Origin of the sequence: Micromonospora sp. NPDC047548, assembly GCF_040642975.1 — a bacterium.
Classification (GTDB): Bacteria; Actinomycetota; Actinomycetes; order Mycobacteriales; family Micromonosporaceae; genus Micromonospora.
Map to the genome: position 1 here is coordinate 1 of NZ_JBEYTI010000003.1, position 45,171 is coordinate 45,171.

The 45,171-nt window shown below is 72.4% G+C and carries 40 protein-coding genes; 15 read left to right on the forward strand and 25 right to left on the reverse strand.

Going from position 1 to position 45,171, the window contains the following annotated elements:
• Positions 1-331 precede the first annotated feature (331 nt).
• The 4 genes from ABZ807_RS03470 to ABZ807_RS03485 are packed head-to-tail and all read right to left on the reverse strand — an operon-like array spanning position 332 to position 5,973.
• Positions 332-757 carry a hypothetical protein gene (locus tag ABZ807_RS03470; protein WP_357152264.1) on the reverse strand — a complete coding sequence of 142 codons (426 nt, stop codon included), beginning with the start codon at positions 755-757 and terminating at the stop codon, positions 332-334.
• Position 758: 1 nt separating this feature from the next.
• The gene (locus ABZ807_RS03475) at positions 759-5,192 is read right to left on the reverse strand and encodes a toxin glutamine deamidase domain-containing protein (RefSeq protein ID WP_357152267.1); all 4,434 of its coding nucleotides are present in this window, start codon (positions 5,190-5,192) and stop codon (positions 759-761) included.
• Between the two features lie 18 nt (positions 5,193-5,210).
• Complete coding sequence (locus tag ABZ807_RS03480; RefSeq protein ID WP_357152269.1) at positions 5,211-5,555, reverse strand: hypothetical protein; 345 nt, start codon at positions 5,553-5,555, stop codon at positions 5,211-5,213.
• Positions 5,548-5,973, reverse strand: a complete 426-nt coding sequence (locus tag ABZ807_RS03485; RefSeq protein WP_357152271.1) for a YbaB/EbfC family nucleoid-associated protein — start codon at positions 5,971-5,973, stop codon at positions 5,548-5,550. The genes ABZ807_RS03480 and ABZ807_RS03485 overlap by 8 nt, the downstream gene beginning before the upstream one ends.
• A gap of 81 nt (positions 5,974-6,054) precedes the next feature.
• On the opposite strand from ABZ807_RS03485, the gene ABZ807_RS03490 reads away from it, so the two are divergent.
• The gene (locus tag ABZ807_RS03490) at positions 6,055-7,287 is read left to right on the forward strand and encodes an SUKH-3 domain-containing protein (RefSeq protein ID WP_357152274.1); all 1,233 of its coding nucleotides are present in this window, start codon (positions 6,055-6,057) and stop codon (positions 7,285-7,287) included.
• A 45-nt stretch (positions 7,288-7,332) separates the two neighbouring features.
• Here the strand turns inward: ABZ807_RS03490 and ABZ807_RS03495 are convergent, their stop codons facing one another.
• On the reverse strand, positions 7,333-8,772 hold the full coding sequence (locus tag ABZ807_RS03495) for an aldehyde dehydrogenase family protein (RefSeq protein ID WP_357152277.1): 1,440 nt from the start codon (positions 8,770-8,772) through the stop codon (positions 7,333-7,335).
• Positions 8,773-8,914: 142 nt separating this feature from the next.
• On the opposite strand from ABZ807_RS03495, the gene ABZ807_RS03500 reads away from it, so the two are divergent.
• Together ABZ807_RS03500 and gabT are read left to right on the forward strand one after the other, a co-directional pair.
• Complete coding sequence (locus ABZ807_RS03500) at positions 8,915-10,351, forward strand: gamma-aminobutyraldehyde dehydrogenase (RefSeq protein ID WP_357152280.1); 1,437 nt, start codon at positions 8,915-8,917, stop codon at positions 10,349-10,351.
• Positions 10,352-10,354: 3 nt separating this feature from the next.
• Positions 10,355-11,626, forward strand: a complete 1,272-nt coding sequence (gabT, locus tag ABZ807_RS03505; RefSeq protein ID WP_357152283.1) for a 4-aminobutyrate--2-oxoglutarate transaminase — start codon at positions 10,355-10,357, stop codon at positions 11,624-11,626.
• 155 nt (positions 11,627-11,781) lie between these two features.
• Here the strand turns inward: gabT and ABZ807_RS03510 are convergent, their stop codons facing one another.
• Both ABZ807_RS03510 and ABZ807_RS03515 read right to left on the reverse strand, forming a co-directional pair.
• A complete protein-coding gene (locus ABZ807_RS03510) occupies positions 11,782-12,000 on the reverse strand; it encodes a hypothetical protein (protein WP_357152286.1) in 219 nt (72 codons plus the stop codon).
• Between the two features lie 221 nt (positions 12,001-12,221).
• On the reverse strand, positions 12,222-13,424 hold the full coding sequence (locus ABZ807_RS03515) for an erythromycin esterase family protein (RefSeq protein ID WP_357152289.1): 1,203 nt from the start codon (positions 13,422-13,424) through the stop codon (positions 12,222-12,224).
• A 79-nt stretch (positions 13,425-13,503) separates the two neighbouring features.
• On the opposite strand from ABZ807_RS03515, the gene ABZ807_RS03520 reads away from it, so the two are divergent.
• Positions 13,504-14,211, forward strand: a complete 708-nt coding sequence (locus ABZ807_RS03520) for a TioE family transcriptional regulator (RefSeq protein WP_357152292.1) — start codon at positions 13,504-13,506, stop codon at positions 14,209-14,211.
• 132 nt (positions 14,212-14,343) lie between these two features.
• Here ABZ807_RS03520 and ABZ807_RS03525 read toward each other — a convergent pair whose 3' ends face one another.
• Positions 14,344-14,976 (reverse strand): TetR/AcrR family transcriptional regulator, encoded by a 633-nt coding sequence (locus ABZ807_RS03525; protein ID WP_357152295.1) that lies wholly within the window; start codon positions 14,974-14,976, stop codon positions 14,344-14,346.
• A gap of 111 nt (positions 14,977-15,087) precedes the next feature.
• On the opposite strand from ABZ807_RS03525, the gene ABZ807_RS03530 reads away from it, so the two are divergent.
• A complete protein-coding gene (locus ABZ807_RS03530; protein WP_357152298.1) occupies positions 15,088-15,465 on the forward strand; it encodes a DUF4267 domain-containing protein in 378 nt (125 codons plus the stop codon).
• A 129-nt stretch (positions 15,466-15,594) separates the two neighbouring features.
• Here ABZ807_RS03530 and speB read toward each other — a convergent pair whose 3' ends face one another.
• The 7 genes from speB to ABZ807_RS03565 are packed head-to-tail and all read right to left on the reverse strand — an operon-like array spanning position 15,595 to position 23,313.
• A complete protein-coding gene (speB, locus tag ABZ807_RS03535) occupies positions 15,595-16,608 on the reverse strand; it encodes an agmatinase (RefSeq protein ID WP_357152300.1) in 1,014 nt (337 codons plus the stop codon).
• Positions 16,605-17,807, reverse strand: coding sequence for a saccharopine dehydrogenase C-terminal domain-containing protein (locus tag ABZ807_RS03540; protein WP_357152303.1), 1,203 nt, complete (start codon positions 17,805-17,807; stop codon positions 16,605-16,607). Before ABZ807_RS03540 ends, speB begins: the two co-directional genes overlap by 4 nt.
• Positions 17,807-19,228: an FAD-dependent oxidoreductase gene (locus ABZ807_RS03545; RefSeq protein ID WP_357152306.1), complete on the reverse strand. Its 1,422-nt coding sequence runs from the start codon at positions 19,226-19,228 to the stop codon at positions 17,807-17,809. The genes ABZ807_RS03540 and ABZ807_RS03545 overlap by 1 nt, the downstream gene beginning before the upstream one ends.
• Entirely contained in the window at positions 19,225-20,067 is an 843-nt protein-coding gene (locus ABZ807_RS03550; protein ID WP_357152308.1) for an ABC transporter permease, read from the reverse strand. The genes ABZ807_RS03545 and ABZ807_RS03550 overlap by 4 nt, the downstream gene beginning before the upstream one ends.
• Positions 20,064-20,975, reverse strand: a complete 912-nt coding sequence (locus ABZ807_RS03555; RefSeq protein ID WP_357152311.1) for an ABC transporter permease — start codon at positions 20,973-20,975, stop codon at positions 20,064-20,066. Before ABZ807_RS03555 ends, ABZ807_RS03550 begins: the two co-directional genes overlap by 4 nt.
• Positions 20,972-22,129 (reverse strand): ABC transporter ATP-binding protein, encoded by a 1,158-nt coding sequence (locus ABZ807_RS03560; RefSeq protein ID WP_357152314.1) that lies wholly within the window; start codon positions 22,127-22,129, stop codon positions 20,972-20,974. The genes ABZ807_RS03555 and ABZ807_RS03560 overlap by 4 nt, the downstream gene beginning before the upstream one ends.
• Positions 22,129-23,313 (reverse strand): spermidine/putrescine ABC transporter substrate-binding protein, encoded by a 1,185-nt coding sequence (locus ABZ807_RS03565; protein ID WP_357152317.1) that lies wholly within the window; start codon positions 23,311-23,313, stop codon positions 22,129-22,131. Before ABZ807_RS03565 ends, ABZ807_RS03560 begins: the two co-directional genes overlap by 1 nt.
• A 209-nt stretch (positions 23,314-23,522) precedes the next feature.
• On the opposite strand from ABZ807_RS03565, the gene ABZ807_RS03570 reads away from it, so the two are divergent.
• The 4 genes from ABZ807_RS03570 to ABZ807_RS03585 all read left to right on the forward strand — a co-directional run bounded on the left by ABZ807_RS03570 (position 23,523) and on the right by ABZ807_RS03585 (position 27,319).
• Positions 23,523-24,035, forward strand: coding sequence for an Lrp/AsnC family transcriptional regulator (locus tag ABZ807_RS03570; RefSeq protein WP_357152320.1), 513 nt, complete (start codon positions 23,523-23,525; stop codon positions 24,033-24,035).
• A gap of 354 nt (positions 24,036-24,389) precedes the next feature.
• Entirely contained in the window at positions 24,390-25,736 is a 1,347-nt protein-coding gene (locus ABZ807_RS03575; RefSeq protein WP_357152322.1) for an aspartate aminotransferase family protein, read from the forward strand.
• On the forward strand, positions 25,721-25,852 hold the full coding sequence (locus ABZ807_RS03580; protein WP_357152325.1) for a hypothetical protein: 132 nt from the start codon (positions 25,721-25,723) through the stop codon (positions 25,850-25,852). Before ABZ807_RS03575 ends, ABZ807_RS03580 begins: the two co-directional genes overlap by 16 nt.
• Positions 25,853-25,942: 90 nt before the next feature.
• A complete protein-coding gene (locus ABZ807_RS03585) occupies positions 25,943-27,319 on the forward strand; it encodes an FAD-dependent oxidoreductase (RefSeq protein WP_357152328.1) in 1,377 nt (458 codons plus the stop codon).
• Between the two features lie 53 nt (positions 27,320-27,372).
• On the opposite strand, the gene ABZ807_RS03590 is transcribed toward ABZ807_RS03585, so the two are convergent.
• The gene (locus tag ABZ807_RS03590) at positions 27,373-27,741 is read right to left on the reverse strand and encodes a DUF3499 domain-containing protein (protein ID WP_357152331.1); all 369 of its coding nucleotides are present in this window, start codon (positions 27,739-27,741) and stop codon (positions 27,373-27,375) included.
• A 154-nt stretch (positions 27,742-27,895) separates the two neighbouring features.
• On the opposite strand from ABZ807_RS03590, the gene ABZ807_RS03595 reads away from it, so the two are divergent.
• Entirely contained in the window at positions 27,896-28,345 is a 450-nt protein-coding gene (locus ABZ807_RS03595; RefSeq protein ID WP_357152334.1) for a metallopeptidase family protein, read from the forward strand.
• Between the two features lie 82 nt (positions 28,346-28,427).
• Here the strand turns inward: ABZ807_RS03595 and ABZ807_RS03600 are convergent, their stop codons facing one another.
• The 3 genes from ABZ807_RS03600 to ABZ807_RS03610 form a co-directional block, all read right to left on the reverse strand.
• A complete protein-coding gene (locus tag ABZ807_RS03600; RefSeq protein WP_007455784.1) occupies positions 28,428-28,685 on the reverse strand; it encodes a WhiB family transcriptional regulator in 258 nt (85 codons plus the stop codon).
• Between the two features lie 713 nt (positions 28,686-29,398).
• Positions 29,399-31,909, reverse strand: a complete 2,511-nt coding sequence (locus ABZ807_RS03605) for a bifunctional FO biosynthesis protein CofGH (protein WP_357152337.1) — start codon at positions 31,907-31,909, stop codon at positions 29,399-29,401.
• A 241-nt stretch (positions 31,910-32,150) separates the two neighbouring features.
• On the reverse strand, positions 32,151-33,074 hold the full coding sequence (locus tag ABZ807_RS03610) for a hypothetical protein (protein ID WP_357152338.1): 924 nt from the start codon (positions 33,072-33,074) through the stop codon (positions 32,151-32,153).
• A gap of 98 nt (positions 33,075-33,172) precedes the next feature.
• On the opposite strand from ABZ807_RS03610, the gene cofD reads away from it, so the two are divergent.
• Together cofD and ABZ807_RS03620 are read left to right on the forward strand one after the other, a co-directional pair.
• A complete protein-coding gene (gene cofD / locus ABZ807_RS03615) occupies positions 33,173-34,120 on the forward strand; it encodes a 2-phospho-L-lactate transferase (RefSeq protein ID WP_357152341.1) in 948 nt (315 codons plus the stop codon).
• The gene (locus ABZ807_RS03620; protein ID WP_357152344.1) at positions 34,117-35,205 is read left to right on the forward strand and encodes a coenzyme F420-0:L-glutamate ligase; all 1,089 of its coding nucleotides are present in this window, start codon (positions 34,117-34,119) and stop codon (positions 35,203-35,205) included. Before cofD ends, ABZ807_RS03620 begins: the two co-directional genes overlap by 4 nt.
• Positions 35,206-35,224: 19 nt before the next feature.
• Here ABZ807_RS03620 and ABZ807_RS03625 read toward each other — a convergent pair whose 3' ends face one another.
• Together ABZ807_RS03625 and ABZ807_RS03630 are read right to left on the reverse strand one after the other, a co-directional pair.
• Positions 35,225-36,229 (reverse strand): winged helix-turn-helix domain-containing protein, encoded by a 1,005-nt coding sequence (locus ABZ807_RS03625; protein ID WP_357152347.1) that lies wholly within the window; start codon positions 36,227-36,229, stop codon positions 35,225-35,227.
• 274 nt (positions 36,230-36,503) lie between these two features.
• Positions 36,504-37,544, reverse strand: coding sequence for a hypothetical protein (locus tag ABZ807_RS03630; protein ID WP_357152350.1), 1,041 nt, complete (start codon positions 37,542-37,544; stop codon positions 36,504-36,506).
• Between the two features lie 192 nt (positions 37,545-37,736).
• Between ABZ807_RS03630 and ABZ807_RS03635 the strand changes: the two genes are divergently transcribed.
• Entirely contained in the window at positions 37,737-38,336 is a 600-nt protein-coding gene (locus ABZ807_RS03635) for an NUDIX hydrolase (RefSeq protein WP_357153045.1), read from the forward strand.
• Between the two features lie 23 nt (positions 38,337-38,359).
• On the opposite strand, the gene ABZ807_RS03640 is transcribed toward ABZ807_RS03635, so the two are convergent.
• Positions 38,360-39,451, reverse strand: a complete 1,092-nt coding sequence (locus tag ABZ807_RS03640; RefSeq protein ID WP_357152353.1) for a sugar phosphate nucleotidyltransferase — start codon at positions 39,449-39,451, stop codon at positions 38,360-38,362.
• A gap of 63 nt (positions 39,452-39,514) precedes the next feature.
• Positions 39,515-40,660: a glycosyltransferase family 1 protein gene (locus tag ABZ807_RS03645; protein WP_357152355.1), complete on the reverse strand. Its 1,146-nt coding sequence runs from the start codon at positions 40,658-40,660 to the stop codon at positions 39,515-39,517.
• Between the two features lie 151 nt (positions 40,661-40,811).
• Here ABZ807_RS03645 and ABZ807_RS03650 point away from each other — a divergent pair, with 151 nt between their 5' ends.
• Positions 40,812-41,501 (forward strand): TIGR03089 family protein, encoded by a 690-nt coding sequence (locus ABZ807_RS03650; RefSeq protein WP_357152358.1) that lies wholly within the window; start codon positions 40,812-40,814, stop codon positions 41,499-41,501.
• A gap of 177 nt (positions 41,502-41,678) precedes the next feature.
• Here the strand turns inward: ABZ807_RS03650 and ABZ807_RS03655 are convergent, their stop codons facing one another.
• The gene (locus ABZ807_RS03655; protein ID WP_357152360.1) at positions 41,679-43,664 is read right to left on the reverse strand and encodes an acetoacetate--CoA ligase; all 1,986 of its coding nucleotides are present in this window, start codon (positions 43,662-43,664) and stop codon (positions 41,679-41,681) included.
• A 171-nt stretch (positions 43,665-43,835) separates the two neighbouring features.
• Positions 43,836-44,354, reverse strand: a complete 519-nt coding sequence (locus ABZ807_RS03660) for a hotdog domain-containing protein (RefSeq protein ID WP_357152363.1) — start codon at positions 44,352-44,354, stop codon at positions 43,836-43,838.
• 23 nt (positions 44,355-44,377) lie between these two features.
• Here ABZ807_RS03660 and ABZ807_RS03665 point away from each other — a divergent pair, with 23 nt between their 5' ends.
• Positions 44,378-45,043, forward strand: a complete 666-nt coding sequence (locus ABZ807_RS03665; RefSeq protein ID WP_357152366.1) for a hypothetical protein — start codon at positions 44,378-44,380, stop codon at positions 45,041-45,043.
• Positions 45,044-45,171: the final 128 nt, after the last annotated feature.

The following is a 45,171-nucleotide window of genomic DNA, read 5'->3' on the forward strand; positions in this document are numbered from 1 at the left end:
TGAGCTAGTCGACACGCCGGGGCGACTACAGCTGAGCCGCCAACGATCACGGGCTGGATGGGAAGCGATTGCGGCACGGGCGGCGCCGCGGGCGAACAGCAGGGCACCAACCAGCGTGTATCAGACCAGACCTGGATGAGATGCCCTCTGGTTCACTCAGGGCAGGGAGCCGATGACTGCCGTTGGTAGGGTCGCCCGTCCATGAACCCGGGGGTGGCGGGCCAGCGGGCCCGACGAGCGGACGTCGAGCAGGCCATCAAGGACTACCGCTACGCCGTGCTCGTGCTGCAAGATTCGGGAGCAGGGTCTCCGAGGCGGCCACTGCCGGGGGTCACCCGGCAAGGCTCGGGTCCGCTCCCTCATCGCCGGCCGCTCGGAGTTGTTCCTCGAACATCCTGAAAGTCTTGCGCCTGATCCCGCTGATCAGAGCAATCTCATGCGCCGCCAGGCGCCGCCCTTCGGCTCCGGCGGCCTCCTCGATCGCCTGCACCGTCTCATAGAGAGCGAAGATGGGCCCTGTGCCGCCCAGATACCGAGCGCGCTGACTCTCCGTCCGTTGCACGAATTGGTCGACGGTCAGGGTACTGATCTCGCCACCGCGGGCGAACAGAATCTCGTCAACTATGTCAACCTCCAGCTCCCAGCCACCCGTGTCGATCGACAGTCGCCATGCCGCCAGTCCCCCCTCAGGCGTGGGCACGATCTTGACCGGCGATTTGTAATAGCTGAAGTATGCGGGCAGGGTCAGCCCCGGCATATCACTCAATCCCTTGCCCCCGGTCCACAGTCTCCCGCAGCGCCACCCAGAAGTACTGACGCTCTTGCCGAATGATGCCCTTGCGAAGCGCGTGCTCCATCGAAGACATGCTACGCCTGTCTTGATCAGCTACCGCCTTCAAGTCTCGCCTTACCTCGTAAAGTGCGTGTTCCCACGTCGCAACCTCGTCCAGTGCAGCAAGATGCAATCGGAACTCGGCCACGTGCCCGTTTGCCGTGCGTAGCATCATCTGCACGTCGCGGTATCCGCTGGCTTGCGGGCTGATGAACCGGTCTTCGAACTCCACGATCCTCACCCCGGGTTCTAACTGCAGCTCACCCAAAGCCTGGTAGACGTCGTCGAGTCGGGTGAATACGACCTTGGCAGCCGCCAGATCCGTCAGCAGGGAGACATCGAACCGATACTTGCTGACCTTGTCCTCAGCGCGCTGCCTGTCCTTTGGACCTGGACGCGGCTCTGCTGTCGCGCTTCCACCCGCGCGACTTGCAAGGCGTTCGGCAAGAGCTGCCACCTCGTCCTGCGCGACCACTGCCTCTTGATACAACCAATCGAGGTATTGCTTACGGTACGAGGGGTCAGACCTCCGACTGAGATCGAACCCTGGCTGGACAGCCAAGTCGTCGTTGCCGGTGAAGGAATTGCTGATGCGGCGCTGCTCGTCCGTCAACGGCGTGGCTTCCGCCGAAGCGGTCTCGGCGGCGATCACCTCGGCGCTTCGCGCGGCAATGTCGTCGAGGACTGATCCCAGGACGTCGATTGCCTGCTGATGAGTAGCGAGGTGGTGCAGCGTCAGCGGACGCGCCGTCAGCGAATTCGCGAGCTCCGGCGTGGCCAGGATCATCCGTACCAGGTCGGGTCGCTGCGTCAGCTGTCTGACCAGCGTCTCGGCGAGCATCGGCTCGCCGTACGGCGGCGTCCGCCACGTCTCGTCGAGCATGCGATCGACTCGCGGATCGGCGAGTAAGCGCGCCACGTCCCGGGCCGCCGCGTCATCGAGGTGCGGGGCGAACCGCCGGAGTGTCGGACCATCAAGCTGGGCGGCCAACTCCGCAGGGGTGACACCCGCTCCGAACACCGCGTCAAGGTCGGCGTTCGCTGCGACAACCTCACGAGCTGCCAGGCCGGCCGCCTGACGCTCCCTGTACGCCAGTTGACGTGCTCGCCGCAGTTCTTCCTGCTCGTCGAGCGGCGCGTTCGCCTCGCGCGGCAGGTCGGGTCCGGCAGTCGTCCCGCCGTCCGTCGCTGGTCCGCTGCCCGAGGAAGCGGCGCCCGGACCGTCGAGCAGGTGGAGGCGGTTGAGGTACGGGTCGCCGTGCCCGGCCTCCTCGTCCGGAGTCGACGGGTAGTCGGGCAGGTCGGGGAGGACGCTGAACTGTCCCCGAGCCAGCCCACCCAACGGCATCGGCCGGCCGTCCCCGCCGAGCACCAGGGCATCGATGCTGACGACGTTGTCCGGATCGGCGACGCCCTGGTGGCGGTAGAGGGGCTGGTCGTGGACAGCGCCGCTCTGCGGGTCGAGGTAGAGGATGGTGCCGTTCTGATTGAGGGCCACCCAGGCGTGTGAGCCCCCGTTCTCCCACTCGGTGATCAGGAAGGCGTAGCTGCCGTGGCCGCCGATCTTCAGCTGGATATGCAGGTTGTTGAAGCCACGGTCGACCGCGTCGGGTAGCAAGGTCGGGTTCCGCGTGCCCTGTTCCAGACGCGGCACGAGCTTCTGGAAACGCCCGCCGGTCACCTCCTCCACCCGCTGCGGGCCGTCCCCCTCCCCGAGGATCGGGCGCCGGATGTCGCCCGCGGTGTAGCCGTCGAAGGTACGCGGCGCGGAGACCCGCGGCCGGCCGTGCACCCAGGTCTCGTATAGCGACAGGGTGCAGTCGAGACAGTTGATGCCACGAGTGGGATCGGCCTGCGGCCCGCCGTCATTGGCGAGCCCGAACCACCCGCCCTGCCGGGGATCGGCGGTACGCACCACGCTGCCGTCGGGGTTGCGGGGCATCTGCCGTTCGAGGTCGGTCTGGTGCAGCGCCAGCGGCGGGCGCAGCCCACCCCACTGGCCGTAGCGGCGGGAACGGTCGATCGAAGGCGGATCGTCGTCGGCGCCGGTCAGGGCCGAGCGGTCGCTGGTCTCGACCGCGCCGAGGGCCAGGTCGGCGACGTCGTCGTTGATCCGCTGGAAGTCGACCGCGTTGTCGATGAGGACCTCGTCCGGTACGACACGTCCGGCGAGGACCACCTCGGCATGATCGCTCAACTCGTACGAGTCCCGTTCGGCTACCTCACTCGCCTTGAACATGTGCTCGGCGCGCAAGGTCAGCCCGGCTTGGGCAAACTCACGGGCCTGCCTCTTGAGCCAGCGCGCACGGTCAAGGTAGCCGCTCGCCGAACGACGCAGGCGAGCGGTGAAGTCCTCACGTCGCCGGTCCTCGTACCAGGCTCGCTGCGACTCGAAGTAGCCCTGGTAGCGGCGTCGCTCGAGGGCTTCCCGTTCGGCCGCCCACTTTGCGGCGTACCACTCGGGGGTCCTCGGGCGGGGCGGCTCGTTGGCCGGCGACGGCGACGGCGACGGCGGTAAAGGTCGCCCCTCGGAAACGGGTGAGGTCGCTGGCCCCGGGGCGAGTGCCTCCAGCCGCGGGAAGCGGTTCGACCTCGCGGTGGTGTCGCCGCCCCACTCCGGCGTTCCGGCCCCCTGCTGATTCGGCGGTTCCGCACCTGTCACCGGGGATGGCCGCTGCACCGGCGGCGGGGTGACGGCCCGGGCGGTGGCGTGTGCGGCGGACATGGGCGGATGACCCGATACCGGCGCGCTCCCGTTGGTTGGAGGGACGACGGCCGCCATGTTGCCGACCGCCACGGCGCCGGACGCCGTCAGGTTGGCTGTTGTCGTGGCGGTGGAAGCCGTCACGGATGCGGTGGTCACGGTGGCGGGAGCCGTCAGGTGGGCAGCCGCCGTAGCTTGAGCTGTCGATTGACCGACAGTGGTCGGCACATCAGCCGGCTGGGGCGACAGCGCCGGCGGGCGCTCGGTAGGGGCGACCGACGAGAGCGTGGGACTGCTCGACGTTAGCCCGGATTCCGCCTGGGCCGACACCATGGACTGGCCGTCAGACGGCAGGCTCGGACCTGCCACCGAGCCCGTGTCCACGGTCGAAACGGACGCACCGCCGCTGACCGCCACGGTTTCCCGGTCAAGCTGCGGTGCGAGCGGGGAGATATCCGTGAGCGGGGCGCCAAGGCCTGTCCCCGCGTCCGTCCCGAGAGACCCAGCCAGCACCGTCGGCGCCGCCCCGCCCGCGTCGGCATGTGATCCGACCGGCGGCCCGGGAAGATCGCCGCCCGCCGCCACCGCCGGTGGCGGCGGCGGGACAGGCAGGTCCATGGGCGCGAGCGGCACGGCAAGCGAACTCAACTGTCCGTCGATGCGGGCACGCACCGCCGCGTCGACCTGGCCGGTCGCCGAACCGGTGGCACCTGAGACGGCCGCCCGCGCCGTGTCCTCCACCGACATGACGCCCTGGCCGGTGGCCAGGCCCGCCGCGCCCTCGGCGAGGGTCTCGCCGGTCATCTCCCGGCCGAAGTGTTCGGCGATCCGCGCGCCGCGACCATGGACATGCCGGCCGAGCCCCGCCAGCGGCGCCACCGCGCCGCCAGCGAGTCCACCGACCGCCGACGCGCCAAGATCGGCCATGTCCAGGCCCTGACGACGCCCGGTGGAGTTCTGGTACGCCTGCGTGGCGAGGCTGATCCCGGACTCCTCCGCCGCCTCCTCCAGCCCGCCCTTGACGGCGCGCTTGCCCAGCCCACGCATGCCGCCCTGGGCCACCTCCTTGGCGGCCCGCTCGCCGGCCTCCTTGAGGCCCCGCTTGAGCTCCTTCTTCGCCAGTTGGGCCAGCAGCCGCTTGAAGATCTGCTGGACCACCAGCCGGCTGGCGGTGGTCGCCGCCCCCACGGCGGGTGAGGCGGCGCCAGCGGTCACCACGCTCGCCACGGCGATCGCCAGCAGCTCGACGACGAGGATGCCCAGTTCGATCCAGACCTCGAGCTTGGCGCCCTCGATGTCGCAGCCGCACTCCTCGACCAGCCGGCCGAGGTCGCCGCTGACCGCGAGCAGGACGGGCAGGGGAGCCTCGTCGCCCTCGGCCAGCCGCCGCCAGGCGGTGTCGAACGCCTCGGCCACCAGGCCGATGCCGCCGTACCCGCTCCGCACCTCGGTCGCGGCGGCGATCCCGTCATCCTGCGGCCCGGCGAGCGCCGCGGCGACGGCGTACCACTGGTCGGCGAGGTCCCAAACTGCGCGCTCGTCCCCCTCGGGCCACTCCACCCCGACCACCCAGTCGAGCGCTTCGTAGGCCCAGCCCGGCAGATCCCAGGGGCTGTAGTCGAGCGGGTGCGGGATCGGGCTCGGCAGCAGGCTCACGGCTCGGTCCTCCGCAAGTCAGCGGCGGTAGTCGTGCTGGCCGGACACCCCGTCGAGTCGCCGGCCGCTCGCGGTGTCGGTCTCCACCGTGGCCTCGACGGAGGCCACGACATCGGCACCGAGCCCCGCCAGCGCCCGACCGACGCCGTCCCAGGCGCGCAGCAGCGTCTCCTCGTAGCCGCGGTAGCTCTTCTCGAACGCAGCGCCGATGTCGTCGCGGCCCCAGGGGCGCTGCGCGCTCGCCGCCGCAATACGACCCCCGACCTGCTCACGCCGGGTGCCGACTGCCTCGCCGGCGAGGTGGAGGTCGGTGCCGCCGCGCCGGGCCCGGTCCGGGTCGAGCCAGAGCTGCCCCTCAGCCACGCCGCTCCCCTTCGCCCTGGAGCATCGCATCGGCCCGGCCGAGCAACGCGCCGAAGTCACCGCTGCGGAGGAAGTCCACCGAGCCCGACCCCGCCGGCAGGTAACCGGCGACCAGATCCTGGGTGGCGGCGACGGCGGCAGCGGTGGCCCGGTGCACCGTCGCCGTGATCTTCCGGCTCAAGTCCTTCGCGTCCCGGTCGTGGAAGACAGCGGGACTGAGTTCGACCGCGATCAGCTCCCCACGGGCGCCCACGGTGGCGGTCACCTGGCCGTCGTCGGAGCGTTCCGTGACCCGCAACTCGGCCAGCCTGGTCTGCAACTCGTCCAAACCGGACCGAAGTCGCTGGTACTGCCCGTACACCTCGTCGAACCGGGCCCGGAGCGCCCGATTGGCGTCCCGCTCAACACTTTCGGCCAACGCCACCCTCCCCCGGTCACGTTCGGTCAGGCGAACCATACCGGGCGCGACGAAGTCGTGGGGGTCCGGTAGTTTCACCCCGTGATCGATCGCCACCAGGCCGAGCAGCTCGCCACGGTGTGGGCCCGCCGCGACTCACAGCGCCTCGGCTACGAGTGCCGCCCGAGGGTGGACGAGTTCGACCTCGGGTACGTCATCAGGTCGATGGTGGCCCCCGAGGTGAGCACCGTGCCGGGCGACCTCCCGACCACGGTCGTCGACAAGGAGACCGGCGAGGTCTCGACCTGGCCACGCGTGCCGGCCACCGCGGTCGAGCAGATGTACCGCCGCAGTCGCCCCTCCGGCACGCCAGCGCCCCGCACGGTCGACCCCGCGAGCCAACTGCTCCGCGAGATCCGGCGGTTGCCGACCCCCGCCACGGTCGCCCACCTGACCGTCGAGGGGCGCACGTACATCGGTAACGGCGCCAAGGGCGACGTCGAGCTGCACCACCACCCGCTGGTCCGGGCGTACCTGGACGAGCTGCCGCCCGGCCACCTGGTCCGCGGTGGCGACCGGCACGCGGAGCTGATCGTCGTCTCCGACGTCCTCCACGAGTACGACCACCGCCGCGTCGCCAACGGTCAGGCCCCGCTGAGCACCGGCGAGGCGAAGGCGCTGCTCGCGAACAGCCGACTCCAGATCTTCCAGGTACGGGAGCCCGGTGATCCCAATGGCGGTGAGGTGCGGGATCTCTGCGAATCATGCACTAAGGCCCTCGTGGACCTCGGTGCGCTGCCATGGGGCGAACTGGGCGCCATCACCGAGCCGCCGGCGATCACCCGCCCGGTACCGGTCGCCGATCGGTTTCCGCCCGAGATCGCCCAGGCTCTGGCGGACGCGGGCTGGGACCAGGACCCGCTCAACTGGGCAATGGCGCAGGGCGCCATCGCCGAAACCTGCGAGGTGACGGGTCGTACTCATCGCCATGAGTCCTTTCCCGCCGCGGAGCGCGTCTTCCTGGACTTCCCGGCGATCGTGACCTTCCGGCGCCGGCCCGGCGCTGACGTGTGGATCCGCCAGTTCGACACCAATCCGACATGGGCGGCGCACACCGCTGACACGCTCGCCGACTTCGGCGCTGTCATCCGTACGAGGCTTTTCCCGGTCGGTTCGGAGCGGCAGGACAGCATCCTCGCGGTGGACGAGCGGGGCCGGATCTTCGCCCTCGACCAGGCCGGCGAGTGGTTCCTCGGCGACGACATCGACGCCGCGCTCACCACGCTGCTGCTCGGCCTGGCCCCGGCCCGGGTCCGCGACGACGGCACCTGGTGACCGGCGGCGATATGCCCGAGTGACCGCGGCCTCGGCACCGACCGGCTACAGCGGCATGCCGGTCAGCACCATGACCCGCGGCTCGGTGTAGTCCTCCATCGCGCTGCGCAGCCCCTCACGCCCGACCCCACTGCCCTTCACCCCGCCGTAGGGCATCTGGTCGGCCCGGTACGACGGCACGTCCCCGACGATCACCCCGCCGACCTCCAACACCCGCGAGGCAGCGAAGGCCACGTCCAGGCGGTGCGTGAAGACCCCAGCCTGCAATCCGTACGCCGAATCGTTGACGGCGGCGAACGCGGCCTGGTCACTCTCGACCTTCGCGACCACCAGCACCGGCCCGAAGACCTCCTCGGTGCAGACCTTCGCGGTTGACGGCACGCCGGTGAGCACGGTCGGCGGGTAGGTGGCGCCCTCACGCCGGCCCCCCACCTCGATGGTGGCCCCGGCCGCGACCGCCTCGTCCACCCACGCCTCGACCCGGCGGGCCGCGTCCTCAGAAACCAGCGGCCCCACGTCCGTCAAGTCGGAGGCAGGGTCCCCGGTCCGCAACTCCTCGACCGAGGCGACCAGCCGGGGCAGGAAGCCGTCGTAGAGCCACTCGTGCACGAAGACCCGCTGCACGGCGATGCACGACTGCCCGGCCTGGTAGTTGGAGAACGTGGCGATCCGGTGCGCGGCGAAGGTCAGGTCCTCATCGGCGGCCCAGTCCTCGCAGATCACCGCCGCCGCGTTGCCGCCCAGCTCCAGCGTCACGTGCTTCTCCGGCGCGGAACGGCGGATCGCCGCGCCCACCGGCCCGGAGCCGGTGAACGACACCACCGGCAGCCGCGGGTCGGACACCAGCTCGGCGGCCCGCTCGTTGGGCAGCGTCAGCACCGAGAACATGCCCGCCGGCAGCTGTGTCTCGGCCAGGATCTCCCCGAGCAGGAGCGCCGACAGCGGCGTCGCCGGGGCCGGCTTCACGATGATCGGCGCGCCCACCGCGATCGCCGGGGCGACCTTGTGCGCCACCAGGTTCAGCGGGAAGTTGAACGGGGCGATGCCCAGCACGGGGCCACGAGGCACCCGCCGCACCAGGGCGATCCGCCCCGTCGCCGCCGGGTCGGTGTCCAGGCGCTGCAACTCGCCGGAGAACCGCCGCGCCTCCTCCGCCGCCCAACGGAACGTCGACACCGCGCGCCCCACCTCGGCCCGCGCCCACTTGACCGGCTTGCCGTTCTCGGCGGTGATCAGTGCCGCGACCTCGTCGGCCCGCTCCGCCAGCCGGCGGGAGACGTGGTCCAGGGCCGCCGCCCGCACGTGCGCGGGCAGGGCCGCGGCCTCCGCCGCCACGCCGGCCGCCGCCGCGACAGCGGCCTCGACCTGGTCGGCCGTGGCGAGCGTGGTACGCCCCACCGTCCGGCCGTCGTACGGGTGGGTGACGGTCAGCTCGCCCTCGCCGTGGACGGGGCGACCGGCGACAAAGAAGGCTCTCGGCTCCACGTCGGCAGCGTAGACGACGACCGTCCGCACGGAAACAGTCGCCGCAGGCCTTGTCTGCCGCGAATTCGGTAGCCAAGATGGCAGCAAGATTGCGATTACCTCCGCGACCAGACTCCCGGCCACCCCTCGGAGAGACATCCTCATGAGCGACCAGCAGCAGCTGCGCAACTTCGTCAACGGCCAGTACGTCGATCCGGTGGACGGCGGGTACGCCGACCTGATCGACCCGTGCACCGGTGAGGTCTTCGCCCAGGCCCCCGTGTCCGGCACGGCGGACGTGGACGCGGCGATGAAGGCCGCCGCCACCGCCTTCGAGAGCTGGCGGGACACCACCCCCGGCGAACGGCAGAAGGCGATGCTCAAGCTCGCCGACGCCGTCGAGGCCCGCGCGGCCGAGCTGGTCGACGCCGAGGTGCGCAACACCGGCAAGCCGCGCCAGCTCACCGCCGACGAGGAGCTGCCGCCGGCGGTGGACCAGTTCCGCTTCTTCGCCGGCGCCGCGCGCCTCCTGGAAGGCCGCTCCGCCGGCGAATACCTGGCCGGGCACACCTCGTACGTGCGGCGCGAGCCGATCGGCGTCTGCGCGCAGGTGACGCCCTGGAACTACCCGCTGATGATGGCGGTCTGGAAGATCGCCCCGGCCCTGGCGGCCGGCAACACGGTGGTGCTCAAGCCGTCCGACACCACGCCGGTGTCGACGCTGCTGCTGGCCGAGATCGCGTCGGAGTTCTTCCCGCCGGGCGTGTTCAACGTGGTCTGCGGCGACCGGGACACCGGTCGTACCCTCGTCTCGCACCCCACCCCGCAGCTGGTGTCGATCACCGGCTCGACCCGGGCGGGCATGGAGGTCGCCTCCGCCGCCGCGCCGGACCTCAAGCGCACCCACCTGGAGCTGGGCGGCAAGGCCCCGGTGGTGCTCTTCGACGACGCTGACATCGCCGCGGCGGCCGAGGCGATCGCGGTCGGCGGCTACTTCAACGCCGGTCAGGACTGCACCGCCGCCACCCGGGTGCTCGCCGGCCCCGGCGTGTACGACGACTTCGTGGCCGCCCTGGCCGAGCAGGCCCGCAACACGAAGACCGGCGCGCCGGACGACGCGGACGTGCTCTACGGCCCGCTGAACAACGCCAACCAGCTCGCCCGGGTACGCGGCTTCGTCGACCGGCTGCCCGACCACGCGAACGTGGAGACCGGCGGCTCACAGCTCGGCGAGCGCGGCTACTTCTACGCCCCGACCGTCGTCTCCGGCGTACGGCAGGCCGACGAGATCATCCAGGACGAGGTGTTCGGGCCGGTCATCACCGTGCAGCGTTTCTCCGACGAGGACGAGGCGGTGCGCTGGGCCAACGGCGTCGACTACGGCCTGTCCGCTTCCGTCTGGACGAAGGACCACGGGCGGGCGATGCGGATGACCCGACGCCTCGACTTCGGCTGCGTCTGGGTGAACACCCACATCCCGTTCGTCTCCGAGATGCCGCACGGCGGCTTCAAGCACTCCGGGCACGGCAAGGACCTGTCGGTCTACAGCCTGGAGGACTACACCCGGATCAAGCACGTCATGCACAACATCGAGGGCTGACCATTGGCATCATCCGAAGAGCTGCACAAGCGACGCGGCGCGGCCGTGGCCCGGGGCGTCGGCAGCACCATCTCGTCGTACGTCGACCACGCCGGCGGCGGCACCATCACCGACGTCGAGGGCCGGCAGTGGATCGACTTCGCCGCCGGCATCGCCGTCGCCAACGTGGGCAACTCCGCCCCGAGGGTGGTCGAGGCGGTGAAGGCGCAGGTCGAGCGCTTCACCCACACCTGCTTCATGGTCGCCCCGTACGAGTCGTACGTGGCGGTCTGCGAGCAGCTCAACGCGATCACCCCGGGCGAGCACGAGAAGCGCTCGGCGCTGTTCAACTCCGGCGCCGAGGCGGTGGAGAACGCCGTGAAGATCGCCCGGCACGCGACCGGGCGGCCGGCGGTGGTGGTCTTCGACCACGCGTACCACGGTCGGACCAACCTGACCATGGCGTTGACCGCGAAGAACATGCCGTACAAGCACCGGTTCGGGCCGTTCGCCGGGGAGATCTACCGGGTGCCGATGTCGTACCCGCTGCGCGACGGGGGCCTGTCCGGCGCCGAGGCGGCGGCGCGGGCCATCGAGATGGTGGAGAAGCAGGTCGGCGCGGAGAACGTGGCCGCGCTGCTGATCGAGCCGATCCAGGGCGAGGGCGGTTTCGTCGTACCCGCGCCGGGGTTCCTGCCGGCGCTGCGCGAGTGGGCGACGGCGGCCGGGGTGGTCTTCGTCGCCGACGAGATCCAGACCGGCTTCTGCCGGACGGGGCAGTGGTTCGCCTGCGAGCACGAGCAGGTCGTGCCGGACCTGATCACCCTGGCCAAGGGCATCGCCGGTGGGCTGCCGCTGGCCGCGGTGACCGGCCGGGCGGAGCTGATGGACGCGGTGCACGTGGGCGGCCTGGGCGGCACGTACGGCGGTAACCCGATCGCCTGCGCGGCGGCGCTGGCCAGCATCGAGACCATGCGGAAGCTGGACCTGACCGGCGCAGCGCAGCGCATCGGGACGACGATGGCCGCGCGACTGCGCACCCTCGCCGAGCGTGACCCGCGCGTCGCCGAGGTACGCGGCCGGGGCGCGATGCTCGCGGTCGAGCTGGTGCAGCCGGGCACCCTCGTCCCGGACCCGGCCGCTGCGGCGGCGATCTCGGCGGCCTGCCACGCCGCCGGTCTGCTCACCCTGACCTGCGGCACGTACGGCAACGTGCTGCGCTTCCTGCCGCCGCTGGTCATCTCCGACGAGGAGCTGGCCCGGGGTCTGGACATCCTGGACGCCGCCTTCGGCTGACCGCCGGGGCCGGCCTCACTCTCGGGGAACGCCACGGGTACCCCCGCACCCGTGGCGTTCCCTGGCACCCATGGTGTTCCCTCGGCGGGGCAACTCGACCGTGTTACGTCGCGGCCGGTGCCCGCCCTCGGCGCTGGATGAAGGCGGGTCAGAAGTCAGATGTCGTTGTGCCAGCCGCGGTTGATCTCGCCCGCCGGACGCGGCTCGCCCCGGGCGACCACCCGCCAGAAGCGGTCCGGCTCGGCGTGGTCGCGCAGCGACACCTCGGCGCCGACGCGTACCCGGCGGTCGTCGCGCACCCAGGCCACCAGGTGACGGTCGCCGCTGACCAACTGGAGCTGCACCATCATCCGTTCCCTCGTCCCGACCATCACGACCGCCCCTTCTCCACTCACGACGCCGCGCCCCGCCGGCGACGACCGAGGCACCAGGATGAGGGACGTCGATCGGCGCCGGCAACTGGAATCCTTGCTGATGAGGTGGGTACTACCCGGCGCCGGGCTGGGCCGGGCTCGCCGTGCTCGGTGCGTACCCGTCGGTCGTGCTGTGGTTCGCGCTGCGCAAGCAGACCGCGGAGACCGACTGGCGCCGGCGGTCAGACCTTGCGGAGGAAGGCGACGCCTTCGGCCTCCGCGAGGTGCGCCGGTTCGAGCGGGAAGTAGCCCGCGGCCGGCGGGAACCCGGCGCGGGGCGAGGAGTGACCGGCGACGGCGGCCAGCCGCGGGCCGTCCAGGAGGTAGCGCTCGTGCGGCAGGCCGGCGAGCAGCCCCTCCACGGTGTCCGGCGCCGGCACGCCGATCTCCTTGTCCGGCGCGGCTCCCAACGCGGTCGCGATGAAGGCGTAGGCGTCACCGAGCCGCGTGGCGGCGATCGCGCCGGCGCTCCACCACGCCAGGATCGGCCCGGCCTGCTCCCACCGGCTCAGCTGGCGCTGCAGGTGCGCGCTGGCGGCGAACACGAGCGTCGGACCCCGGTCCCGTTCACGCTCCACGATGGACAACAGGCTCTCCGCCATCATCGCGTCCCGCATCCACATCAGCCGGTTTACCCGCCCGGGCGTGTCCTGCGCCATCGCGGCGTGGTAGCGCAGCAGCCCGGCTGCCGCGCGCAGGTGCAGGTCCGCGCGCCACCAGGCGTCGGCCGAGGTCGCGGCGATCAACCGCGGCGCGTCGGCCACCAGCACCGCCCGCAGGTCGTCGGCGAGCACGCGCAGCCGCGTCACCTCGGGCGCCGAACCCACGCTCCGCGCCGGGTCCATCGCCGCGGCCGGGTCCACCCACCGCGCGTCGTCGCCGCACAACTCCTCGATCTCGCCGCGCGCGCCGAGCATCAGGTCCGCGTCCACTCGGCCCGCCATGAAGTCGTACGCGTAGAGCATCGCACCGCGCGGGCTGGGCGCGTACATCGTCTCCATCGGCGCGTCGAACCCGTAGAAGCGCACGTCCCCGCCGCAGTCGCGCAGCCACTCGACCAGGTCGCGGTTGGCGGCGTACGCCCCGAAGCCGTGGCTGAAGCCGCGGGTGAGCACGTCGTCGAGTTCCCCGTCGCCGGTGTGGACGTAGTCGTCCACGAGCAGCCCGGCGAGGCAGTCGCTCTCGATCGCGATCGAGCGGTACCCCGCGTCTTCGACCAGGTATCGGAGGATCTCGTTGCGGAGCTGCGGAAAGGCCTGCCCGCCGTGGGTCGGTTCGCCGAGACCGAGCAGCCGGGGCGGGTTCGGCAGTCCGTCAAGGAAGTCCCGCAGGCCGTCACGGGTCAGTGGGCGGCCGGCGTCTTCGAGCTTGCTGCGATTCGTCATGATTCGACCATATCGTTGAACCTTCGGTTGAAACTTCGACCGCGGTTTACGCGGTTACGGGGCGAGTAAGCTTCAAACCGTGAGTTCAGCCCAGCTCCGCCCGGTCGACCTCGCGCGCGAACACGGCCTGTCGACCCAGGCTGTCCGCAACTACGAGGACGCCGGAATCCTGCCCCCCGCCCGGCGCTCGCCGCACGGCTACCGGGCCTACTCGGCCGGGCACGCACAGGCGTTGCGGGCCTTTCTCGCGCTGGTGCCCGGCTTCGGGCACGCCACTGCGACCGCCATCCTGCAGGCGGTGAATGCCGGCGACGTCGACCGGGCGCTGGAGCTGATCGACGCTGGGCACGCCCAGCTGCGGCAGGATCGGCAGACGCTGACCGCCGTCGAGCACGCGCTGCGCGACCTGGCCGACCCCGAACCGGCCACCCGCGCCAGCTTCGTCGGCCCGCTGGCCCGGCGATTGGGCGTACGCCCGGCGACCCTGCGCAAGTGGGAGCGGGCCGGCCTGCTGGAGCCCCGCCGGGACCGCACGACCGGCTACCGGGTGTACTCGGCCGCCGACATCCGCGACGCGCAGCTCGCCCATCAACTGCGCCGTGGCGGCTATCCCCTACCCCGGATCGCGCTCCTGCTCGACCAGGTACGCACGGCCGGTGGCGTCGAACCCCTCGAAGCCACCCTCGCTGACTGGCGGGGGCGGCTGACCCGGCGTGGCTGCGCGATGCTGGCCGGAGCGGCGCAGCTGCACGCCTATCTGATGGCCGGCTCCGCGGTCGACGGATAGCTCAACCCCTGACGCAGGGTCGCCAATCAGGGCGCCAGCGGTGTGGTCGCCGTGGGTGAGTTGGGTCCATGCCCAGGTGCTGGCGAGGCGGCGTTTGCCGTCGCCCCAATGGGTGTCTGGCACGAGGCGGTTCTAGTGGCTCGGCTCAGATCCTTGGCCTTTCAACTGCCCTCGCAGCGCGGCCGGTCCACTTGGTGTGCCAGCGATCTGGGTGACGAGGAAGTCGAGCCGCTCCGTTTGGCCGTTCGGGGGGATGCGGCCGCTCTCCGTCAGAGCGGCTATGCCGTGCAACGCGCTCCAGGTGACTTCGGCGAACAGTTCGCGTCGCTGATTGTCCGAGCGGAAGCAGCTCACGAACTCGTCGAAAGCGGCGCGCAGTGGGGGCGGCGTCTCGGCGTGCGCAAACTTCACATCGGTCGGCAGGATGAACATGGCCTGGTAGAGGGCGGGCCGTTCGGTCGCGAACTCCAGGTAGGCGCGGCAGACGGCGTGCAGTGCCTGGGGCGGTTCGGGGGTGGCCAGCCGGACACGGCGCAGGCGGGCCGCGAGTTCACCGAAGCCTTCGATGGCAACGGCGCGCATGATGGCGTCCTTCCCGCTGAAGTGGCTATAGAGCACGGGCTGGCTGTACTCGACGCGCTCGGCCAGCCTTCGCGTTGTCACTGCCTCCCACCCTTCGGCCTCGGCCAGTTCGCGGGCGGCCGTGATGATCAGCTGATGGCGTTGGGCGCGTTCGCGTTCGCGACGTTCGGTGATGGCGGACATGGCGACATCATAGCAACGCTAGACATCCTGTCGGGGGTAGGTTTATGATCGCTACGACAACTAGCGCCGCTAGGAACATCGGGGGCGCTGCTACCGAAGGGGAAGCAACCCATGCTCAGCAACGTCGCCACTGTGCTCGCCGGACTGATCGGCGCGGGCATCATCTTCATGGGTGCCCGCGCCTTCTGGGCGCCGCAGGCCGCGGTCGGCTTCGGCATCCCCGACACACCGACCGAGGACCGCAACTTTCAGGCATGGCTGTCCGTCAAGGCCGTGCGTGACATAGCCTCAGGGCTCTTCATCTTCATCCTGCTGGCCGGCGGGACAACCCACCTGCTGGGCTGGTTCATGCTGGCCGCCACCGTCATTCCCGTCGGCGACGCGCTGATCGTGAAGCGCAGCGGTGGGCCCAAGGCGGCCGTCTACGGCATCCACGGCGCTACTGCAGTGGTGATGCTGGCGATCAGCGTGCTCCTGCTCATCGCGTAACCACTCGTCAAGCCGCCACGGCCGGGTACTGCGTCCGCTGACGGCTCTGTTCGGCGAGTCTCTCGGTCGTCGGCCGATTATCGCCTCACCCGGCCGAGATCCGGCGCCCCGTGCGAGCGGGAGGACCGGTCAGCGGGCGTCGAGGAGGGGCTGGGTCGGGTCCCAGGGCGGGCCACCGGCGGCGTCGCGGCGCCGCCGGGCGATGGCCGACAGCGCCTCCAGGACCACCCGGTTGCCGAGGTACGCGGTGATGTCGGCGTGGTCGTACGGCGGGGCGACCTCGACCACGTCCACCCCGACGACGGGCAGCTCGTAGCAGACCCGGCGGACCGCATCGAGCAGTTGCCGCGAGGTCAGGCCGCCCGGCTCCGGGGTGCCGGTGCCCGGCGCCATGCCCGGGTCGACCACGTCCACGTCGACGGAGAGGAACACCCCCTCGCACTCGTCGGTGGCGATCGCGAAGGCTTCGGTGAGGCAGGTGTCGAGCCCACGAGAAACCAGCTCGGTCATCTCGTAGGAGCGCATCCGCTGCGCGGCCATCCACGCCAGGGTCGGCGGGTCGGGCCAGTAGCCGCGCAGGCCGATCTGGAGGAAGCGGTCGCCGCGTACCGCGCCGGACTCGATGAGCCGGCGCATCGGCTGGCCGTGCCCGTGCAGCGAGCCGAACTCGATGTGCCCGGTGTCGGCGTGCGCGTCGAAGTGCACCAGCGACACCCGGCCGAGCCCGTGCTGCCGGGCCACCCCGGTGGCGTCGGGCAGGGCGATGGAGTGGTCCCCGCCGAGCACGATCGGGATCGCGCCGGCGGAGGCGACGGCATACACGGCCGCCTCCAGCGAGGCCAGCGACCGCTCGATGTCGCCGGAGAACATCTCCACGTCGCCGGCGTCGTAGACGCGCAGGTCGCGCAGCCCGTCGACGCGCATCGCCAGGGACGGGCGGGAGCCGTCGTGCGGCAGGTAGCAGGCCTGCCGGATGGCGGACGGGCCGAACCGGGTGCCCGGCCGGTGCGAGGTCCCCCCGTCGAAGGGCGCCCCCACGATGACGACGTCCGCGTCGGCGAACGACGAGGGCTCCGCCAGCGAGCAGCGGTCCACCCCGAGGAAGGTCACGTCGGGGCCGTACATCGGGCCGTAGCGGTTCATCGCTCCTGGACACCCCACGGCGAGCCGTACCCGGTGAGCAGGTCGAGGAAGGGGCGGGGCGGCAGCGCCTCCGGGCCGATCACCCCGGTGCCGGACCAGGCGCCGGTGGCGAGCAGTTCCAGGGCCACCACCGGGTTGACCGCGGTCTGCCAGACGACGGCCTGGTGGCCGTACTCCCGCATGGACCACTCGTTGTCGACCACGTGGTAGAGGTAAACCTCGCGCGGCCGCCCGTCCTTGCCGGTGCCGGTGACCCAGGTGCCGGCGCAGGTCTTGCCGCGCATCCGATCGCCCAGGGTGGCCGGGTCGGGCAGGCTGGCCGCCACCACGTCCCGGGGCGACACCTCGACCCCGCCGACCTTGACCTTGGCGGTGGAGTCCAGGCCCACCTTGTGCAGGCTCTTGAGCACCTGGATGAACTCGTCGCCGAGGCCGTACTTGAAGGTGACCCGCTTCGCCTTGACCCAACGCGGGATGAGCAGCACCTCCTCGTGCTCGACGTTGACGCACTCGACCGGGCCGATCCCCTCGGGGAAGTCGAAGACCTCCGGCTCGCTGAACGGCTCGGTGGTGAACCAGCCCCGGTCGGCGTCCCAGATCACCGGCGGGTTGAGGCACTCCTCGATGGTGGTCCAGATGGAGAACGACGGCGCGAAGTCGTAGCCGTCGACGGTGAGGTTCGCGCCGTCGCGTACGCCGATCTCGTCGATCTCGTCGAACAGTTCGTCGGCGGCGTAGCGGGCGAAGACGTCCGACAGGCCGGGCTCGATGCCGATGCCGCAGAGCGCCAGCCGGCCGGCCGCCTCCCACCGGTCGGCCGCGGCGAACTGGTCGTCGCCGAGCTTCACCCCGGTCTCGGCGTAGGGTCGCGACGGGTGCGGGTGGGACAGCGACATGGCCATGTCGAGGTAGTCGGCCCCGGCGGCGAAGGCGCCGTCGAAGATCGGCATGACGAAACGCGGGTCGACCGCGTTGAGCACGTGGGTGATCCGGTGCTCCCGGCACAGCGCGGTGACCGCGTCGGCGGAGGAGGCGTCGACCTTGGTGGCGACGAACCGGTCACCGTGCCCGGCCACGGCACGCTCGGCGCGGCCGGGGTCGTAGTCGGCGACGACCATGGTCTCGAAGAAGGAACGGCGGGCGGCGATGGCGACAGCGGCGGAGCCGACGCCACCGGCGCCGACGAGCAGGATGCGCATCAGGAATCAAACCCCAAACCAAGACGATCGAGAGTACGGAGCCAGAGGTCGCGCCGGCCCTCGCGCGCGTCGGCGCGGGCGAGCGACCAGCGGGTCAGGTTGATGCCGGCGGCCCGGACGGGTTCCGGCGGGAACGGCAGCGGCGTGCTGCGGACCAGGTCGAGCCGGGTCAGCGGGGTTTCCTCGCCGCTCAGCAGGTCGAGCATCACCCGCGCACCGAACCGGGTCGCGCCGACGCCGAGCCCGGTGAAGCCGGCCGCGTACGCCAACCGACCGTCGTACGCGGTGCCGAAGAACGGGCAGAACCGGGTGCAGGTGTCGATCACCCCACCCCAGCGGTGGCTGAAGCGCAGCCCCTCCAGCTGGGGGAACGTCGTGAAGAAGTGCTCGGCGAGGGCGGTGAAGGTGGCCGGCCGCTGCTCCAGCTCCGGGGCGACCCGGTTGCCGTAGTGGTAGACCGCGTCGTAGCCGCCGAAGAGGATCCGCCCGTCACCGGTGATCCGGTAGTAGTGGAACTGGTTGCCGGTGTCGGCCAGCCCCTGCCGGTTGCGCCAGCCGACCGCGTCCCGCTGCGCCGGGGTCAGCGGCTCGGTCATCAGGGCGTAGTCGTAGACCGGCACGAGCCAGGCGCGCAACCGGCGCAGCAGCGGCGGGAAGGCGTTGGTGGCGAGCACCACCTGCCGGGCCCGCACCGCCCCCGGTGCCGCGTCCCGCCCGCCGGCCGTCGCCGCCCGCAGCGCGGCGCCGTCGCGGCGCAGGCCGGTCACCCGGGTGTGCTCGTGGATCCGCACCCCCTCGTCGAGGCAGGCCCGGCGCAGGCCCCAGGCCAGCTTCGCCGGGTCCAGCATGGCCACCCGGTCCCGGTCCCACATCCCGCCGAGGTACGTCGGCGAGTCCACCTCGGCGCGGACCTCGTCGGCGTCGAGCAGCCGCACGTCGTGGCCGTACCGGCGGGCCAGCTCGGCGTCGGAGGCGAGCCCGGCGAGCTGGTACGGCTCGACCGCCACCGCGAGCTCGCCGGTGCGTTCGAAGTCGCAGTCGATCCCGTACGCCTCGACGGTCGCGGCGATGTCGTTCAGGTTCTGCCGGCCCAGCCACTCCAACTGGTCGATCTCGCCAGGGAAGCGGTCCACGCCGTTGGCCAGCCCGTGGGTCAGCGAGGCGGCGCAGAACCCGCCGTTGCGCCCGGACGCCGCCCAGCCGCAGGTGCCCGCCTCGACCAGCAGCACGTCCCGCGCGGGATCGTCCCGCTTGGCGAGCAGCGCCGCCCACAGGCCGCTGTAGCCGCCGCCGACGACCAGCAGGTCGGCGGTGTGCGTACCGTGCAGCGGCGGCAGCGGGTCGGGCCGTTCCGGGCGGTCGAGCCAGTAGGGCACGGGCGCCGCCTCGGCGAGCGCCCGGCCGGTATGCGGGAGGGTCATGACGGGCTCTTCGCCCGCCGGCCGGCCGCCGAGGCGACCGCGAGGTCGGCGCGCCGGGCCCGCCGCCCGCGCAGCGAGCCGGCCCCCACCAGCAGCAGCGCGATCACGAACATCGCCGTGCCGATCACATTGACCTGCGGCGGGATGCCCCGCTGGGCGGCGCCCCAGACGTACATCGGGAAGGTGACGGTGGTGCCGGCGTTGAAGTTCGTGATGATGAAGTCGTCGAAGCTGAGCGAGAAGGCGAGCAGCGCGGCGGCCACGATGCCGGGCAGCACCAGCGGCAGGGTGATCCGCCGGAAGGTCTGCCACTCGCTGGCGTAGAGGTCCATCGCGGCCTCCTCCAGCCGCCGGTCCATCCCGGCCAGCCGCGCCTTGACCGTCACCACCACGAACGACACGCAGAACATGATGTGGGCGATGACGATGGTCCAGAAGCCCTGCGGCACCCCGGCGGCGACGAAGAGGGCGAGCAGCGAGGTGCCCATCACCAGCTCCGGCGTGGCCATCGGCAGGAAGATCAGCAGGTTGATCCCGGCACGACCACGGAACCGGTGCCGGACCAGGGCGAACGCCATCAGGGTGCCGATGACGGTGGCGACGACGGTGGCGATGAAGCCGATCTGCACGCTGCGGACCACCGCATCGCACATGTCGGAGGTGGCGCAGGGCTGCCGCCAGTTGTCCAGGGTGAACTCGTGGAAGTCGTACGACAGCCGGCTGGACGGGCGGTTGAAGGAGAGCCCGGCCACCACCAGGATCGGCAGGGAGAGATAGCCGAGCACCAGCAGGGCCACGCCCATCACCCAGCGGTCGGCCAGCCAACGGGACAGCTTCACAGCACCTCCTCCGTGCCGCCGCGGCGCAGATAGACGAAGACCACCGCGAGGATCGCCGCCATCAGCAGGAACGACAGCGCCGCGCCCTGCGGGTAGTCCAGCCGGACCAGGAACGCCGAGTCGATGACATTGCCGATCATGTACTCGTTCGGGGTGCCGAGCAGTTCCGCGTTGATGTAGTCGCCGGTGGCCGGGATGAAGAAGAGCAGCGTGCCGGCGATCAGGCCGGGCATCGACAGCGGCAGGGTGATCCGGCGGAACGCCTGCACTCCGCTGGCGTACAGGTCGCTCGCCGCCTCCAGCAGCCGGTGGTCCAGCCGCTCCAGGCTCGCGTACAGCGGCAGCACCAGAAACGGCAGGAAGTTGTACGTCAGGCCGAGGATCACCGCCACCGGGGTGGCGAGCAGCCGGCCGTCGGGGCCGAGCAGGTGCACGTCGCGCAGCAGCCCGACCAGAGCGCCGTTGTCCGACAGGATGGTCTTCCAGGCCAGGGTGCGCACCAGGAAGCTGGTGAACATGGGGGCGACCACGCAGACCAGCAGCAGGTTCTTCCACCGGCCGGCCTTCTGCGCGATCGCGTACGCCAGCGGGTAGCCCATCAGCAGGGCCAGCACCAGCGCGATCCCGGCGTAGAGGAAGGAGCGGACGAAATGCGACCAGTACGCCTGCAACGCGTCCGGGTAGTTGCCGAACGCCCAGGTCAGCGCGTACCCGGTGGAGAGCGAGCCGCCGGGGTCGTAGAGGCTGGCCGCGGCGAGTTGCAGCAGCGGCAGGCCGAAGAAGACCAGCAGCCAGCCCGCGCCGGGCAGCAGCAGCAGGTACGGCAGCAGCCGGTGCCGCCCCCGCCGGGGCGGCGGCGCGCCGGCCGACTGCCCCGACGGGGTGGGCACGTGAGCCAGAGCGCTCATGAAGTCGCCCCGACCGGTTCGTCGAGCAGCGGGGCCGTGCTGTCCTCCTGGCCCGGCTCGCGGGGCAGCAGGAAGGCGTGCCGGGGGTCCCAGTGCGCCACCACCGGGGTGCCGACCGGCAGCTGGCCGCCGGCGCCGCTGTTCGCCGCGAACGCGGAGATCTCGCTGCCCCAGCCGGTCCGGACCAGGTACTGGGTGCTGACCCCCACGTAGGAGGCGTCGGTGACCACACCCGCGAGGTGCTGGTGGCCGCCGGGCACCTGGTCGGCTCCGCCGACCAGGTGCAGCTTCTCCGGGCGTACCCCCAGGTAGACCGCGCCCCGGTCGGCGCGGGCACGGTCGGCGGGCACCGAGAAGCGGGCGCCGTGGGCGGTGACCGGCACCTCGGCGCCAGCGGTGCCCGCGGCCTCGGCGGCGAGCAGGTTGGACTGGCCGAGGAAGTTCGCCACGAACGCGGTGGCCGGGAACTCGTAGATGTCGGCCGGGGCGCCCAGCTGCTCGATCTTTCCGGCGTTCATCACCGCGACCGTGTCGGCCATGGTCATGGCCTCCTCCTGGTCGTGGGTGACGTGCACGAAGGTGATTCCGACCTCGGTCTGGATCCGTTTCAGCTCGATCTGCATCTGCCGGCGCAGCTTCAGGTCGAGCGCGCCCAGCGGCTCGTCGAGCAGCAGCACCTGGGGGTGGTTGATCAGGGCACGGGCCAGGGCGACCCGCTGCTGCTGCCCGCCGGAGAGCTGGGCGGGACGGCGGCGGCCGTAGCCGTCGAGCTGCACCAGCGACAGCATTCGCTGGACCTGGTCGTCCACCGTGCGGATGCCGCGCCGGCGCAGCCCGAAGGCCACGTTCTCCGCGATGTCCAGGTGCGGGAAGAGCGCGTAGCTCTGGAACACGGTGTTCACCGGTCGCTTGTACGGCCGCAGCCGGGCGATGTCCCGGTCGCCGAGCAGCACCTGCCCGCTGGTCGGTTCTTCCAGGCCGGCGATCATCCGCAGGGTGGTGGTCTTGCCGCAGCCGGACGCCCCGAGCAGGGCGAAGAACGAGCCCTGCGGGACGGTCAGGCTGAGATCGTCCACCGCGGTGAAGATGCCGAACCGCTTGGTGAGGTTGGCCAGCCTCAGGTCGCCGGCCGGTGACTCGTGTCCCATCGTCATCACGCCCCGATGACCTGCTGGAACTTGGACTCGTACTCCTTCTCCTGCTTCTCGTCCAGGGCCATGAACGCCTTGGACTTCGACAGCATCGCCTCGTCCGGGAAGATCAGGGGGTTCTGGGCCAGGTCCGGGTCGATCTTCTCCATCTCGGCCTGCGCGCCCTTGACGGGGCAGATGTAGTTGACGTACGCGGCGAGCTGCGCGGCCACCGCCGGGTCGTAGTAGTAGTTGATCATCTCTTCGGCGTTGGCCCTGTGGGTGGCCTTGTTCGGCACCAGCATGTTGTCCGACCAGAGCATCACGCCCGACTCCGGCGCCACGAACTTGATCTTCTCGTCCTCGAAGCCGAGCTGGACCACGTCGCCGGACCAGGCGATGCAGGCGGCGATGTCGCCCTTGGCGAGGTCCGGGGCGTAGTCGTTGCCGGTGAACTTGCGGATCTGCTTGGAGTCGACGGCCTTCTTGAGCTTGTTGAGCGCGTCGTCGAACTGCGCGGTGGTGAAGTTCGACGGGTCGTGCCCGTTGGACTGCAGCAACAGGCCCATGGTGTCCCGCATCTCGGACAGCGCGGTCACCTTGCCCTTGAGGTCGGGGCGGGTGAGCAGCTCGTCGACCGTGCGGATCTCCTTGGTCACCCTGGCGTTGTAGGCGAGGCAGGCCAGGCCGGACTGCCACGGGACGGCGAGCTGGTTGTCCGAGTCGAAGGCACGGTTGCGCAGCGACGGCAGCAGGTTGGCCTCGACGTTCGGGAGCTTCGCCTTGTCCAGCTTCTGGATCCAGCCGAGCCGGATCATCCGGGCGGCCATCCAGTCGGTGAGGACCATGAGGTCACGGCCGGTACTCTGACAGGCGGCGAGCTGGTTCTGCACCTTGCCGAAGAACTCGTTGTTGTCGTTGATGTCCTCGGTGTACGTGACCTGGATGCCGGTCTTCTTGAAGAACGCGTCGAGTGTGGGGCGCTTCGACTCGTCCTTCTCGTCGACGTCCAGGTACTGGGGCCAGTTGGCGAAGGCCAGCTTCTTCTCCGAGGCGGAGAGGTCCTCGCTCTTGCAGCCCTCCTCGGTCTGGGTGGCGGCCTTGGTGCCGCAACCGGCCAGCGCGCCACCCGCGGCGAACAGGGCGGCCGAACCGAGGGTGCCGGTGAGCAGTCCGCGCCGGGCGAGGGGCTTGAGGGGAGTTCGCATGTGACGACTCCTATGGGGTCGTCCGTCGGCGGCGGGGACGGGGGTGGCGCGCCGGCGGGAAGGGTCAGGTGCCTGGGACGACTGATCCTGACATGAGGTGACCAACCCCACAAGGGATTCCGTTGCGGGAATAGCTATAGACGACGAATTACGCCACACTGCCCGGTGGCATTAGGCTCAGCCCGGGGAATGGACATGGGGAGCGGTCGATGACGAACCGGCAGCAGGAGAGCAGCAACGGCGGGCGGCGCGTCACCGTGCGTGAAGGATCCAGCCACGCTCTGCTCGATGACGTGGCGAAGCAGATCATCGAGCAGCTCCAGGAGGACGGCCGCCGGCCGTACGCGACCATCGGCAAGGCGGTCGGGCTCTCCGAGGCGGCGGTACGGCAGCGGGTGCAGCGGCTACTCGACGCCGGGGTGATGCAGATCGTCGCGGTCACCGACCCACTCCAGCTCGGCTTCCCCCGGCAGGCCATGATCGGTCTGCGCACCGACGGGGACCTGGAGGCGGTGGCCGACCGGCTCGCCGAGTTCGAGGAGATCGACTACGTGGTGGTCACCGCCGGCTCGTTCGACCTGCTGGCCGAGGTGGTCTGCCGCAACGACGCCCACCTGCTGGAGATGCTGCAGAAGCTGCGTGCCGTCCCCGGGGTGCTGGCGACCGAGGCGTTCGTCTACCTCAAGCTGCGCAAGCAGACCTACAGCTGGGGCACGGCCTGAATCGGTGCCCCTCGGCGCACCCTGGCGACGCTCCGTGTCGGCATCCCTTACGGGACCGGCATGTCCTGGCGGGATGGCCCCACCCTGTGGTGCACGCGCCTTTCGAGCTGATGTCGCAAACGATTCAGCTCGACAGGGCCCAGCCTGTGACACCTGCGCTCCCGGACGGGCCCCACCAGCCGCAAGGCGCGGGTTCGGATTCCGTTGCATCACCGCCGGTCATACGCTGATTCCGTCGCCATAACGGCCATACGCCACCGATCCCACTTGCTTTCCGCGACTGGGCTGTGGGATAACCGTGGGCAGAGCGGCCGGTTTCACCCCTTGACCGGCCCGAGACCCGATGGGGCTGACATGGCCAACGCCACCGACCACCTCTGGATGCACTTCACCCGGATGGCCAGCTACTCCGCCGGCGAGGTCCCGACCATCGTGCGCGGCGAGGGCGCGTACGTCTGGGACTCGCAGGGCCGCCGCTACCTGGACGGACTCGCCGGGCTCTTCGTCGTCAACGCCGGTCACGGGCGTACCGAGCTGGCCGAGGCGGCGGCCAAGCAGGCCGGCGAGCTGGCCTACTTCCCGCTCTGGTCGTACGCCCACCCCAAGGCGGTCGAGCTGGCGGAGAAGGTCGCCGAACTCGCCCCGGGCGACCTGAACCGGGTCTTCCTCACCACCGGCGGCTCGGAGGCCGTCGAGGCGGCGTGGAAGCTGGCCCGGGCGTACTTCAAGCGCACCGGCCAGCCGAACAAGCACAAGGTGGTCAGCCGGTACATCGCCTACCACGGCACCTCGATGGGCGCGCTGTCGATCACCGGCCTGCCCGGCATCAAGAGCGACTTCGAGCCGTTGGTGCCCGGCGGCATCAAGGTGCCGAACACCAACTTCTACCGCGCCCCCGAGCACGGCGACTCGCCCGAGGCGTTCGGCCGTTGGGCCGCCGAGGAGATCGGCCGCGCCATCGAGCGGGAGGGGCCGGACACCGTCGCCGCGGTCTTCCTGGAGCCGGTACAGAACTCCGGCGGCTGCTTCCCGCCGCCGCCCGGGTACTTCGAGCGGGTCCGGGAGATCTGCGACGCGTACGACGTGCTGCTCGTCTCCGACGAGGTGATCTGCTCCTGGGGCCGACTCGGTGAGTACTTCGGCGCCGTCCGCTACGGCTACCAGCCGGACATCATCACCACCGCCAAGGGCATCACCTCCGGGTACGCCCCGCTCGGCGCGATGATCGCCAGTGAGCGGCTGATGGAGCCGTTCCTCACCGAGACCGGCATGTTCGCCCACGGGGTGACCTTCGGCGGCCACCCGGTCTCCTGCGCGGTGGCCCTGGCCAACCTGGAGGTCTTCGCCCGCGAGGACCTCATCGGGCACGTCCGGGCCAACGAGGGTGCCTTCCGGTCCACCCTGGAGAAGCTGCACGACCTGCCCATCGTCGGCGACGTCCGGGGCGACGGCTACTTTTACGGCATCGAGCTGGTCAAGGACAAGACGACCCGGGAGACCTTCGACGAGGCCGAGTCGGAGCGGCTGCTGCGCGGGTTCCTCTCCACCGCACTGTTCCAGGCCGGGCTCTACTGTCGCGCCGACGACCGCGGCGACCCCGTCGTGCAGCTCGCCCCGCCGCTGATCGCCGAGCAGCAGCACTTCGACGAGATCGAGCAGATCCTGCGCGCCGTGCTGACCGAGGCATGGAACCGCCTCTGACCCGCGGACCCGGGCTGGACGGGGCCGGCTCCCGCGACACCGGGGGCCGGCCCGCCAGCACCCAGGCCGTCGGGGGCACCGACCGCACCCGGGTACGCCGGCTGCCCGACCTCTAGACCGGCCGGAGTGGTGCCGGTCGTCGAGACGCTCGGCACCCCGCAGCCCGACCCACGGCTGCGCCACGACCTGCCCCCACCGGAGTGGTGATGCGCTACCAACTGCTGTCTCACTGGCTGTCCACCGTGGACGATCCGCTGGACCCGCGCCCGCCGCTGCCCGGCGACACCGACGCCGACGTGGTCGTCGTCGGCGCCGGCTACACCGGGCTGTGGACCGCGTACCACCTCGCGAGCGCCGACCCGTCGCTGCGGATCATCGTGCTGGAGGCCGAGATCGCCGGGTACGGCGCCTCGGGGCGTAACGGCGGGTGGTGCTCGGCGCTCTTCCCCACCTCGCTGCCCGCGCTGGCCCGCCGATACGGCCGGGACCGGGCGCTGGCCATGCAGCGTGCCATGCACGAGACCGTGCGCGAGGTCGGCCGGGTGGTGGCCGCCGAGGGCATCGACTGCGACTGGCACCAGGGCGGGACGGTGGTGCTGGCCCGCACCGAAGTCCAGCTCGGCCGGGCCCGGGCCGCCGTCGCCGAGGCCCGCGAGCACGGTCTCGACCCCGACGACCTGGTGCTGCTCGACGCCGCCGAGGCGTCCGCCCGGTGCGCCGCCGAGGGGGTCCTCGGCGGGACGTACACCCCGCACTGCGCGGTGGTGCACCCGGCGAAGCTGGTCCGCGGGCTGGCCCGGGCGGTCGAACGCCGCGGGGTACGCCTGCACGAACGCACCCCGGTGACCGCGATCCGGGCCGGCGCGGCGGTCACCCCGCACGGCACGGTCCGGGCGCCCGTGGTGGTCCGGGCCACCGAGGGGTACACGCCGGGGCTGCCCGGACAGCGGCGCGTCATCGCCCCGGTCTACTCGCTGATGGTGGCCACCGAGCCGCTGTCCGAGCAGACCTGGGCCCGGATCGGGCTGGGCGAGCGGGAGGCGTTCTCCGACCACCGGCACGTCATCATCTACGGCCAGCGCACCGCCGACGGCCGGCTGGCCTTCGGCGGGCGGGGCGCGCCCTACCACTTCGGCTCCCGGGTCTCCCCCGCGTACGACCGGGAGCCAGAGGTCTTCCGCGCGCTGCGCCAGGTGCTGGGCGAACTCTTCCCCGTCCTCGGCTCCGAGGTGCCGGTCAGCCATGCCTGGGGCGGCCCGCTGGGGGTGGCCCGGGACTGGTCCGCCTCGGTGGGGCTGGACCCCGCCACCGGCCTCGGCTGGGCGGGCGGCTACGTGGGCGACGGGGTGGGCACCAGCAACCTCGCCGGCCGTACCCTCGCCGACCTGATCCGGGGCGTCGACAGCGACCTCACCGCGCTCCCCTGGGTCAACCACCGCTCCCCCAGGTGGGAACCGGAACCGCTGCGCTGGCTCGCAGTCAACGCCGGCCTACGCCTGATGTTCTCCGCCGACCGGGCCGAGCAGCGCTCCGGCCGCCCCTCCCGCCGCGCCGCCGCCTTCTCCCGCCTCCTCGGCCACTGACCCCCGCGACCCCGCCCCGTTGATCATCGGGGGTAAGCCGGGCGGCTCACGCGTCAGTGGGTGGGGGGGATCACGCGGAGGTGGCCGCGGCGGCCGGTGTGGGGGGTCTGCTGCTGGTCCTGGTCGTCCGCGGGGGGACGGGGGGCGACCGGGCGGGCGGCCTCGCGGACGGCCTCGGCCAGGGCCACCAGGTCGTCGGTGGTGGGCGGCGGCGGCTCGAACTTGCCCTCGTGCCGGACCACGTCCCAGCCCCGGGGGGCGGTCAGGCTCCGGGCGTGCGGCTCGCACAGGTCGTACGTGTGCGGCTCGGCGAAGGCCGCCAGCGGACCCACCACGGCTGTCGACTCGTTGTAGACATAGGTCAACGTGGCGACCGCTTGCCGGGGGCAGCCGTTACGGGAGCAGCGCCGTGATGACCTCACGGCGGCAGGGTATCTCCATTACCGGGTCCGGCGCACCGGTTCGCGGTGCGACACGCCCGTCGTGGTGATCACAATTCGCGCCCGCCGCGTCCCGCCGCGCCAGAGGTGCGGCGCTGCCGCAGGCCAGGCCGGCGCGGGAGCTACCCTGTGCCTCATGACGAGTCCGGAACACCGCCGCCCCGGCTCCGGCCGGCGCACCCACCGCGACCGCCACGGTCGCGGTCTGCGCGGGCGGCTGGTGCCGGCGACCGTCCCGCTGGCCCGGACGAAGGCCGAGATCTTCGACGACCTGGTGCTGGACACCGTCGAGTCGCTGGAGCGCCGCTTCGCCAAGGAGCTGGCCGGCGTCGAGTTCGCCGTCGAGGACGTACCGCCGGACCTGAACGTCTACGACTCCGACGTGCTGGAGGACGGCGAGGTGCCGCTGGCCCGCCTGCTGCCGGGGCGCCCCGGCCGGCAGGAGGTGCCGCCACGGATCGTGCTCTACCGCCGGCCGCTGGAGTTCCGGGCGATGGACCGCGAGGACCTCGCCGACCTCGTGCACGACGTGATCATCGAGCAGGTGGCGAACCTGCTCGGGGTCGACCCGGACGAATTGGCCTGACCGACCCCTCGGTCGGGCCGCCCCCGCGGCACCGACCCGGGCGTGAGCCGGGCGGCCCCCACCGCCCCGGCCCCACCTCAGCTCAGGCGGCTCGCCGCTTGAGCTTGCGCCGCTCCCGTTCGGAGAGCCCGCCCCAGATCCCGAACCGCTCGTCGTGACCGAGAGCGTATTCGAGGCATTCCGTCTTGACCTCGCACCGCGAACAGATCCGCTTCGCTTCGCGGGTCGAGCCGCCCTTCTCAGGAAAGAACGCTTCCGGATCGGTCTGCGAGCAGAGCGCCCGCTCCTGCCACTCCGGCGCGTTTCCGAGCAGGTCGGCCACCTCAAGCTGGCCGTCCATCAGATGCCTCCTTGTCGCGCACCGGCGTCACCGCCGCTGCAACCCCCCACGCGAAAGGCGTGCTTGTTCGTACGGTCCCCATTTGTTGTGTTCCGTGCGAACAACCCCATTCAAATTACACGCGTGTAATGCGTGCGCCGTCAAGCTGAACTTGATAATGGAGTCGCCCTCCCGACACCGTTCGGGCGACCACTTCGGCCGCCCGGCCTCGCAACCTGCCATATCGATTCAGACCCCGGACGAGTAACGCCCTCTCCGGCGAGTTGCCCGAGATTTCTGCCGTGGCGTGGCCGAGGTGGACGCCGCCGGGGTACGCCGGCGGAGGCTCCGGTGGACCAGCCCACCAAGATCAGGATCTCGGTGGGGCACAGGTTAACGCGGTTCGGCGCAGGCTGCCCGTCGAGCCGGACATGCCGACAGCGCCCCGTCCACGATGTGGACGGGGCGCGATGACTCGGACGCCGGGCGGCGATCAGCCCACCCCGGCGGAGCGCTGGTCGGCCAGACGAACTCGGCGACCGCGCCACCGGCGACGGAGACCGCTCCGGCCGGCGTCCACTCGTCCCACCAAACGGTATAGAGGCCGGCCCGGATGCCGGTGAGCGGCGGCGTGTGCGCGCCCGCGGTGGCTCGCGAGGGCTGCCGGCAGCGGCCCTCGCCTCAACCGCCGCCGGTGACCAGTGGTACGGCCGGCGCCGGGGAAATGTTCGACGCTATGCGCGGTGGTGACCGTACGCGGTCGTCCGCTTGCGCGCCGGCCGGCCGGCGGCCTCCGCGATCGCCCGCAGCTGCTCCTCGGTGCGGGCGGAACCGTTGCCGGAGCCGGCCATCCGGGAGATCGTCTCCTCCATCAGCGTGCCGCCCAGGTCGTTGCAGCCGCCCTGCAGCATCGCCACCGTGCCGGCGTCGCCCAGTTTGACCCAGGAGCACTGGATGTTGTCGATCCGACCGTGCAGCAGCAGCCGGGCCATCGCGTGCACCGCCCGGTTCTCCCGCCAGGTGGGCCCCGGCCGGGCGATGCCGGCGAGATAGATCGGCGCGTTGGTGTGCACGAACGGCAGCGCCACGAACTCGGTGAACCCGCCGGTACGGTCCTGCACCCCGGCCAGCACCCGGAAGTGCGCCAGCCACTGCCCAGGGTGGTCCACGTGGCCGTACATCATCGTGGAACTGGATCGGATACCCAGCTCGTGGGCCGTGCTGACCACCTCGACCCAGGCGGCGGCCGGCAGCTTGCCCTTGGTGAGCACCCAGCGCACGTCGTCGTCGAGGATCTCCGCGGCGGTGCCCGGGATGGTGTCCAGCCCGGCCTCGCGCAGCCGGGCCAGCCACTCCTTCACCGGCACGCCGGCCTTCGCGGCGGCGGTGACGATCTCCATCGGGGAGAAGGCGTGCACGTGCATCCCCGGCACCCGCGCCTTGATCGCCCGGACCAGGTCGGCGTAGCCGGTCACCGGCATCTTCGGGTCGATCCCGCCCTGCAGGCAGACCTCGGTGGCACCGGCCGCCCAGGCCTCCTCGGCCCGGTCGGCGACCTGCTCGACCGAGAGCCGGAACGCGTCGGCGTCCCGTTCCCGCTGCGCGAAGGCGCAGAACCGGCAGCCCACGTAGCAGACGTTGCTGAAGTTGATGTTGCGGTTGACCACGTAGGTGACGTCGTCGCCGACGGCATCCCGCCGAACGTCGTCGGCGAGCCGGCACAGCTCGTCCAGCGCCGGGCCGCCCGCGCCGAAGAGCGCCAGCGCCACGTCGGCGTGCCGGGGCTCCAGCAGCGCCGCCGGATCGTCGGCCGCCAGCCGCATCCCGGCCCGCACGTCGGCGTCGCCCCCGCCGGGGGCAACACCCGCGCTCACCTTGCCGGCGACCTCGGACCAGTCGCCGTAGACGCTGTCGAAGTCGCCCCGCCGGTCCCCGGTACGCCCCGTGGTGTCGATGGTGACGTGCAGGTCGGTCCGCCCGCCGTACGTCTCGTCGGGCTCCTGCCATGGCCGGCCGACCGGCCGGGCGGCCTCCACGGCGAGACCGGTCTCCGGGTCGGCCAGCGCGCCGACGTGCGGCAGCAACCGGTGGTCGAGCCAGGGGTCGCCGGCCCGGACGTACTCGGGGTAGACCGTCAGCCGCTCGCGCAGGGTGAAGCCGGACTTCTCGGTGTGCCGGGCCAGCTCGTCGAGCTGCGGCCAGGGCCGCTCCGGGTTGACGTGGTCCGGGGTCAGCGGCGACACCCCGCCCCAGTCGTCGATGCCGGCCCGCAGCAGCAGGTCGTACTCGCCCTCGATCAGGTTGGGCGGGGCCTGGATGCGGGCCTTCGGGCCGAGCAGCAGCCGGGTCACCGCAACCGTGGCGGCCAGGTCGTGCAGCTCGGCGTCGGGCATGCCACGCATCGCGGTGTCCGGCTTGGCGCGGAAGTTCTGCACGATCACCTCCTGGAGGTGGCCGTACTCCCGCTGCGACCGGCGGATCGCGAAGACCGCGTCGACCCGCTCAGCCGGGGTCTCCCCGATGCCGATCAGGATGCCGGTGGTGAACGGCACCCCGACCCGGCCGGCGTCGTCGAGGACCCGGAGCCGGACCGCGGGTTCCTTGTCCGGCGAGCCGAAGTGCGGGCCGCCCGGTGCGGACCAGAGCCGGGTCGCGGTGGTCTCCAGCATCATCCCCATGCTCGGCGCGACCGGCTTGAGCCGTTGCAGCTCCGACCAGGAGAGCACGCCGGGGTTGAGGTGGGGCAGCAGGCCGGTCTCCTCCAGCACCGCCACGGCGCAGGCGCGCAGGTAGTCCAGGGTGGAGTCGTACCCCCGCTCGTCCAGCCACCGGCGGGCCGCCGGCCAGCGCTCCTCCGGCCGGTCACCGAGGGTGAACAGGGCCTCCTTGCAGCCCAGCGCCGCGCCCTGCCGGGCGATCGCCAACACCTCGTCCTGCTCCAGGAAGGCGGCCGGCAGCCGGTGCGGCACGGTGGCGAAGGTGCAGTAGTGGCAGCGGTCCCGGCAGAGCCGGGTCAGCGGGATGAAGACCTTCTTCGAGTACGTCACCACGCCCGGCCGCCCCGCCTCGCGCAACCCGGCGTCGCGGATCTCACCGGCGACGCGCAGCAGCTCGTCGAGCTCGGCCCCCCGGGCCGCCAGCAGTGCGGTCGCCTCCGCGACGTCCAGCGCGCGGCCGGTGGCCGCCCGGCGCAGCGCGCGCTGCACGCTCGCCGCGGTCGGGGCGGGGTCGGTGCGGTCAGCCATCCGCTCAGCCTATGCGCTGGACCGGACAGCCGGACGGGCACGGAACACGGTGTGACATCGCCCCCGCCCGGGCGGAGGCACGTCCTGCGGCCACGGAGCGTCACGGCTCCGCCCCGGCACACCACGTCGAGCGTGATACCTCAGAGTCATCATGATGCCTCTGAGGTATCACGCTCGAGGTGGTGGTGCTCCTCCCACCCGACACGCCCGACGCCCGACGGCGGGCGGCGGGCGGCTCGGATCAGCGCGGGAAGTTCGGGTCGTCCCGGTGGAAGCGCTGAGTGCGGTCGCTGTCCGCCCCGTCGGCGGACCCCGGGGAGGAACCCGCCTCGCCCGGCTGACGCGGGATGACCTGGGTCGGGTCGGCTGACGGCGGCTGCCCGAAGGGCGGGGCCGTGTTCGGCCCGGCGAAGGGCGGCGCGGACTGGGGCGCGGCCCCGAACGGCGGTGCGGACTGGGGCGCGGCCCCGAACGGCGGTGCGGACTGGGGCGTGCCGAACGGCGGAGCCGAGGACGGGGCGGGCTGACCGTACTGGCCGGCCGACGGATAGCCGGTGGCGGGGTGAGCGCCGGGCTGGCCCGGGGGCGGGTAGCCGGCCGCGGGGTAGCCGGCCTGGCCGGACTGCTGCGGCCAACCGGGCTGCGGCTGGCCGTACACGCCGGGCTGCGGCCTGGGCCGGGAAGGTTGGTAGAACGCCCGCCACACCCGGTAGGCGACGAACGCGGCGGCGGCGAAGACCGCGAACCAGGCGGCCCGGGTGAGCATGCCGAGCAGGGCGTCCAGCACCTCCGCCTCGGCCAGCCGACCGACCAGCCAGATCAGGAAGGTCAGCGTGCCGAAGAGCGCGCCGAAGGCGTACTCGCCGACCGCGACCTGGGTGATCTGCTTCGCCCGCGGGACGACCGGCGACACGTGCGTGGCGAGCAGCACGGCCAGCAGCGGCAGGACGGCCGACTCGATGCCGACGAACGAGAAGAAGGTGCTGCCGGCCCGACCCGAGAAGGTGCCGTACCCGGAGGCCGGCGCGAGCAGTCGGATCAGTCCGACGAGGAGCAGCACGGCGTTCGCGCCGAGCAGCACGAGCGCGGCCAGTTCGCGCAGTGGCCTGGTGAGCTGGCGGGCCTGCGTCGCGTCGTTCGGCGCTGGCTCGGCGGGGCTGGTCACGAGTTCTCCCTCGGGGCGAAACGGACAGATGCCGACGTGAGCCTAGTCTCCCGGGCCAGCGGCGGACCGCGGGCGTCGCGTACGCGAGGATGGACGTCATGCGCATTGTGGTTCTGACCGGCGGAATCGGGGGCGCCCGCTTCCTGCTCGGCGTCCGGGCGTACGCCCGTGAAGTGGGCGCCGAGGTGACCGCCGTGGTGAACGTCGGCGACGACCTGCTCCTGCACGGGCTCAAGGTCTGCCCCGACCTGGACAGCGTCATGTACACCCTGGGCGGCGGGGCCGACCCGGAGCGCGGTTGGGGACGGGTCGGCGAGACCTGGACGGTCAGGGCGGAGCTGGCCGCGTACGGCGCGGAGCCGACCTGGTTCGGGCTCGGCGACAAGGACATCGCCACCCACCTGGTGCGGACCACCATGCTCAACGGCGGGTACCCGCTCTCCGCGGTGACCGAGGCGCTGGCCACCCGCTGGCAGCCCGGCGTACGCCTGCTGCCGGCCACCGACGACCGCCTGGAGACCCACGTCGTGGTGGACGGCGAGCACGGCCAACGGGCGATCCACTTCCAGGAGTGGTGGGTGCGCTACCGGGCGGACATCCCCACCCACCGGTTCGTCTTCGTCGGCGCGGAGAACGCCAAGCCGGCACCCGGGGTGCTGGAGGCGGTGGCCGACGCCGACGCCGTGCTGATCGCGCCGAGCAACCCGGTGGTGAGCGTCGCCCCGGTGCTCGCCGTGCCGGGACTGCGCGATGCGGTGGCCCAGGGTCCGGCCCGGGTCGTCGGGGTCTCGCCGGTCATCGGCGGCGCTCCGGTGCGCGGCATGGCCGACCGGTGCCTGTCGGTGCTGGGCGTGGAGTGCAGCGCCGCCGGGGTGGGCCGGCTCTACGGCGGGCGCAGCGGGGGCGGCCTGCTCGACGGCTGGCTGGTCGCACCGGAGGACGACGGCACCGTGGTGCCGGGGGTGACGGTCCGGTCCGCGCCGTTGTGGATGACCGACGAGGCAGCCACGGCGCAGATGGTGCGGGCCGCATTGGAGTTGGTGTGAGGCTGGAGATCCTGCCGGTGCTGGGCATCGGCGACGTGACCGAGGGCGACGACCTGGCGGCGCTGATCGCGACCGCCGCGCCGTGGCTGCGCGACGGGGACGTGCTGGTGGTCACCAGCAAGATCGTCTCGAAGGCGGAGGGCCGGCTGGTCGACGTGCCGCCGGACGGGCCGGCACGGCTCGCCGCGCGGGACGAGGTGCTGGCCGCCGAGACCGCCCGGGTGGTGGCCAGCCGGGGGGCGACCCGGATCGTGCAGACCCACCACGGCTTCGTGATGGCCTCCGCCGGGATCGACGCCTCCAACGTCGACAAGACCCGGCTGGTGCTGCTGCCCAAGGACCCGGACGCCTCGGCCCGGGCGCTGCGCACCGCGCTGCACGAGCGCTGCGGCGTGGACGTGGCGGTGATCGTCAGCGACACCATGGGCCGGCCCTGGCGCAACGGGCTCACCGACGTGGCGCTCGGTGTGGCCGGCATGTCCGCCATCCGGGACCACCGGGGCGAGGTCGACCCGTACGGCAACGAGCTGCAACTGACCCAGATGGCCGTGGTGGACGAACTCGCCGGCGCCGGCGAACTGATCAAGGGCAAATGCGACCAGGTCCCGGTCGCGGTGGTTCGCGGCTACCTGGGCGCCACCCGCACCGACGACGGCGCGGGCGCCACCGCCCTGGTCCGGGACGCCACGATGGACCTCTTCTCGCTCGGCACGGCCGAGGCGCGAGCGGCCGGCCTCCGGTCCGCCGCGACCCTCGTCGACGGCCCCGGCCCGACACCGGCCGACCCGGAGGCGGTCCGGCGGGCCGTCGCCGCGGTCGCCGACGTGGTCGCGCCCGGCACCGCCTTCACCCACGTCACCGACGAGGAGGTACGCGCCGGTCTGGTGGCCACCGTGCCGGGCTGGCCGGAGCGGGCCACCGGGCTGCTCCTCGGCGCGGCGCCCACCCCCGTCGACCGGCCGGACCTGGTGCGCTTCGGCGCGGACCTGCAACGGCTGCGCACCGCGCTGGCCGCCGAGGGGGTGCCCTCCGCGCTGTTGCCGCCCCCGGCGGGCAGCACGGCCAGCGCCTGCCTGGCGATCTGACGACCGCGCGCGGGCCGGGTCAGGCGTTGAGCATGGCCCGGCCCAGCGGGGTCAGGGTGTGCAGCACGGTGTTGCGGTCCCGCTGGCTGACCAGCAGCCCGGCGTTGCGCAGCACGGCGGTGTGCTGGCTGGCGGCGGCCGGCGAGATGTGCAACCGCCGGGCCACCTCGCCGGTCGTGCAGCCGTCGTCGCTGGCCTCCAGCACGGCGGCCCGGGTCCGGCCGAGCAGCGCGGCCAGCGCCTCCCGCCCGGCTCCCTCGCCCGCCGGGCCGGCTCCCGCACCGGGCGCCGGGGCCAGACCGCCCAGCCGGTCCACCGGGTAGACCAGCACCGGGGGCAGCTCCGGGTCGAGCAGGGCCACCGGGGTACGCGCGCAGAAGAACGAGGGCACCAGCAGCAGCCCGCGCCCGTCCAGGTCCAGCTCCCGGCTGTCCGGATAGTCGTACACCTCCAACCGGCCGGCCGCCCAGCGCATGGTGGGACGCAGGCTGGCCAGCAGCCCCTCGACGCCGCCGTCGAGCAGCGCCCGAGCCCGGCGGGCGCGGTCCGCCTCCACCGCCGCCTGGACCCGCCCCCAGTACGGCGTGAGCGCCACCGACCGGTACTGCGTCATCGAGTCGGTCAGCAGTTGCAGCATCTCCGGCTCGCCCCGGGCCAGCGCGGTGGCGGAGGCGGGCAGGGGGTTCGCCCCGGCCAGCACGGTCAGGTCCCGCTTCAGCAGATCGAGCGGGGTGGACCGGACCGCCTCCAGCCCCGCGTCGAACCCCGTCACGCTCTCGTACGGGGTGAGGAAGTCGGGGAAGTAGCCGCGCGGCGGGTTCAGCGCGAAGAGCAGCCGGAGCTGGCCGGAGGTGACGTCACGGCGCAGATCGCGGGCGACGCCCCGGCGCCAGGGCGCCATCAGCGGGTCCTTGGTGCGGCCCTGCAGCAGGTGCAGACTCAGCACCAGCTCCCAGATCGGGTCTGCCGCGGGGGCCACCCGGGTCCGGAGAATGTCCTCCTGGGAGAAGTGGATCGTCAGCATGGCAGCGCTCCTGAGGGCGGGCAGGGGGATGGCCCACCGACCCTCTGCACTCTACCCGCTTGGCAATTACCTCCACTTTTAAGCGTGAACTGAAAAAGCTCGACGGCCCCGATCGCCGGTTGGCATGCTCCTACTGCCCGGTACGGCGTGCGGAGGGGGCCAGCCACCCGACCGGGATGCCTGGGGGCAGTGGGCGCGTCCGGGTGACACCACGAGGGTCTGCGGCCTGATTCCGCAGAGGTGTCTCCCGGGCGCTCCGCCCGTGGCGGGCCGGTCAGCCGATCCAGAGCGCGACCCGATGGTCCTCGTCGGTGACGTAGAAACAACTCCCGTCCAGCTCGGCCAGGCCCTCCACGTGGTGGAAGGGCGCCAGTTCGGCCACCAACTCGCCGGCGACCCGGTGGTCGCCGGCGGCCGGCTCCCAGCGGAAGCGGACGTGCCGGGCGGTCACCTCACCGCCCGCCGGATGCTCGTCCAGCAGCACCGAGCCCTTGCCCAGCGCGTCGATCGAGCCGATCACCGCCGCGTACCCGCCGTCGGCGGTCGGGGCGACCGCGCGGAAGCCGACCAGCGCGCCCGGCGGCGTCACCCCGGCCAACGCGTACGCCCGGCCGGCCACCGGCCAGTCGCCGTCGGCGGCGAACATCTCCGGCACCCCGGCCAGCTCGACCAGGATCGGCTCACCGGCGTCGGTCACCGGGAACCGCAGCCCGAGCAGCACCGTGCCGTCCGGGGTGAACGCGGCGGCCTCCACGTTCAGCGGCAGGTCGTCCTCGGCCAGCCGGCTCACCCAGCTCTTCGCCCGGGCGGTGCCGCGGGCCAGCGTCTCGACGATGAACCGGCGGCGGACCAGGTCACCGGGCGGCAGCGGGGTGAAGGGCGCCTTCGCCAAGGCGTCGTTGACCACCCGGTGCACCCGGAACCGGTTGCGCACCACTCGCAACGGCAGGATCCCGGCCGCGGCGTCGTCCTTGCGGAACCGCGCCACGAACGCCCGGCGCGGGCGCAGCGGGCCGGCCTTCGAGCCGAAGTGCGAGCCGAAGACGTACACCCAGCCGTCGTGGTGGGCCAGCGCCTCACCGTCCTCGGTGCGGTCGTTCTCCGGCCCGGCGTCGGCGGGCACGTGGTGGGCGACCCACTCGCCGTCCTCCCGTTCCAGCAGCAGGGCCAGGCAGCGCTCCACCGGGCCCTCGTCCAGCACCGTCCAGAACCCGCGCCGGGCGCGGTGCGCGCGCAGCAGCGCCGGGGAACGGACCGGCAGCAGGTCACTGGCCTCGTTGCCGGCCACCACGAATTCGACGAGTCGCAGGGTCACCGGGCCAGGTTACGGAGCCGACGCTCGTAGAGTGTCGGGGTGCCCGACCTTCCCGCCCCGGCCGCCCCCGGCGGGCCGACGCCCCTTCCCGCCCCGGCCGGCGCTCCCGCACCCGTGCCGGCGACCGGCAGCGGGCCTGCCACCGGGCCCGACACCGGGCCCGACACCGCCCGGCCGGACGCCGCCGAGCAGATCGCGGCCCGGTCCGGTGCTGCCGGGCCGAGCGCGACCGGCCCGGCCGGGCAGCGGGCGTTGCACGCCGACGCGGTGGCGCAGCTGAGCGGGTGGGCGCCGACCGGCCCCGCCGCCACGGAGGCGCGCGACCGCACCCTGGAGCTGCTGACCGCCGGGCCGGTGGCGATGAGCCGGAGCCACCGGCCCGGGCACGTCACCGCCAGCGCGCTGGTGCTCGACGCCACCGGCGCCCGGGTGCTGCTCTGCCTGCACGGCAAGTTCCGCCGCTGGGTGCAGCTCGGCGGGCACTGCGAGCCGGCCGACCGCACCCTCGCCGGCGCCGCGCTGCGCGAGGCGACCGAGGAGTCCGGGATCGTCGGGCTGGCCGTCGACCCGGTGCCGATCGACGTGGACATCCACCCGGTGGCCTGCCAGGGCGGCTCGCTGCATTACGACGTACGCTTCGCGGTCTTCGCCCCGCCCGGCGCGGTCGAACGGGTCAGCGACGAGTCCGAGGCGCTGGGCTGGTTCCCGCCGGACCGGTTGCCCGAGCCGCTGGCCGGCGGGACCGTCCAGCTCGTCGCGCCGGCCCTGGCCGCGCTGCGCCGCCGCCCCTGACAGGCGGCTGGCGGCGACGCGGGTCAGATCAGGCCCTCCTCGCCCCGCTCCTTGAGCTCGTCGACCAGCAGCTTGACGTCCTGGGCGCGGTCGCGCGGACAGACCAGCAACGCGTCCGGGGTGTCCACCACGATCAGGTTCCGCACCCCGAGCGCGGCCACCAGCCGGCCGGACTGCGGCACCACCACAAGATCGCCGCAGTCGTGCAGCAACACATCCGACATGGTGTCGGTGCCCAGCACCACGTTCCCGGCCGGATCGGCGGCGAGCACCTCACCGAGGGTGTGGAAGTCGCCGACGTCGTTCCAGCCGAAGTCGCCGGGCACCGTCGCGACCCGGCCGGCGGTCGCCGCGCCCTCCATCACCGCGTAGTCGACGGAGATCTTCGGCAGCGTCGGCCAGACCGTGCCGAGGATGTCGTCCTGTTCGGGAGTGCCCCAGGCGGCGGCGATGGTGGTGACCCCGGCGTGCAGGGCCGGCTGCTGGCGGGCCAGCTCGGCGAGGAAGACGTCCACCCGCCAGACGAACATGCTGGCGTTCCAGAGGTGCCGCCCCGAGCGGAGGTACGCCTCGGCGACCGGCGCGGCCGGCTTCTCCTTGAACTCGGTCACCGGACGCCGTGGACCGTCGCCGGTCGGCTCGCCAGTCTCCAGGTAGCCGTACCCGGTCTCGGCGCGGGTCGGGGTGATGCCCACCGTCATCAGCAGCCCCTGCTGCGCGCCGCGTACCGCCGCCCGCACCGTCTCCACCCAGGCGTCGGCGTCGTGGATCAGGTGGTCGGCCGCGAACGAGCCCATCACCGCCTCCGGGTCCCGCTGCGCGATCACCGAGGCGGCCAGCGCGATCGCCGCGCAGGAGTCCCGCGGTGAGGGCTCCACCAGGATGTTCTCCTCGGGCAGCCCGGTGAGCTGCCGGGCCACCGCCGCCGCGTGCGCCGCCCCGGTGACGACCAGGATGCGGTCCGGTGTGGTCAGCGGCGTCAACCGGTGCACGGTCGCCTGGAGCAGCGAGGCGCTGGTGCCGGTGAGCGGGTGGAGGAACTTGGGGTGCCCCGCGCGGGACAGCGGCCACAGTCTCGTGCCGCTGCCACCCGCCGGGATGACGGCGTACAGCATCAGCACATCATGCCCGAACCGACCCGGGCCGGACGCCGGGTCGGCCGTACGGTCGGCGCACGATCAGGAACGGGCCCGACTCCACGCGGCGATGTGCACCTCGGCGCTGGACTCCCAGGTGAACTCCTTGGCCCGGTCGAACCCGGCCTTGGCCAGCGAGAGCCGGCGCTGCTCGTCGTCGAGGAGGGCGGCCAGGTCGGCGGCGATCTGCTCCGGGTCCTCGCTGGTGTAGGCGACCGCGTCGCCACCCACCTCGGGCAGGGAGAGGCGGGGGGTGGTGAGCACCGGGGCCGCGCACGCCATCGCCTCCAGGATCGGCAGCCCGAAACCCTCACCGTACGACGGGTAGGCGGCGACCAGCGCACCGCCGAGGAACCCGGGCAGGTCGGCGTAGCGCAGGTAGCCCGGGCGGAGCAGGCGCAGGTGCGACGGCACCTCGGCCACCGCGCGGTCGATGTCGTCGTCGTGCCCCTGGCCGCCGGCCACCACCAGGGCCGGCGGGTCGTCCCGGTCGGCCACCGCGCGGGCCCAGCCGCGGATCAGGTTGGGTACGTTCTTGCGCGGCTCCTTGGCCCCGAGGAAGGCCACGTAGCTGCTGTTGCCCAGCCCCAGCCGGGCCCGCACCCGGGCCTTCTCCTCCTCGCTGGGCGCGTGGAAGGCCGCGTGGTCGACGCCGTGGTAGGCGACGTCGATCCGGGTGGGGTCGGCGTCGAGCAGCCGGATCAGCTCGTCCCGGGTGGCCTTGCTGGGCACGATCACCCGGTCCGCCCGGCGCAGCGAGGTCTTGATCGCGCTGCGGAAGAACGTCCGCCGGGACTTGTCGTAGTGCTCCGGCTCGGTGAAGAAGGTCGCGTCGTGCACGGTCACCGTGACCGGACAGCCGGCCCGCAGCGGGCAGGTGTAGAAGGGCGAGTGCAGCACCTCCGCGCCGACCTGCTGGGCGAGCAGCGGCAGGCCGGTCTGCTCCCAGGCGAGCCGGGCGGGCCGGTGCGCGACGGCCGCCGGGGCGGGGATGACTTCCGCCCCCGGCAGCATCCGGGTGTAGCGCTCCAGGTCCGTACGGAGGCTGACCACGACCAGGTCCACCCCCGAACCGCACACGGTGCCGAGGGCACCGAGCAAACCGTCGACGTATCTACCGACGCCGCCACGGTCGGCGGGGACACTCGTGGCGTCGATGAGCACGCGGGGCGGGCGACCGGCGGTCACGGGGCGACTCCTTGAACTGGCGGGTCTGTGGGGAACAACACTCCGGGCAAGCCTACGCTGGAGCCCGGTCCGGACGCTGACTGCGACCCGACGGTACGCCGACTTGTCATCGTCAGCGAGTACGCGTCACGGCGGCGTATCGTTCGCGCCGATGGCCGAGAACATTGCCCGGGTCTTCGCCGACGCGATCGCGACCGACCCCACCCGACCCCTGCTGACCTGGTACGACGACGCCACCGGCGAGCGCACCGAACTGTCCGGCGCGACGCTGGCGAACTGGGTGGCCAAGACCGCCAACCTGCTCGTCGACGAACTCGCCCTCTCCCCCGGCGATTCGGCCGGGGTGCTGCTCCCGCCGCACTGGCAGACCGCCGCGGTGCTGCTCGGCTGCTGGTCGGCCGGGTTGACGGTGGCCGACACGCCGGGCGACGTGGACGTGCTCTTCGCCGCCGCCGGCCGGGTCGCCGAGGCGGACGCCTGGCCGGCCGGGGACCGGTACGCCCTCGCGCTGGCCCCGTTCGCCGCCCCGCTGCGCGAGGTGCCGGCCGGCTTCGCCGACTACGTGGTCGAGGTACGCGCCCACGGCGACCACTTCACGCCGTACCCGCCGGGGGGGCCGGGCGAGGCGGCGCTGCTGGCCCGGGCGGCCGCCCGCGCGACGGAGCTGGGCATCGCCCCCGGCGACCGCGTCCTGGTGGACGCCGCCCGACACCCCGACCCGGTCGACTGGCTGCTCGCCCCGCTGACCGCGACCGCCACCGTCGTCCTCTGCGGCGACCTCGACCCGGCCCGCGTCCCGTCCCGCACCACCTCGGAGAAGGTCACCCGCACCCTGGCGTGATCCGCCCGGGCCGCGCCGGCCCTCAGCCACGGTGCCTCGCCCCGGGCCAGTGCCGCGCGCATGTCCGGGTGGGCCAGCCACGAGATCGACTCCGGATGCGCGGAACGGCGGTGTCCCACCGGCTCGGGACACCGCCGTTCGCGCGATCCGGCATTGACCACGCGGCTCGCGCCGGCGTCAGGCCGGCGTGGACTCCTCGGTGGCGCGGCGCTGGGCGAAGGCGGCGAAGGCCGTCAGCGACTCGGGGTTGGCCAGGGCGCCCTTGGCGGCGGCGCTGTCCACCGGGGTGCCGGTGAGGATCTTCTTGACCGGGACCTCCAGCTTCTTCGCCGAGAGGGTGCGCGGGACGGCGCGGACCTGATGGATCTCGTCCGGGACGTGCCGGGGCGAGAGGGCGGTACGCAGCTCGCGGCAGATCCTGCCGCGCAGCGCGTCGTCCAGGTCGATGCCCGCGGCGAGGACCACGAAGAGCAGCAGCTCGCCCGCCCCGCCCTCGTCGTCCTCCAGGTGTACGACCACCGAGTCGACGACCTCGTCCAGCCCCTCGACCACCGAGTAGAACTCGGCGGTGCCGAGCCGCACGCCGCCCCGGTTCAGGGTGGCGTCCGACCGGCCGGTGATCACGCAGCCGCCCCGATCGTTGATGGTGATCCAGTCGCCATGCCGCCACACCCCGGGGTAGACCTCGAAGTATGCCTCCCGGTAGCGGCGACCGTCCGGGTCGTTCCAGAAGCCCACCGGCATGCTCGGCATCGGCGCGGTGATCACCAGCTCGCCCAGCTCCCCGATGACCGGGGTGCCGTCGGCGGACCGGGCCTCCACCCGGGCGCCCAGCGCCCGGCAGGTGATCTCCCCGGCGTGGACCGCCAGCAACGGCACCCCGCCGACGAAACCGGTGCAGACGTCCGTGCCGCCGGACAGGGACTGGAGCTGGAGGTTCTCGCCGACCGTCTCGTACACCCAGGTGAAGCCCTCGGCGGGCAGCGGCGCGCCGGTCGAGCCCACCCCGCGCAGCGCGGAGAGGTCGGCGATCTCCTTCGGCACCAGGTCGGCCTTGCGGCAGGCCAGCAGGAACGGCGCCGAGGTGCCGAAGTACGTCGCCTGAGTCTCCTCGGCCAGCCGCCAGAGCGCACCCAGGTCGGGGTGGCCCGGGTTGCCGTCGAAGAGCACGATCGCCGCGCCCACCGCCGGGCCGGAGACCAGGAAGTTCCACATCATCCAGCCGGTGGTGGTGAACCAGAAGAAGCGGTCCGCCGGGCCCAGGTCGTGGTGCAGGGCGAGCATCTTCAGGTGCTCCAGCAGGATGCCCCCGTGACCGTGCACGATCGGCTTCGGCAGGCCGGTGGTGCCCGAGGAGTAGAGCACGTAGAGCGGGTGGTCGAACGGCACCGGGGTGAAGGTCAGCGGCTCGTCGGTCGCCGCCGCCAGCTCGTCCCAGGCCAGCCCGCCTTCCGGCGGGGCGCCCGCCGGGTCGAGGTACGCGATGCCGACGGTGTGCTCCAGCGAGGGCAGGGCGGCACGGATGGCGGCCACCTCGCCCCGCCGGTCCACCGGCTTGTCGCCGTACCGGTAGCCGTCCACGGCCACCAGCACCTTCGGCTCGATCTGCTGCCAGCGGTCGGTGACGCTGCGGGTGCCGAACTCGGGCGCGCAGGAGGAGAAGATCGCGCCCAGGCTGCTCGCCGCCAGCAGCAGCACGTACGTCTCGGGGATGTTCGGGGCGTACGCGGCCACCCGGTCCCCGGCGACCACGCCGAGCCGGCGCAGCCCGGCCGCCACCCGACGGACCTGCTCGCGCAGCTGCGCCACGGTCAGCGTGACCGGCGCGCGGGTCTGGCCGTGCGCGATGACCACCGGATCGTCGTCGGAGCGGCCCGGCATCCGCAGCACGTTCTCGGCGTAGTTGAGCGTCGCGCCGGGGAACCAGCGGGTGCCGGGCATCGCCGGGTCGGTCAGGGTCGCCGTCGGCGGGGTGTGCGCGACCACCTCGAAGTGGTCCCAGATCGAGCGCCAGAACCCGTCGAGGTCCTCGACCGACCAGCGCCACAGCTCGTCGTAGTCGGCGAAGTCCAGCCCGCGGTGCTCACGCAGCCAGCGCAGGTAGTTCCCGATCCGCGACCGCTGGAGTACGTCCGCCGGCGGCGTCCACAGCACGTCACCCACTGCTCCACCCTCCCTCGGGCCCCGCACCACAAGTGAATGGGCCGTGGCGCCATCTTGCCCTACCTCGAAGCGTCATTCTCCGCACCCGGCGCCGGTCCGGGGGCGTAGCCGTTCCACACGCCGGACCCGCAGGCTGTGTGGGTCGACCGACCCCGGGCCCGGCGGGACGCCTCAGCCGGCCCGGTGCGCCTGGATGGCCCGGCGCCTGGCCAGCCGGTGCGCCCGGCGGATCTCCGCCTCCCGGAACCGGCGCTCGTCCTCCAGGGTCTCCGGCAGCACCGGCCGGACCGCCCGGGGCGCGCCGCCCACGTCGACGCCGACGAACACCAGGTACGCGGTGGCCACCCCGACCGGCTCGTCCTCGGCCGAGTCCCAGCGCTCGGCGACCACCCGGACGCCCACCTCCATCGAGGTCTGCCCGGTCCAGTTCACCTGGGCGTGCGCGTGCACCAGGTCGCCGACCCGGACCGCCTCCGAGAAGACGATCTCGTCGATGGCGGCGGTGACGGCAGTGCCCCCGCTGTGCCGCGCCGCGGCGGCCCCGGCCACGTCGTCGACGAACTTCATCAGCACACCGCCGTGCACCGTCCCGTAGAGGTTCACGTCGACGGCGGTCATGATGCGGCTCAGGGTGACCCGGGAGTACGAGGTCGGCTTGCCCGGCGGGGCGGCGGAGGGATGCTCGGTCATGGCGGAAACGGTACGGTGCGCGGATGCGACATCTCTGGAGCTTCCTCACCGGGTTGGTGGTGGCGCCCATCACGTGGGTGCTGATCACCCTCGGGCAGGACGGGTCAGGTCGGACCGTGGACCGCTGGGTGGAGATCGGTACGTACAGCACGCCCAACCTGATCGAGCCGGCCGTCTACCTCGGCGTCGCCGGCATCCTGCTCGGCCTGCTCGGCACGCTGCGCATCTCGCCGCTCGGCCCCCTCACCGCCGGGCTGCTGCTGGTCACCCCGTACGTCGGGATGTTCATCGCCCCGTTCACCGTCATCGACAAGATCCCGAAGGACTGGAAGGTCCTCGGGGACCCGCTGCCGCTGCACCGCCCGGTGCAGAACGGCACGCTGTTCCTGATCGGCCTGCTGCTGCTGATGGCGACCTTCAGCGTGCAGCGGTGGCGGAGCGGGCCGGCGGCACCGGCGACCGGGGCGGAGCTGACCCCGGCCGACGGCACACCGCCGGAGAATGCCTTCACGCTCAGCGACTGGCCGCCGTCCGGGGCGCGGAACGAGCAGGAAACCGCCCCGCTCACCCTCGGCTACCCGGACCCCAACACCGATCCGCTGCCCCGGCGCACCGGCACGGAGTCGCCGTGGACCGCGCCGCCCCGCTACGGGGCCGGCCCGACGAGCGAGACCACCGAGAACCGTTGACCGGCCGCGGGGGGGGGGGGGGGGCGGCCCGCCCCCCCCCCCCCCCCGCCCGGGGGGCGCCCCGGGGGGGGGGGGGGGGGGGGCACCCCCCAACCCCCACCAACCCCGGGGGTAAAACCGCCGGGCCC

Excerpts from the sequence above, each read along its gene's own strand:
- ABZ807_RS03650 (WP_357152358.1), top strand. The coding sequence starts at position 40,812 with ATGGCCGAGAACATTGCCCGGGTCTTCGCCGACGCGATCGCGACCGAC.
- speB (WP_357152300.1), bottom strand. The coding sequence starts at position 16,608 with ATGAACCGCTACGGCCCGATGTACGGCCCCGACGTGACCTTCCTCGGG.
- ABZ807_RS03640 (WP_357152353.1), bottom strand. The coding sequence starts at position 39,451 with ATGCTGTACGCCGTCATCCCGGCGGGTGGCAGCGGCACGAGACTGTGG.
- ABZ807_RS03585 (WP_357152328.1), top strand. The coding sequence starts at position 25,943 with ATGCGCTACCAACTGCTGTCTCACTGGCTGTCCACCGTGGACGATCCG.
- ABZ807_RS03565 (WP_357152317.1), bottom strand. The coding sequence starts at position 23,313 with ATGCGAACTCCCCTCAAGCCCCTCGCCCGGCGCGGACTGCTCACCGGC.
- ABZ807_RS03600 (WP_007455784.1), bottom strand. The coding sequence starts at position 28,685 with ATGGACGGCCAGCTTGAGGTGGCCGACCTGCTCGGAAACGCGCCGGAG.
- ABZ807_RS03500 (WP_357152280.1), top strand. The coding sequence starts at position 8,915 with ATGAGCGACCAGCAGCAGCTGCGCAACTTCGTCAACGGCCAGTACGTC.
- ABZ807_RS03525 (WP_357152295.1), bottom strand. The coding sequence starts at position 14,976 with ATGTCCGCCATCACCGAACGTCGCGAACGCGAACGCGCCCAACGCCAT.
- cofD (WP_357152341.1), top strand. The coding sequence starts at position 33,173 with ATGCGCATTGTGGTTCTGACCGGCGGAATCGGGGGCGCCCGCTTCCTG.
- ABZ807_RS03625 (WP_357152347.1), bottom strand. The coding sequence starts at position 36,229 with ATGCTGACGATCCACTTCTCCCAGGAGGACATTCTCCGGACCCGGGTG.
- ABZ807_RS03530 (WP_357152298.1), top strand. The coding sequence starts at position 15,088 with ATGCTCAGCAACGTCGCCACTGTGCTCGCCGGACTGATCGGCGCGGGC.
- ABZ807_RS03470 (WP_357152264.1), bottom strand. The coding sequence starts at position 757 with ATGCCGGGGCTGACCCTGCCCGCATACTTCAGCTATTACAAATCGCCG.
- ABZ807_RS03540 (WP_357152303.1), bottom strand. The coding sequence starts at position 17,807 with ATGCGCATCCTGCTCGTCGGCGCCGGTGGCGTCGGCTCCGCCGCTGTC.
- ABZ807_RS03545 (WP_357152306.1), bottom strand. The coding sequence starts at position 19,228 with ATGACCCTCCCGCATACCGGCCGGGCGCTCGCCGAGGCGGCGCCCGTG.
- ABZ807_RS03560 (WP_357152314.1), bottom strand. The coding sequence starts at position 22,129 with ATGACGATGGGACACGAGTCACCGGCCGGCGACCTGAGGCTGGCCAAC.
- ABZ807_RS03515 (WP_357152289.1), bottom strand. The coding sequence starts at position 13,424 with ATGACGAATCGCAGCAAGCTCGAAGACGCCGGCCGCCCACTGACCCGT.
- ABZ807_RS03605 (WP_357152337.1), bottom strand. The coding sequence starts at position 31,909 with ATGGCTGACCGCACCGACCCCGCCCCGACCGCGGCGAGCGTGCAGCGC.
- ABZ807_RS03660 (WP_357152363.1), bottom strand. The coding sequence starts at position 44,354 with ATGACCGAGCATCCCTCCGCCGCCCCGCCGGGCAAGCCGACCTCGTAC.
- ABZ807_RS03575 (WP_357152322.1), top strand. The coding sequence starts at position 24,390 with ATGGCCAACGCCACCGACCACCTCTGGATGCACTTCACCCGGATGGCC.
- ABZ807_RS03570 (WP_357152320.1), top strand. The coding sequence starts at position 23,523 with ATGACGAACCGGCAGCAGGAGAGCAGCAACGGCGGGCGGCGCGTCACC.
- ABZ807_RS03555 (WP_357152311.1), bottom strand. The coding sequence starts at position 20,975 with ATGAGCGCTCTGGCTCACGTGCCCACCCCGTCGGGGCAGTCGGCCGGC.
- ABZ807_RS03580 (WP_357152325.1), top strand. The coding sequence starts at position 25,721 with ATGGAACCGCCTCTGACCCGCGGACCCGGGCTGGACGGGGCCGGCTCC.
- ABZ807_RS03595 (WP_357152334.1), top strand. The coding sequence starts at position 27,896 with ATGACGAGTCCGGAACACCGCCGCCCCGGCTCCGGCCGGCGCACCCAC.
- ABZ807_RS03665 (WP_357152366.1), top strand. The coding sequence starts at position 44,378 with ATGCGACATCTCTGGAGCTTCCTCACCGGGTTGGTGGTGGCGCCCATC.